Here is a 57,671-nt window from a genome sequence, read left to right as displayed (position 1 = left end):
GATCGTGGCAGTGCTGAACCGGCACAAGGATCAATGCCCGCTCAGCTGGGACTCGCTGGCAGACAAGGCCAACGATCCGTCGACGCCCCCGGATCTGAAGGAGGCGATCAACGGATTGCGGCGCGACCCAGAGCTCTTCTACGCGATTGGCTCCCAAGGCGACGGCCGCTGCGGAGGCAAGATCAAGGAGAAGGATCTGTCAGAGTTTTCCGACAACCACTCGCAGGTTGCTACATTCCAGGAGCAGCAGGCGCACAGCTACGAGCAGAACTATATTCCATCCGACGGCACCGGGAATGGACAACCGTCGGTCATGACCTTGTGTGATGCATTGCGCGAGCTGTACAAGTATTCTGACTATCTGCCCAAGAATTTGAGCCTGGACGATTTCAAGGGGATCGTCGACGGCAACGCCAAAACCGACAAGTGTCCGCCCCAGGTGATCGCCGCGGCCCAATACTTCCTCGATCATCCGGACAACTGGAAGCAGTTGTACGGTGGTGCGATCGATAAAGTCCACAAGGAAGACTTCCTGCAAGTCGCCTCGTCGTCGATGAACCTCTCGCAAAGCGAGCTCGACACGCTCGGCACGATCAACAAGAATCAGAATGCCTTCTTCGGGGGCGGCGTCCTGACACGAGAGAAGTTGGCCAGCATGGTGGGCGACAAAACTCTCGACCCGAAGGTACGACAAGCGGCGTCACAGCTGCTCTCGGATCCCGTGTTGTTCGGCCTGCTAAACAATTCGATTACGGGCTACAAGACCCATCACAAGTTCTTCGACTTCGGCGGCGGGCATACGGTCGATTCCGGCAATATCAGCAGCAACGACTTTACGCACTTCTACAGCAACATGTCGGCTGCGAACCACACCGTCCAGCAGACAAAGACCCACCTCCCCAAGACCGTTGCCGATCAGAGCGCTGTCGCGGACATGATGGCAGGCGTGGTCGACCAGCCCGACATCAAGTCTCAGAAGAAGAACGGCGGGGCCTTCATGCATGCGCTCGACGGCGTGGCCAATGTGGGCTCGAAGGTGCTTGATTGGACCGCCACGGCGGTCGGTTTGCTCGGTTTCATTCCGGGGCTGGGCGAACTGGCCGATGCCGCATCAATGGTGATCGAGTGCGAGTCGCAAGCAGCGAACCTTTTGCACACCGCCATTAGCGGGGGCAATATGAAGCAAGCGCTCGAAGAAGCTGGCCTCAACGTCGCGGCGCAGGCCGTTGGCTGCATCTCTGGGCCCGAGGTCAAAATCGCGATGCGCGAAGGGCTAATGAAGACAGTGATGGAAGGGGCCGCGACGACCGGAATCGACCTGACGGTCTCGCAGGCGCAATCCTATGCGGACAACTATTTGGACGACCTGAAGACGAGGCTTGAAACCGAGCCGGCGTAAGTCGGCCTTGAATGACCATCGTCGCCATCGGGAAACACACCGAAACCAGCCATGACCTTGCATCAACTCTTCCAACATCCGAATGACGCATCGAGGCGTCTCCCCGATCATGAAGACGATCGCACTTGTCGACCCATCGACCTTCCTGCTTTCGCGAGCGCGTCAAAGCGTCTCGTCACGAGACGATCGGCAGGGCAAATTGAAAGGTCGCGCCCGGCCCTTGGTTGCGGACGATTGCCAGGCGCCCTCCGTGAGCTTCCACGATCGAACGACAGATCGAGAGACCCATTCCAAGGCCGCTCGTTTTGGTGGTGAAGAACGGATCTAAGATGCGATCCCAATCTTCCTCAGCGATCCCGGCGCCGCAATCGGTCACGGAGAGCTGCACGCGCCCCTCACCGTCTCTGGATGATTGGATCACCAGTCCGCGCGCTCGATCGTCAACCGCTTGCATGGCCTCGATCCCGTTCGTCACCAGATTGATGATCACCTGTTGCAGCTGAATCCGGTCACCAAGAATCGTGGGAAGCATTGGGGTCAACTCGGTTCGCAAGGTCACTTGCTGATTGACCAGCTCACGTGTCACCAACGTGATGGCCTCCTTAACGACGTCATTGATATCGAGCGAGACCATCTCGATCTCACCTTTCTTCGCAAGCGCGCGGACCCTGCGGATCACCTCGCTTGCCCGGATCGCGTCTTTGACGATCCACTCCACCGATCTGCGCGCGGCGGAAAGCTCAGGAATTTCGTGCCCCATCCAAGCGAGGCACGCATCGGCGTTGCTGACAATGGCGGAGAGCGGCTGGTTTACTTCGTGGGCGATGGAGGCTGTTAGTTCCCCCAGCGTCGTCACGCGCGATACATGCGCAAGATCCGCCTGTGCCTTCCGCAGCTCTTGTTCGGCCTGATCTGCGCGGATCTTCGCGGTGATGTCGGTGCTGACGCCTCGGTAGCCGAGAAAGTTGCCGCTTACATCAAAAAACGGCTTGCCGCTGGTCCGGACGTAGATCGGAGTCCCGGTCCTATTGACGGCGCGATAGATCAGATCGCGAAATGGCAGATGTGCGTCTAGCGTCGCCCGATGCTGCCGCCACTTCTCGGGGTCTTCTTCGACGTCGCACGCAATTTCCCAGCGAGGCAAGCCGATGAGCCGTGTGGCCATGATGCCCGTAGCGCTGGCGTGCTCCGATAAGTGGGTGACCAAGTGGTCCGGCCCGGTCTCCCAGAGCCAGTCGGAAGCAGTTTCGGCGTAGTCACGAAAGCGCTGCTCGCTCTCACGCAGCGCGGCAAGGGTGTTTTCCAACCGTTCCCTGGCTGCGTGTTGCTCGGTGACATCCATATGCGTTCCGATGAGTTCGACGGTGTCGCCATCGCTTCCCAACACAGCGTGCGCAACTGAGTGTATGTGCCTTATCGTGCCATCGGGAAGACGGATTCGGAAATCATACTCGAAGTTACCTGCCTTCTGTTCGATAGCCTGACGCTGCACTTCCTGCTGCTGCGCCAAGTCATCTGGATGAATACGCGACCGAATGGCCTCAAGCGATACAGGCTCGTCCGGATCGAAGCCAAACAGACGACTGACTTCGGCGGAGCGATACGCAAAACAGTGACGACGGCAGTCCCAGGACCAAGTGCCCGTGCGACTGAGCTGCTGCGCGTCGGCCAGATAGGCCTCGCTACGGCGCAACTGCTGTTCCGTCTGCTTGGCTGCCGTGATGTCCGTCGCCGCCCCGACGAACTCGATATCGCCAGACGCGGTTTTCGTGGCCCGTGCCAGCGTGTGAATGTGCTTTACCAACCCGTCGGGCATCTGCAGTCGGTATTCATGCTCGAAATCCTGGCCTTGAAACGCTCGATCTAGCGTCTCTTGGACGGCAGCCTTATCTTCTGGGTGGACGCGGTTAAGGACGTGTTGCGGTGTCACTTTCGTCTCCGGATCGTATTGGAAAATCCGAAAAACCTCCTTAGACCAAAAGACCTCGCCGGTGGCGACGTTCCAGCCGAAGCTGCCAGTATGGCTCAATTCCTGCGCCTGGGCCAAATAGGCTTCACTCCGCTGCAGAGCAAGTTCAGTCCGCTTCTGCTCGGTGATATCTTCGCAAGCAATGAGGACGATGGGCGTGTCATCGGCCCACAGCATGGCCTTGGCGTTTTCGCGCACCCACAGCACCGAACCGTCCTTCCTGATCTTCTGGATGTCCCAGGTGTGCGATTGGCCGATATTTGTAAGACACTGCCCGATGCGTCTGCGAACGACCTCACGATCTAATTTCAGAAAGACATTCAGCACGGATAGGCCGACCAGCTCCGCAGGAGCATAGCCGAGTTGAGTCGCGCCGAAAGTATTGACGTTGAGGACCGTTCCGGCTTCATCGACCATGAAGTACATGACTGGATTATGCTCAAAGATTGCACGCCAGCGTTTCTCGCGGTCATGCAGATCGGCCGCTCTGTGCCGTAGCTTGGCTACGGCCTCACGCGCAGCCTCCCTTTCGTGGCGGACTTTTCCGATCAGGTGCGTTCCGACAATTGAGGCGGTTAGAAAGGTGACAATCACCAAAAGGTCCTGAGGGTCATCGATCCGGAGACTGAACGTTTGGGGCGCAAACAAGTAGGCTAACGCAGCGACGGCGCCGATAGAAAGCACTGACGATGCGATGAAGCCGCCCACTAGCGAAAACAGCAATATCACAACGAGATAGGCGAACGCCGTCGCTGCGAAAGGGCTGTGAATATACAAGGACATGAGCGTCACCGCCGCTAGCGTAACGCTTCCGAAAACCAGCTGCATCGCTGAACGTCCGAACGTGGTGAGCTGGTTAGACATGCTTGTAGCGGTCCGGCCCTTCGAGCGGGAGAGGTTAACAATTGAGTAAAAATACAGCAATTCATTTCGACCCCGATAGGTGCTCCTGAGCGGTTTCGAGATCGGCGACTGAACAGCACAGCCGAAGGAAGGCGTATTACAAACCTTCGTATAGTTCTCTTAAACCTATTAATATCGAACGCTCTCATCGGACAATTAAGTCTTGGTATTCACGCCGCTTGCCTTTCTCCGCGATGGTAGAAGCCCGATGCTGCAGCCGGATTGCCTCGGAGCCGGCAGAAGGGTCGAATCCAATCGCGGTTGATCCGATGCATGGCCGCGGGTCTTCGCCATGTCGCGAGAGCTCCGATGAGTAGCGTTCTCAGGGCAACTCTCCAACGTTCTCACGATCACGGCTTCGATGCGGGCATCGTCAATCGTGCGCGGCGCGCCGGAGCGCGGCTCGTCGTGCAGTCCAGCCAACGCGCTGCTCCATAAAACGCCGCCGCCACTTGCCTACGGTCTGCCGGTCCAGCCCCAGCTTGGCTGCCACTTCCGTGTTCTGACCTCCTTCCGCACAGGTCAGCACGATCCGGACTCTTAGAGCCCGCGCCTGCGCCGTTCCGCCGCATCGTCAGCGACGTCGGTCCGGCGCGCTCGTGGTCGCTCAGTATCGGAGGGCAAGTTGCTGGACCGCCATTGGGGTCTCCGTCGCTGCTTGCCTCCATCCTTGGCACAGCGACGCGAATCTACTGCGAATCCAGCTAGACCCTTGCCCCTGGGAGGCTTGGCTCGGGATTGCCGTGAATGTTTCCCCGACGTTGAGCAGTTCTGCACGTGGGGCTTGCCCTAGGGCACTCATTGGCTAAGTCCGATGCCTCTATCACTCCCGCCACGGCCAGTCCGACACGACCCAAATCGATCAAGAAGAGAACACAGTTGTTACACGGTTTGAGTAGCTTAGCGCCGGACCCGGTCTGTCCTGGACAGGATTTTGGTGCTAGTGGTTGTCTAAAGGTTCACTGAAAGTACTTTTGCATGCCGTGGCAAGCGATGGAGCCGGACCATCTTCCTGAAGTTCGCGCCATCGCAGATCGCGTCCACCTGAACTACCCAGAGGATGAGGTCGTTTTCTCCGAGCGGCTGGAGCTGTACCCTGAGGGATGTTTTGTGCTTGAGCGCCCGCGGGACGGCCTGGCCGGCTATATCGTCAGCCATCCTTGGCACTTGAAGAACCCTCCCGCGCTGAATGTGTTTGTGGGCGCCGTGCCCGAGCCGGCATCGACCTACTATATTCACGACATCGCGTTGTTGCCGGAAGCGCGCAGCAACGGTGCGGCGTCCGAGGTCGTGCTTAAGCTGGTCAGATACGCGACAAAGGCCGGCTTTCCCAACCTCTCGCTGGTCGCTGTCAGCAATTCAGCGAAGTTCTGGGAGAGGCACGGGTTCCGGACGCTCGATGACGCGGATTTGAACCAGAAGCTCGCAAGCTATGACGCACGGGCAAAGTATATGGTCCTTGAACTAACATGATCTGCAGCGGGTACTGTTCAAGCCGCGGATCGTGCGCGGCAATCGCCAGTTGATGCACCTGTCACTCCGTCAGAGGTTTCGAGCCGGCGCGCAGATTGACCGGCATTGATCGGCTCGGAACGTCGAACATCTCAGAATCCAGAGCCGAGAGCCCTGAGGGCATGGATGGATGCGCAATCCTGCTGGACCGGGCGGCCAACTGTTCAGCTCTGTCATGCAGCGGATGGCCCCTGAGGTTCGCCAAACGCCAACCTGGACATGTGCTGTCTTGGTCAACGGGGCGGTTCGGAACGACGGCTCAATAAGTAACGCAGATCTGATGGAGCAGATCTACATCGTTGGGCGGTCGGTCGGGCTGGTTCATCGGCTGCCATGCGACACACCCTCCGCTCAGACGAACAAGCAACGGTACGCTTGCGTGATTAGGACGGGCCTGACGTCAAAAACTCGATTGCGTCCAAGCCTACTCGTATTGCTGGTGATGACATCATCATCGTGTTCTTGGCGATCTTACACTCGCTGATGAGGTGAGATGCTCGAGTCGTGCGTGTTGCCACGATCGCGATAGCTGGTCCGCAACTGCGGGGACAGATGCGTGACGTCTGCGTGTGTCAGATTACAGTCAGCTGGAGGTTGTATTGGTCCACGAAGCTTGAACGGCAAGAGCTCCCAAGAGCTCCGTAGTAACAAATCTGCCAATAGGAGCGAGAATCTGATGTATGGCCACAGCATTTCAGCCAGCCAATCCGCAGGCGCTAGCCGGACTGATGAATCAGAGGAGTCAGGCGATAGCCAGCGCTTTGAGGGAACCCTTGCAGGCATGGAGCCAGGCAGTTCGTCGTCGGCCAACACGCGGCCATACTCTCTCGTTTCCACCCCACCCATTGAGGAGATCCAAAGAGATACCTTCGACAGAGAAGTGAGGGAATTTTTCGGCGACGACATCAAACACATCGCCGATAATCCACAAGAGTACTCGGATTTTGTATCCACAAAAGCTGAGCGCGCGGCAATGGTCGCGAGAGGCTACGCCAGCACGCAAGAGAATCCTAAGAGGGAGGCAAAATTTTTCCGCTATCGATTGGGCGACACAACTGTTGGGCTTCTAAGAGCAGGAGGCCCCGTTCGCGTTAGAGGGGACCGGCTTCAGCAACAATTCGGACGCAATGAGTTCACGTCCGTTGTAGATCTTCGGCTTAGCCATCCGCTTGTCGAGAACGCAGGCGATATTCTGCTGGAACATCAACTTCGGCAAGACGGCGATCAGCCGTTGGTCATGTCACGTCCTGCCTTAACAGGCGTGGAACCCCGTCTAGCGGAGATGGGGTTTGTTCATATGGGTGGCAATTACTGGGTTCTTGATCCGACCCAGCATCCCGAAAAGTGGACGAAGAACGCTGACGATGAATGGCAGCGGTCAGACAAACCTGCACTGTATCTTTCAAAGGCCGAAGGCGGTGATGGCGATACTGAAGCAGGTGTCGAGGCGTATTCGAGTGAGGCAAGCATAGAGACAGACTCGTCTGGCGATGACCCTTCTTGGTATCTTGAGCGCGCTCTTAGATTGGGCTGAGTATTGCCCGTGAAGTGGGTCGCAACGACGAGGTCGTACCTGAACGTGATTGCTATCTCGTCGTTGCTATCTCGTCGTTTAAGCGGTGGTGGTGCGAGCCCCCAGCGAGTGGCAGATGCCATCACTTGTGACGATGTAAGATCGCGCGCATCGATGGCTTCGCATAATGCGTCGTCCGTGAGAAGAGTGCGAAAAACCGCTGAGCGGGATTCGGTTTTTGGCGCGCTGGTGGGTTTGAGATTGCGGGCTTTCGAGAGTTGACGCCTCGAAAGCCTGCAAGTCCATTCTCAAGATAGCCTCGAACTCAAGATAGCCTCGAATCAGCAATCGTGATTCCGTCGTCGCAACGGAAGTGATGCAACCGAAGCAATCGAAGACGACTGGAAGGTGATCGGTTTCGGGGCAGGCTGCATCAGATCATCGATATCAAGCATGTGCCGGCGCAGCTTGGCGGCAAGACCGACTGGGACTGGGTCGATCGCGAGATCGCACCGTCTACGGCCAGAAGGGCCGGCCGGGGGATCGAGAGACGGTTCGTCATCGGGCTGCTGCTCAAGCACCTCTCCCGCTTGTCCGACGAGGGCAAGCGCGAGCTCAGCCCATCGAGCCGTGATCGGCCACATGACCCCGCCATGGAATTTCCGTCCGGACACCCGCAACAGAAGGGCAGCCGACGCATAGCCGCAATACGCTTACCACCTCCGGGCGCTGCGCGACAACGAGATGCTGATCGCTTTTAGGCCGAGCCAGCTGAGTACTTCACTGCCCAATGGAAAGTGACGACGCCCAAAAGGAACCCACGCGTGGAGAGGCCCCCACGCGTGGGCGCTTAGCTCGGCATGGCACAAAGGCGCCGGTCAACGATGACAGCCGACGCGTCCTCCGCCACGAGGTCACCCGCGCACACTCATAATTGCCCGAACCGGCTACCCCATTCGCACCGCTCAAGCTCGCAGCCAGCGCCGCCTCTCACCCGACGCCTAGGGTTCGGCCTTCCGCAACCGGCAGCCGTGATGTACGCACGGAGTCGATTGCCGCATTTTTGACGGAACGAGGCTGTGCCGTGGTTGTCACCACGCAGAACATGCCACGAGCTTGCAGGCCCGACTCATTCCATTTTCTGTGTGGTGACTGTCGTCAAATGCCGCCCGTTGGGGTCCCTGTAACGATTGGCGAGGCTTTGGAACAAGTCCTCCATCTCCTCTGACTGAACAGTAAATTCTCCATAGTTTGGATCAAAGAGTGTGGTTCTTCCACCCTGCGCCGCTGTTGCAACTGTGTGTGAGCCTCCTTCGGCGAAATACAAAGTGAGCAAATACTCCGATCCGTCGTTGGTGATCTTCCCAAGCATGCGCGAGACGCTCGAATGCTCGCCGAATTGGTAGACCTTCTCCTTTCCGGATGGTCTCAGGCCTGCTCGCCGAAACATGCTGTTTTGTGCCTCTAAGTCTGCCTGAGAATCTCCTAATCCCTCGAGTCGCAACTGGTCCTTGCCGTCTTGATACTCCTCCTGCCGCTCAGCCGCTGAATAGTACATTTGTGATCCGGGTGTTAGCGCACTCATTCGAGTTGATGGGCTGTTGTGGAGATTGCGGAGCCACTCCGCAGTCAACCCGACGCAGATGCCGTCTACATTTGCCTCGTGCAATTCGGCCGTCCTGTAGTCGAACAGGGGGGTGATCGGCCTCGCCGTAGAGGATGTACCGGGATCATGTGCATCCGTGGCCTGTGGCGTGCTGACGCAGCACCCCATTTTGTCGGGCAACTCCCCAGGTGGCAGCCTCCTCCGCGAGGTGAGATTTTGCCTGTTTCTGCCAAATGGCAGCCTGTCGAATTCCATGACAGGAGGTTGGGAAACGAGCGAATACGGCCGTGTTGGCGCCGAAGACAAAGTTGCATGGGGATCTGCCACCGATCGGGACGACATGCCCGCCAATGTTTGCCGAAAGCGGTCGCTGTCCATCGACTGAGTCGGCTCGTGAGCATGGTTGAGGAATGTGGATGGGCCACTGATTCGATTGTGCATGGCGATTTTCGCTTCCCTTTGGCGTCAAGTCTCTTCGCAGAGAACTCGGGCTGCTTAGGTCCGGCTGCGAATGATACTCAGACAAGCTGATCCCAAGCTGACCGGCAGGCGTTGCTCAGCTTAACAGAGCATGACGAAGACAGAGCCTGAAGCCGGGTATTGTCGCGCGACCGGGCATCCGACGGAGCTTGGACGGCAGCAGCATCGTATATAGGCAGCGAGCGCGACCCGTGGTGATGGCGGCCCATGTCAGGCAGACGATCCCTGGGATCTCGATAGGTGCTTGCAATCAAGCGATGGCAAATCAGGTTCGCGATGGATCGTAGATAGAAAGAAAGCACTGTACTTTTCGTGTCGATTTGAAGCGCATCATCCGCCGCTTCTTCGGCGAGCAAGCTAGCGGGAGTCGGAAAATTCAACGAAGCGCCTCATGATGCGCGCGAACTCTTGCAATTGCGCCACGCTGATAGGTGCATGAAGTCTGATACCTGCAAGGGTCGTCTCATCACCGGATTATGGTTCAGTCCAGAAGATGCAATCAGGCCCACCAGGGTCTATTCATCGTTGTCGAGCGCCGTACCAACGGCGAAGTCGTCAGGCTAAATGGATCGAGTGCGCGTTCGATTCCGCTCCTTTCGAGAGAGCTTGAATCGTACGTGACGTTACATTGTACGATCTTAATCGCATGAACCCGGACCAACGCTGGTTGTGACAATTCAGCCGATTGACTGCCCACTGGTGCGAGCTTCAATGGTATGGCCAACTTCTATCGCAAGAGGTGAGAGACCTGAGAGAACAATGACCAATGCCGGCGTATTGGGGAGTGGATTTTGCGCCGGCGGTTACCGAACTCGCAGAAATATCGACGATAAAGTTGGTCCAGGGCTCGGCGCGCTTGCTCCGGCAGATCCGTGCCCCTGCCGGGATTTCAACTGGATGGGCGCAAGGAAAGCCACACGAGGTGGGATATCTCGATCCAACCATCATTTCGTCGTGGGCTGTGTCGCCTTTATCGCTCAGTCATCCGAGAGCATGCACGACCGAGAACATGCATGAGTAAGCCCTCATGAAGAACACAAATCGGCGGTCCTGCGTCGGAACGCTCTTTGTTCCGGCCATTCCGGAGAACCCTGCAAATGGTTGAATCATACCCGGAGAATATACAGAACCTGCGCGCTGCAATCCCAATTGGCGGCAGGGTCTTGGAGATAACGACGACAACGGGCTGCGTCGTCGGATGTTCTTATTGTCCTCAGGACAAGTTCGCCGAACGGCAAAGAGCCGTGTCCCGCGCAAAGCATCTTCGTCTCGAAGATTTCAAGAGGTGCCTTTCGCACGTACCGGCAGCTGTCGACATCAGCTTTGCCGGGTACTCAGAGCCCTGGCTCAATCCGGCTTGCACCGAAATGGTTGAGCATGCCTACGCAGCTGGCCATGGCATCCGAATTTTCACGACACTCGCAGGAATGAACGAACGGAATTTACGACGCTTGCAAGCGCTGCAATTCCGAGTTTTCCTGGTGCACGTGTTTGATGACGGCACCTACATGAACAGTCGCCTGGTCAGGCGCAAGTATGTCGATTTGATGCGTCAACTGGTCGACGCAGACATTCCATCGATGCTGTTCATAGTCATGGGTGAGGTTCATCCCGAGCTTGTCGACATAATCCCCGAGGAAGCGCTGGTTCGTTCGCGTCCGCTGAGCAGCAGGGGCGGAAGCGTCGATCCAAAGATCGTTGAGGCACGACAGCCGATCGCCGGGGCACTAACATGTGTCGACGAACGAGAACATCGTAATGTTCTTCTCCCAAACGGCGACGTCACCCTTTGCTGCATGGATTTTGAGCGACGCCACATCCTGGGCAATCTCCTCCACGATGAATATCAAGATCTCTTCAAAGGACCGACTTTTCGCAAGATTGTCGATCGCATGAACGGGGGGGACGGTTTTCTTCTCTGCCGGATATGTGAATTCGCTAAGCCAACGGCATCGGCATGCTGATTTGTGAGGGAACCGACGCCCTGCCCTGGCGCACACCTCGCGCGAAGGCGCGTCGCTCGAAGCGAGACTCCGCCCGACCCAGCTGCTCTGTTTGAACCGTTTTGGCTCGTGCATGTCAACAGCTGTGGCCAAATTCATCAGGTCATCGGTCACGACGTTCGTGGGCGAAAGATTTTTACTCTGCAAGCGCCCACCCAATCTTTTGAGGCTAATCGACGCACATGCATTCGGGCATGCGGACTTTCAGCACGGGCACTTTAACAGCCAGGCAATGACCGAGTTTCCAAAAGGGCGTCCGGGACGAGCCAAACGCGCCGATCGGTTTTCGGAACAGGTAGAATCTCTCGATGGCAAGGCGAGTGACGGTTCTCTTCTATGGCCTGTTCATGGACCCGGAAGGCTTGATGGCAAAACGTCTTCGTCCGGCCGATTTCAGAGGGCCTATCTCGAGCGGTTTGCGCTGAGGCTATCAAACCCTGCAACGTTGGTGGCCTATCATAACGGTCGGGTTTACGGCACAATCGCTACGCTCACCCATGCCGAACTAGATCGGCTCTATTCAGAGCTGAGCGTCGTAGCCTATCGACCCGAGCCTGTCCTCGCCCGACTTGCCGACGGCACGGCAGAGCTGATGCTTTGCTTCAATCTTCCAACGATCCCGCACGACAGGACGACCGATCCGGGCTATGTCGCTGATCTGCGGGCGATCGTGCGGAAGGTCGGCTTGCCGGAGTTGTACATGGTCAGCATTGGCAAGGACGAATAAGGGTTATGATGGCACCTCGCGACGGGGCTTGCGCCAACGGCAATCGCGGCCGGACACATCGCGCTGAGGCGCTGAGCCTCATCGCTTGACATGAGCCGCAATCGGGGGACCGGCCCCAAACCAGTGCAATATCCCGGCCTACTGCCTACTGCCTTGCGTGACCGTCCGTACTGAAGGTGTCAAAGGAGCTTCCATTCCAGCGGCAATGAGATGCCGTTCAGCGCCGCTGGCCGCCCGCCCTATTGGCCAAGCGCTTTAGGGTTGGCGGTACGGTTCTTTTTCAAAGTTCTTAGCTCGCTGCTTCGGTGGATTTGAACATGCTCACGCTCATTCACGCGAGCGCGCGCTCAAGGGACTTGAATCGCACGGAACGTCATATTGTACGAGTTTCAAAGTAGGTCGCGACGGTCTGACAAGGCGTACGTTCGACGCTGGCGATGACAGCTCTCATTAGCCGTCTCGACCTGTCCTTTATGGGCACGTCGCCATGAGGCATGGCCGATGTCCCTTGCCACAGGTGGGGCAATGACGTCCAACGCCGTTGACGTTTGTGTAGTCGGAAGTGGTGCAAGCGGCTCGATCGTCGCCCACGAGATCGCCAGAAACGGATTCCGGGTACACGTCCTCGAAGCGGGCTTGAAGCTTCCCACTGGCACCTCACTGGCGACGGTCCAAAATGGTATTGACGCCGCCCTGGTGCGGTCCCCGACCGGTACATTGAGGCCGATCGGCTGGCCGTGGACCGTGTCGACGCCCGGTGGTGGAATGACACTCTACGCCGGCATCGCATTCCGATATCGCAAGGTTGATTTCGACGCGCGAGCGCATGTCGCCCCTGACGCGCTCGACCCGGTCTGGCCCATCGACTACGGCGAACTACGTCCCTATTACGAGGAGCTCGAACAGCGGATCGGGGTCGCGAGGTTGGCTGGCGCGGATCCACTCGAACCGCCCAGTGATCCCGCCGTGCTGCCACCGCACAGATATAGCTTGCAGGGCGGATTGATCGCTACGGCGGGCGGACGCCTGGGCCGGCAGCCGTTCCCGACCCCGCTGGCGATCAACTCGGTCCCCTACCGCGGCCGGCCGGCCTGTGACTGGTGCGGCCCGTGCAACGAACACCCGTGTCCAAGCGGCGCGCGTGCCGATGCGGACTCACCATTCACCGACGTCTGCCTGCCACCCGGCGCCCTGTCGGTCAGCTCGGGCAGCAAAGCTGTGCATATCGAACTTGGCAGCGTCAGCCGCGCCGATACGGTCGAATGGTTAGACACCGTCACCCGGCAACGCGCACGGATCCATGCCCGCTGCATGGTGCTCGCCGGCAACGCGATTCAATCTGCCGCCTTGCTGCTACGCTCAGTGCAGCGAGCGGCCCCCAACGGCATCGGCAACGCCACGGGCATGGTCGGCAGGGGCATCTGTTTCAAGATCAGCGGCTACGTCTCTGGCACCATCACAATGAATCGGCTGCCTTTGCATTCGTCCGGCGGACCGTTCTCCACTGTTGCGATGACCGATCACTATCTCGACAGTGATGCGCCCTCTGGCCTCGGCGGACTGATTTACGAAGCCAGTCCAGCAGATCGGGCGGCCGGCGAGGGACAGGTGCCGCTAAGAGTACACTTCCTGGCGGCCGATCAGCCCATGCGCAGCAACGCCGTTCGACTGGCCAACAGTCGCGATCGGCTCGGTCTGCCCAACATCATTCTTGAATACCGCACCCATCCGCTGGACAAGCGCCGTCTCGGCTATTTGTCCCAACGCGCATCGGACGTGCTGGCCGAGGCAGGCGTGAAAGAGATCGATTACGAGGATTCCAACTATCAGTTCGGTAGCGGCCATCTGCATGGCGGCTGTCGAGCGGGTGTTGATCCAAAGGAATCCGTAGTCGACCGCTGGGGGCGCGTGCACGATATCGACAATCTCTATGTCGCGGACGGCGGGTTCTTCCCGTATCCCGGAGGCGTCAACCCGACCTTCAGCATTCAAGCGAACGCGCTGCGGATCGCTCGGAGAATCCTCACGCAGCTGGCCTGACAGGCCGCGACGATCGGAGAATTGTTGATGTTCACCAGCACACCCCACGGCACGTTGGCCGCGACGGATACGCACAAATCCGCACTGCGCCGCGCGTTGAGGATCACTGCGTCGGAGAAATGGGATCTCAATCGGCGTTTTCCCCTCGTCATGAGCCATGCCTCCGGTGCGCATGTCTTTGATGTCGATGGAAGACAATACGTGGATCTCACCTCCTGTAGCGGGGCTGCGCCGCTTGGAGCTGGGTATCAACCGGTCGTCGATCATGTGACTGCGGAATTGCACCGCACCGGCGGCATCCTGCCCGGGCCGTTGTCCGTGCATCGGATCGAATTGGCCGAGCGGCTAGCGGAAATAATCCCGCTTGCGCAGCGCTCGATATTTTTCCGCACTGGCTCCTGCGCCACGACCGCCGCAGTCCGCCTTGCTCGCACACATACCGGTGTGAACCTGGTGCTTACCAGCGGATATCACGGTTGGCACGACTGGCACTTGCAGGACCGTCCGGGGATGGGACTACCCGACCGGGACCTGGACAGTATCGACTTCCATTACGACCTTGACTTGCTCAAAAGATTGACCAAAACGCAGCGCGTCGCTGCTGTGATCATCACTCCCGAGGTCAACTTCTTTCCGCCCGAATATCACCGGGAATTGCAAAATCTCGTGCACCAGTACGGTGCCCTGCTCATCCTAGACGAGGTGATGACGGGATTCCGCTATGGCCTCGGCGGCTATCACACCGCGATCGGGCTTGCGCCCGACCTGATCACACTCAGCAAGGGACTAGCCAACGGCATGGCATTATCGGCGGTGGCTGGTCGGGCGGACGTGATTGCCGCCGCCGAAAAGACATACATGGGCAACACCTATCAACGCGAGATCACCCCGTTCGCTGCCGCCCTGAGCACCCTCGACGCGCTGAGCGACGGCACCGCGCTCGCCCGGATGCACCAGGTTGGCGAGGACCTCATCAAAGGCCTCAACGAGGTCTTCGCCCGCCATCGGGTTCAGGCGAGCGCGTTCGCATGGCCGACCATGTTCGACGTCGTGTTTGCCAATGCCGAGCTCGGTCACACATTCTTTCAGGAAATGTGGTCGCGCGGCTTCCTGATGCAGTACGGTGGTCGTTTCATGCCGTCCGCCGCGCTCTCCGATGCCGACGTGCAAGGTGCGATTGATGCCGCCGGACAGGCTCTGATGGCGGCACTGGCCCGGGTGGACGCAACTTGCGACAACCCGGATCCGATCGCCGCTGCGGTGCGGTTCGCCGGTGATCACTTCATCGCAACGCCGGACACCGTCCGGCGGTGGGTCACCGCTGCGAGCCATCCATGAACACCAGCAGTCGAGCAGCGGATACTCCCATGCCCAAGGCCGACCTGTTCTCCACCTCGCCGGTGCTGCTCGGCGGCGAGCATCGATCCGGCACCACCTTGTTGAGCGTCGTGCTGGACTCCCATGCCGATCTGGTGGTCGGGCCGGAGATCGACTTCCTAGAACCGCCGAACCTCGGGCCGCACATTCTAGGAGCGACCGACCTGCTCGCAGCTAACGATTCCCGGGTCAGCGGCACCACCAAAAGTGCGATCGACCCCTTCTGGTATGACGGCGCGCATTTCGTGGTGCAATGCCAGCGGTTCGGCCTGAACTTCGATGATGTGCGCAAGCTTGTTACCAAGGTGATGGACGAGACGGCTGGCGATATCATTTCGTTCGCCGACAGATGCAGGCTGATCAACGAGATCGGTGAGTTCCGTAAGGTACGAACAGGGGCAAGGCGCTGGGGACTGAAGCTCCAACGCAAGATCACCCAAATCGACGTCTTCGCACAGCTATGGCCCGATGCGCATTTCGTGCACATCGTCCGGGATGGTCGGGACCTTGCCGCCTCGCATTTGAAAACCGTGCCAGACTGGGGATACCGAACTGTGGCAGAGGCCGCGCACGGCTGGCTTGAAGTCGTATCTCGGCCGCATCTCCTCGCGCCGCCGGCGCGCTATCTCGAGGTGCGCTATGAGGATTTGGTGACTCGCCCTCGTCCCAGCCTCATGCAGATTTTGGATCACCTGCAGCTCCCCTGGGATGAAGCCGTGCTGCGGCACGCCGAACATAAGCACGCGCTGTTCGAAAGGCCGCACGGCCATCCGGCAGCCGAGTCCGCGGGCAAACCGCTGCACGCAGGCCGCCTTGGCCGGTACAGGCAGGATCTGACGCTGACGGAAGTCGCGGAATTCGAGCGCATCGCCGGCGGCGAATTGGCTCGGTTGGGTTATCTGTCGACCTCGAGCCCGGCCATCGACGCATGAATCCTACCGAGATCTCCCCCCCATCTAAAGGATTACCGCGCGGCTACTTAAGGCTGCTCGTCGGGCGCACTGTGTCGGAATTGGGATCCGAAGTGACGGTGCTGGCGCTACCGCTGACGGCGATCACTCTGCTGGGAGCGGGCCCGGCTCAGACCGGGTTGTTGCTTGCCTGCGGCCGGGCGCCGAACCTCGTCATTGGCCTGCTTGCCGGGGTGATCGTGGACCGCCTGCCACACCGATACATCCTGTTGACTGCCAATTTAGTGATGGCACTAACGCTTGCAACCATTCCGCTGCTCGCCAGCCTTGGCTGGCTCGGAATGGTCCAACTGTGTGCGGCAACCACGCTTGTCGGGACGGCTGCGGTGATCGGTGAAGTCGCCTATCTGGCGTGCGTGCCAACCGTCGTTGATCGCGCTCTACTCGTCAGAGCGCAGAGCTCCTGGCAACTCAGCAGATCTTGCGTGGTGACCGTCGGTCCGTTTCTGGCAGGCTGGCTGGTCACCGCGTTCTCCGCGCCAACCGCGATTCTCGCCGACTCGGCCTCGTTCGTGCTGGCCATCGTCTTGCTGCCGCTGGTGCCGACACGTACGGCCGAACCGCCGGAAACTGAATCGAGCTCGGTCATCAGTCAGATCGCGGAAGGACTGACGACCGTGTTTGGCAACCCGATTCTGCGGGCGGTTACGTTTGCGACCGGCACCTTCATCTTCTGCTACAACGCTTACTCTGCGGTTTTTCTGCTTTATCTGACCCAACATCTTGGTTTGGACGGTTGGACCACGGGCGTGGTTCTCAGCATCGGCGCACTGGGTGGTATTGGGGGCGCGGCCACCGCAGCGCGGGCTGGCCGCGCCATCGGCCTTGGGCCTGTGTTGATGGTTACCTTGGCGCTTAGCGGCGCCGGCATGACCCTGGCAGCACTGCTCACGCAGCCGCGGCCGGCTGCAGTGATTTGCGTTGCGCTGTCCCAGTTCGTGCTGTCGTTTGGTCAAGAGATCTACAACGTACACCAAGTCTCCGTTCGATACGCGCTGGCTCCGCCTCGGGTGCTGGGCCGCGTCAACGCGAGCATCCGCAGCCTGGTGTGGGGGCTTGCGCCGCTAGGCGCGCTGCTTGGCGGTGCGGTCGGCGCCGGGCCTGGCCTGCGGACTGCGCTAGTGGCCAGCAGCGCGCTGAGCGCGGCCTCCATGCTGTGGATCTGGCGATCGCCTCTGCGCCGCACCCACAGCTTGCACCTCTGATACCACGGACTGGCTGGCAGGACTGCGCATGGAGATCAACCAGCTCGGGGACCTCGAGTTGTGGCCGGGCCGGCTGACCTTGTGGCGCATCAGCGTGCCCGGCACGGCCAGATGGCGCCCGGACCCGCGTCGCCCGTCCTATGTTCAGGAGGAACACCTTCGCTGTTTCGAGAATGGCCGGCCAGCCTGGCTGGGCGTCGCGTTTGAATGGTCGGGCGAGGTCGATACGGCAGCACTGAGCTGCGCGATCCTTGGCTGGGTCGACCGGCACGAGGCACTACGCTGCCGCTTCGACAAGGACGGCACCGCGATCCACCTTGCGACGGTCGGCCCGGGCGCGGCAGCACTCGATCTGGTCGAACTCGGTGACTATGCCGATTCCCGCGAACTCGCCCGGACGCTAGAAGAAATGTTCGACACCGAGGCGAAACCGCTGAGCTGGCCACCGTATGTCTTCGTCACAATCAGCCGGCCCGAATGCACCACTCTCGTCATCGCCTCCGACCACTCGGTGACGGACGCCTACTCCATGGCCTCGGTACCCTACGAGATCAGGGAACTCTACTCCGCGGCGATTCAGGGCGTGGCCCCGCGACTGGCTCCGGCGCACAGCTATCTGGAGTACGCCGTCTCCGAGCGCGCCCGTGTAAGCGATCTGACCGACGGGGATCCGGTGATCGGACACTGGCGCGAGCTGATTGCGGCCACCGGCGGTCAACTGCCCGATTTTCCGGTGTCACTCGGTGCACCGGGCGGCGGCGCCGCCTTGCAGCAGACCAGACGGATCTGGCTATCTGACGCGGAAAGCGCAGTGAGGTTCGATCGGGCGTGTCGCGCCCAGGGCGGACATACAATGGCAGGCATGTTTGCGTGCCTGGCCTTGGCGGGGAAAGCGCTCGGCAACCAAAAGAAATTCCACTCCGTCGCTCCCTTTCACACGCGAAGCGCAACGCGATGGAAGAACTCGGTTGGGTGGTATGTCGGGATGAGCCCGGTAAGCTTCCCGGTGTCCGACACGTTCCCAGACCTGCTGCGCTCCGTTAGGCTCGAACTGAAGCGGGCCAATGAAACCGCGCAGGTGCCTTTTTCCAAGGCGATGGACGTGCTAGGCGCTGCATTGCGGGATCGCTTTATGGTCTCCTATATGGACGATCGGGTGGTTCCCGGATCGGATTGCTGGGCGCGCTGGCGAACGAGATTTTTGATAAGCCGTAGCATCGACCCGCAGGAGGTCTATGTGTGGGTCAGCCGGTCGCACGAGGGAATCTGCTTGAATTTCCGTCACCCCGGCACGCCGACCGCCCGCACCGCAGTGGACCGCTATTTCGCCGAAGTCGCGAGGCTGGCCAACGGGATCAGCGGTGCATTATCGCGGCCGGTCGTGATGGACGACTGACTTGGCTACCGGCGTACAAAAAGCTCTCACGTTTGCCGATCGAAAATCCGGTGTCCTAGGGACGTCCAACCGTAGCTGCGTTGGAGTGATGTGCGCCGTCGCGAAGAGACCGTTCAGCACGTTGGCTCAGCGCGACATCGACGATCATGGAAGCCTTGTGAGCGGCGATGTCATGGTGCCGCTCCTATGACATTGGCCGGTGTCCGGTCCGCGCCTCCCTCGGCGTAAAGGGTGGGCATGCAGCGCGGCCACTGCGCTTAGCGATGCAGCCCAGATTGATGTCTTCTTTTTTCTAGCGACCATTCTGTCGCGGGCTCATCAAAACGTTGCCCAGATTCCCACAGTCGACAGCAAAAGAGTCGTTCGACCCGCCAATCCACATGCAGTTTGACTGATTCTAGATAGCCAGCCGGGCGCGCGAGGCTGGCTCACTTCGGTTGGGCGGCTTCAGGCCAATCTGAGAACTCCATCTCGAACCGACCAAATCCAGCCGGCTTGGTCGTAAAGTTGACTGCCTTTCCTGACAGCGCCGCTAATGAGCCGGATGCGAACTTAAAGACCATCTTACCGGATGCTGCTATGCCAAGAGGTCTCTTATCCCGCATGACTAGGAAGGCGGTTCCCTCCAGAAGCTGTCCAACTGCAAATCCGTCGATCGCGTGGTGAATATCGAGAGACGCTAAAGACGTCCCTTTCTCACCATCCAACTCGCTGACCGAAATCGCCGTGATCGTGGCATCTCTCAATGGCCCGTCGGCCACGTGACAGGTATATTGAAGGCTGATGATGACGCGCTCATCCCGATCGCCCATTGGCTCTCGATCAACCCCGTCTGTCGAGCAGTCATAGCGCCGGATCGTGTCCGCACGCGCTCCCCCGCTCAGCCCGAGCAAACCCAAAGCGGAACATAGTACGATCGCGAGAAAGGATGTCTTCATCCGCTTATGCCTTCGTGGGATACCCTCCGCTTGATACCTACAACTTGACGCTGCGACCGATTCAAGCCCTCGGGTCGGATACCTTAGGGCGCTCCAGATCTGCATTTGTGGAAGCGTAAGTCCGTTCGTTCTCGGGTTCGCGGTCGAAGTCGAAGTCGCCGACGCCTCCCGCATCGGGCGTCGCACTGGAAGAACGAGGATCTCTTGCGGTTACGCCGCGATTCTTAAAAGCGGTGCATTTTACCTTGGGTTGGCGGGCTTATGAGGAAATCATACAGCCAGACCTTTCCCTGCCTGGAATTCGCGCTGCGTGTCCGTATTGGTCATCAATTTATAGGGCGCGTCGATCGAAAGGGAAAACCGAGACCGCCGGTCATGCTTCCTGAATTGCTGGAGGCGGCCAAAGCACAGGGACTGATCTCCGGCGAGATTGAGTGGACACCCCTTGCGACGATTGCGGCGATGATTGCGGAGCGCTACGCGGTGTTCGGCCTGAGGACGCCCTTTCCCCAGATAGCCAAAAGCCGCCCGAAAGGGGCGGCCTGCGCAACAGTTCACAGATCTGGGACGACGTATTCGGGACAGTTGGCTGGCAAATATTTTCGCGCAGCTTTTCGTCCTAAAAGCCGACCATTCCGCTGCAAAGCACTAGCGCGAACCGAGTAAGTTCTCGCCTCCGTTGAGGGAGGTTGAATTGTCAACTACAGCGATTGACACTAGGGGCGAGACCTATATCGCGCCGGTGATCGTAATACTCGGCGTTCTGTTCGCCGTGTTCTACCGCAATCCGCTACTCCTGACCGACCCCCAGATGTTCAGCGAGGACCTGTTCATCTATTTCAACGAGGACCGCCTGTTCGGCGTGGCCGCGCTGGTACGGCCGTATGCTGGCTATCTTCAGATTTGCTGCCGGATCATCGCCCTCATCACCGGGTTTTTCCCAGCTCGATATGCCGCAGAATTATATGCGACGTTCTTCGTCGGAACGATCTTCGCGACCGCAGCAGTGATCTATGCCTCGCCAATCTTCACCCGCTGGGGAAAAGTGCTTGCCGCCCTGGCATTGGTCTACTCACCGACCGGCTCGGAAACCCTATTCGGGATGCCTTACACCCAATGGATCATGGCACCGGTTGCCGGGCTGGCCTTGTACGAAAGTCCTGCGTCCAAGGGACGAATGGTGGTTCTGCTCGGCTATTTTGTCTTGATCGGCCTGTCGTCCCCGATGGTTATCCTTGCCGCACCGTTCGTGCTCTGGAAGACCTTCAGCGAGCGAACCCGCTACACGCTCTGGCTTTGCGCAATCACCGCGCTCTGCGTCGCCGTTCAGCTCCATGGCATCATCAGCCGATCCGCAGCGAATCCAGCCGATGGAACTGTGGTCGAGCGCGCCTTCGCGGCCAGCAGCATTTTCTATAGTTGGCTGACGGGTCCGCACTATCCGGGCTTTTGGATTGCGTTGGCGATATCCCTGCCGACATTCGTGCTCGCCGCTTGGTACCTCTGGGCCAACAGAACACAGCGAGCCATCATCTATTTCGTCGGCTACGGCGGGCTCGCACTGATCGCCGGTTGTTTGCAGGTCGACGCCTCGCTTCACGCCAATCAATTCCTGTTCGGCGCGAGATACTTCTATCCTCCAATAGTCCTGTTCGTTCTTGCCTTCATCGCAATCGAGCAGAAGACCGAGCGCGACCCTATCACATTGCCGATCGCCGCTGTCGCGTTAGGGCTCATCTACGCGGCGCGCATCACCAACATGAATGGTCACTTCACCAACCGAAATTGGACTGAAACGGCAGCATGCGTGGAGCACGGCGCCAAATGCATCACAGGGCTCAATCCCGGCAACACCGGCTCCGTGCGCGTGCCCTCCGACTCCGAACTTAAGACTATGTCGAGTGAGGAACGTATAGCCTTTCGCAATTCTCAAAGAACTCCATGAAGCGATATGCTCAGGGCGCGAGCGTCGCACTGATGTTTGCGTTGGTCATCGCGGTTGTCGCACTCGTCGCGCAAGCGGGGGGTTTTTAAGCGGTGATGTTGCTGAAATCGAGCTCGGATAGGACCGATCGCCGCGTTGCTGGCTGCGATGCGAATCCCGCATAGACGCGAAGTCGTGACATGCCGCCTTGACGCTCCTAGACAGCATCGGGAGACGTTGATAACCGTTGTGGTGTCAAGGCCTTAGTTTCTCTAAAATCAGCTTACGCGATAGCATCGCCGATATCGATCGGACTGTGATAGCATCCCGGACCAGGTATCCCAAGCAGCACACTCGTTTCGACCAGCATCGCGACCACTATGAGCGCCAACGCGAGCCTTTCGACCGAGCATTCTCCTCGCCAAACAGTTACGTCGCCCTTGAGCATTTCTTCGCCAATGCTGAACAAATGCAGAGGCTCGCCATTAAGGCACAGGTCTCGACGCTCGGAAGCAGGACGGACGTCGAATCTTGTCAAAAGGAGAAAACAATGATGAACGGCAGCGGAACATTGCGCATGGCTCTGTTGTCGATCGCGCTTACATCTTGCCTTGCGAGGAATGGGCTCGCAGCGCCCACAATTTCGGCATATTACCTGACTGGCCCCGGCGCAGAAAAAGGCACGCCGGACTACTACGCGAGTCTAGATAATCTCGAGGAGCTCAGCGAGAAGATCGAGCACGATCAGACGAATTTCAACAGCCTCGTGCTGTCGTTCGTGCAGCCCAGTTTGACCAAATACACATCGAACGATCTGACTTGCACGGGACTTTTTGGTTATATCTGTAGCAGTGACAAAGGCACAACCAAGGCTGTCTCTACGAAGAACAGAGATCCGAAAGCCGATTTCGAGACTCTCAAACGGATCGTCACCGATCTACGAGCCCATGGCGTGGAAACCTCCATAGCAGTCGGCGGATGGAATTTCAGTTGTTATCCCAAGATCTACGATGCGACGGCAGGAAAGAGCAATTCATGCGGCCCCGCGGATGAAGTGTATGATACCTTTCCGAACCCTTCGACGGAAATACCTCGTCCTCAATTTGAAAGCGGCATCATAGGAAGCGACGCGGACAGCGCATACAAGAACATCGTTGCGCTCGCAAATGATCTTGGGGTTGCGGGCATCGATGTCGATTATGAAGAGTTCTGGCACGCCGACATCAATGCCAAGTCTTGGACGTTGACTCCCGACAAACTCACGCCGCCCGCACCGACCAATGATGCGATGAAAGCGGAGATGCTAGACGACAAGGCCTTGATGCAGCTTGGCATCGGAGCTGACGTATTTGGCGACGCCATGAAACTCAATCCTGACAGCGACAAGCTTCCACGTGCTATGCCGCGGACGGTCGAGAAGTTCGCTGCGATTCTGAAATCGTTGGACAACGCGATCACAAGCATCAATCGATCCTTGAAGCTCAGCGTTGCAGCCCCTGCCAACGGTGGGATCCCGAATATGTCGGCCAATTGGGACACTGTCGCTCCGAACTCGGGCATTTATGGAGGTGTATGGCGAGGCGGCAATCTTTATGGCCTGATCTACAACACCGCCCTCCTCCACAAGGCGGAGATAGACAAGTTAAGCCAGGTCGGCATTATGTCCTACGATCTTGGTGAACTGGACTGTGAGCGCACCCGTCCCGGGACTCACATTCCATGTGATCTCGTAGGACAAGTAAACTATTACTATGCGCAGTCCGCGGTTTGGCTCAAAAATGGCAACGGACTGCCGGCAGATTCGAAGTTTGCAGACTTGCACGCAAATGTCTCAGGATCGAGGACCGGCGCTCGAGCCTCAATTCAGCCCCGCAAACTCCTGATCACGCCACCGATCACGGTCGGCTTTGAAGTGGGACAACCAGCAAGCGGGAATCTGCCACTTACCAGAGATGATCTGACGAAGATCATTGACGAGACAATCAAGCATTCTCGGTCAGGGATCATCATGTGGGATTTATACAAAAACGTCCGCTTCGATCGAGATCAATGGAGACCGAACTGGGCTAGCCCGAAGGACGTGCTGAAGGAAGCTTGCACGAAAATGGGGCTTTCCGGACAGTATTATAACTGCGAGGCCAACATCCCACGCTAGAGGAGATCCAGTTACTCAAGATCATATCCTGCTGCCTTGAAGGCGGGTTCTGCCGGCGTCAGTTTATCGAAAGCGAAAGCCGATAGCCTCCCACAGGGCCGCGATTGTCTGCTCGGCCGTGGCTTGCCAGATTGCCTGGAGCCGTGACTGCGATCGGGCGGGATAGCGACCTGCTAGATGCACATGAGTTTTGCCAATGAGCACGCTTGGATCTCACGAACTCTTACGTGTGAACAAGATCGGAGACCATGCCTTGAGCCCTCTTAGCGAGCGCTGGCGAATGCGCACTGATCGCGAAGTGCTAACGGCGAATTCGCTCCGCGCGGCTGCCGTTGTGCACAGTGAGAATAGATCGTTCTTGGATCGTCACTCGAATTGACTGGATCTCGGTCCGCGATGTGCATGAACGAGAAACTCGTGTGAGTGGCTCCAGAGCCCGGTGCCATGGAAAGTGTTGTTGCACCTCGATCATCGCTCATCGTATGAGCTGCTCTCAAGTGCTTCAGGCCGCGGATTTGTTGCGAGGAACTATCTGTTCGTCCCGTCGGCATTCACCAACAAGTTGCTTTGGATCGGCAGAACATCAACCACCTGCTCGCGATTCGCTATCATCGTCGAGCAAGGCCTCCCGCCATTCATACCGTAGCCGGGACTTCGGAAATGACGTGACGTGTGCTGCCGCAGCGCGGCGTCATTTCGGTTGAGCAGCCTCAGGCCAATCTGTGAACTCCATCTCGAACCGACGAGCACCGGCGGGCATGGTCGTAAATTTGACAGTCTTTCCGGAGAGAGCTGCCAACGAGCCGGATGCGAACTTAAACGCCGTCTTACCCGAAGCTGCGATGCCAGCGGTCCTGTTGTTCTCCATGACTGAGGAGCCGCCCCCCTCCAAGAGCTGGCCAACTGCAAATCCTTCGAGCGCGCGGTGAACGTCGAGAGAAGCCAGGTACGTCCCTTTCTCACCGTCCCACTCGCTGACCGATATTCCCGTAATTCCCGCGTCCTTCAACAGCCCATCCGCGACGCGACAGGTGTATTGAAGGCTGACAATGATGTGCCCATTCCGATCGCCTACCGGCTCTCGATCCGTCCCGTCTATGGTGCAATCATAGCGTCGGGTGGAGTCCGCAAGCGCAACCGCATTCAGCCCGAGCAAACCGAAAACGGAACATAGTACAACAGTGAGAAAGGGTTTTTTCATTTGTGTATACTGCGCGGATATGCCTCCTGAATGGTGTACAACTTGACGCTACGACCGATTCAAGCGCATTTGACGCGTTGGCGCTCCTCACTCTGGCAACGGGCCATTCAGGACTGATCCGACCGATAGGCACGCAACTGCCAGCTGCAATGCAAAGTTTGATGCTGCGGGTGGGCAGCACCAAAAATCCTTCGACCACGGGATGAACCGCTAAAACCTGTTGACGGTGCGAGAGAGGCGGCACTCGCGTGCGATCAGGCAATTACATTCGACTCAACAACCCGAATTGATCGGCAAAGAACGCGCGCATGATGCGTAACGGAGGCAAAAAGCAAACGGCCCCTCGCTTCAGCCGAAAGAGCAAGACAGCTCGAGCAGTTGAAATACCGACGATGTCAAAGCAAGGGATTTGCCCATAGTCGTCTGCGCAAGGTATCGAAAAATGAAACTTTGCGCGGATGTTTCGAAAAATCGCCTGTATGCGGGGACTACCCTGAAGCGACCCGCTGCCGGCGGGCGCTATCCGTCGCGCGCAAGGACCTTGTTGAGGGCAGCGACTGGCTGCAACTGCTCCTCTCCCGACCGGGCGAGCGGGTGAACAGCCTCTTCAAGCAAGGCCGCGAGAGCATCGGAACGCACCGAGTTCGCCGAACAGATATTTCGCCGACCAATCGCCGGAATTGCGATCCATATGCCGTCCGATTTAGTCGCGCAGACCTCGTCCGCCGCTCCCGAATTTCGTCAAACGGCATGGGGACGCCAAAAATCGTTCGACCACCTCCACTGTGTTGCGCTCGCCGGCGAGGTTGTCTGCGAAAAGCCGCGCGACGTCTCGCCGGGTGATGTGGGTGAGCGGCTGATCGGCGACCTCGAGCACCCTACGTCCGCTTCGTCGAGGGGATCTCTCCGCGCTCAGCCGCAAATGAAGGCCGTCCGCGCCAATTCTTTCCAAGTAAGGTTGGCGAGTGCAGGGGGATGCGCTGGCGCTTTGAGAGACCCTCGCCAGTTGGAACGACCAGCTCGGCGATTCGTGGGGGCGCCCCGTTCAGCTCAGCGTCATCGGCTGCAGCACGCCGGCGATAAGGCTGTGAAGATCAGAAGCCATCGGGAAACTTGGGGAGCCTTTATTGTCCTTAAGGTTGCTTGCATGCGGAGTCAGTAACAAATTAGCCAGCGACCTATGTTCGGTCATCTTATGCTCCGTCGAACCCACCGATGCTGTGGTCGTCTGGTGGTCAGCATGAGTCCGCTCCTGTGACTTTTTCTGACCGCACACGAGGTCCGAGGCCGAACATGCGTCCAACCACTCTGGATTCACATTTCTGATTCTGCTGCTTGGGATCTACGGGTCGAGAACGTTGGCCATTGCGTCGATATGTGCGTCGATCCGGGTAAGGACCTGCTTAGGCACGACGTCGCGCTCTGGAAGAACCGACCACTTCGCTCGCACCCCCGCCGCAGTCTCGGCGACGGCTATTGTAACTGCCCCCTCCGGAAGACGGCTACGGTTTGCGAAATTGCGCCAGCGCTCCGGGGTCAGCGCCTTGAACGACTTTTCGCCCGCGAGGCTGAGCGCCAGTCCATCCTTAGGAATATAGGGCATTGTTGAAAGCACGTCGTAGACGGGCGACAGCGTTGGCGTTCGGCCATCACCCGGATAGAGCAGCGACCAATTCTTGAGATGCATATCGCCGTTTCCGGTGATCGCCGTGAGCGCGAGGCGCCGAACGAATTCGATTGCTGAATCGAAGGAGACGCCGCTGGTCAGTGCCGCGGCGATATTGTGATACGCTGCGCCAGTGTATTTCTCGGACGGATAGCGGCCGAAGACTTGCGCAAAGTCCTCCATATGCACACGCGCTCCATCAGCGCCGCGGTCGAACCGGCGGACAAGCAGCACCTTGCCCGTGGACATGGTGTTGAATTCTTCCGGAATACCAGCGAACTCTGACCTATCGACGAGTTCGCTGTCCGGCACTTCCATCCCCACGGCTTTCGCCAGGGCCAGGATCGCGAATTCGTTTTCCGCGAGCCCGATGTGCGTGAGGGAGGGAAATTTCGCGATGTACTGCCCTCGTTCGTCATTGACGGCGAGAGTGATACCCCGCTCCTTTCCGGCGTTCTTCATAACAGAAAGCTTCATCTGAACACCGGCAAGTGAAAAGCGTGCCTTCTTGCCTTCTGCCTCTGGACCGGCTGGAACGCGGATGCCCTCCCTTGGTAGGGCACGCACCGCTCCTGGCAGGTTGGTACCCAGCGCAGCCAAGAGATCGAAGTCGTTTCCAGGTCGTACGGACGCCGCGTGGTGCTTTTCCATCGCTTCGCGCAGTTTCTCTTCCGGCAGCAGGTTCGCGAAGAACGGCGGCAGCGCACCGCGTATGGGATTGGGATCCCGGCGGAGACCGCCGTCCGCTGAGCGAAGTGACAGGCTAAAGACCGGCGGGTCGTGCAAGCTCCGATACGCGGGCAAGAGATTGAATGCGATGTAGTCACCCGGCGTTCGGACGAGGGTTCCGACGGGAAGTTCGTTCAACAAGATATCGAGCGATTGGACACGTTCAGCCGCGGGGACAGCCTTATTCACCCCCCTCCTCCTCTTCGACGTCTGACGTAAACGCGGGACGATCGTCGTCGGTAGCGGCTGGCTGCAGCATCGACTGGATAGCGGGCACCAATGCCTGCGGGATCAACATCATTTCCATGCCAAGGGCCCGGGCAACGTTGATGAGGGTCGTTGCGCGGGCGGCGGCGGCGCCCGTTTCAATGTCGCGGTAGCGGGGTCTGCTGATATTTGCCCGAAGGGCGATTTGCTCCTGGGACAAACCAGCAGCCTTGCGCGCTTCTCGAAAGCGCAGACCGAGCCCCTTGAGTAGCGGGTCCGCAGTATAGGCCACGATATGTTCCCGGATCATTGCGACTCTGTGTGATACGTATACAGATCATTTCAACGTTTGTCAAGGGAATCGTAGAGGGATCTTATTGCCATAAATGATCTGTAAACATATCATACCCGCAAGAGCAGAGCGTAGGAACCGTCACGAGAGCGCCTTCGAGGTCATCCGGCCACCGATCCGCACTAACGTTGCAATTTTTGGGCGGCCCTTCTCCGCTACCTGGTACGCGGCTGACCCGACAGCTCACTTGCCCCGCGCCCGATCGATCTGCTGTTGCACCCAAGGACCCTCGCGATGATGTTCGAGGTTTCGAGCGCCTCCAGGTGTCGTTGCGGATCGCGGCGCAAGTGGATGCGCCTTCCCACAACCGGCACTCATATCTGCGGTCGAATGCGCATTAGGAGAATTCAAGCGGGTCGCGCATCGCCGTCTTTTAAGAAGTTAGCGGCGGAGCGCAGCGCATCAAACAACGTGTAAGAGGGAGATGTTTTTGTTTCTCTTCGTGCACAGTCATGGAGGTGGCGAGTTCGATTTATGGATCGCGACTAGCCATAAGGCAGTTCAGTTCGAGTTCGTCGCGGGTGCGGCAAGCGGCTGCGCCGCGGCTTGCGGGGCGCGGCCGACAGCGACGGTCAACAAGCCCTGCCTCCAGAGCCGCCTTGCGGCCTGCCTGGCGTCGTCCAGCGTCACGGCATCGACAATGGCATTGTGCTTCTCGATATAGTCAATCGGCAGCTTGTCCTGCTGATATTGCAGCAGCGCCTGGGCGAGCTTCGAGGAGGTGTCAAGCGCCAGCATCTGCGAGCCCTTGAGGTAGGACTTTGCCTCGTCGAGCTCCTTCTGCGTCGGTCCTTCCTCGGCGATGCGGCGCACCTCCTTCTCGATCGCATCGATGGTGTCGCCGGCGCGGTCGGCGCGCGTGCCGGTGTTGCCGATGAAGACGGCCGAGTGCTCCATCCAGAGCAGCGATTCATACAGCGAATAGGCGAGCCCGCGCTTCTCGCGCACCTCGCGATAGAGCCGGGACGGCAATCCGCCGCCGCCCAGGATGTGGTTGACGACGTACGCGGCCATGAAGTGCGGATCGCTGCGCTTCACGCCGGGCCCTCCGAAGGTGATGACGGTCTGCGGCACATCGAGCGGGACGAAGGCGCGCTGCGGCGGCTTGGCCGCCTCGACGTCGGCGACCGGGGTGAGGTTCGCCTTGGCCGGCAGGCTGCCAAAGGTCTTGTCGAGCAGCTTGCCGAGGGTTGCCGGGTCGACGTCGCCGACGACAGCGACCTTCAAGGTATCCTTGGCCAGCACCCGGCCAACATAGTCCTTCATGTCGGCGACCGTGATGGTCGGCACGCTTTCCAACGTGCCGCTGGTCTGCCGACCGTAGGGATGATCGCCGAAGGTGATCTCCAGGAACTTGCGGCCGGCAAGCGCGGCCGGATTGGTGGTGCGGCGGCGCAGGCCGGAGATCATCTCGGAACGGATACGCTCGACGTCGGCGGTGTCGAAATGCGGTGAGGTCAGCGCCATCCGCAACAGGTCAAAGGCCTCGTCCTTGTTGTCGCGGAGCATACGCAGGCTGCCTCGGAACGTGTCACGGCCGGCGTTGAAGGAGAGCTCGATGGCGCGACACTCGAGCCGCTCGTGGAAGGTCTTGGAATCGAGATCGCCGGAGCCTTCGTCGAGAAGGTCGCCGACGAGGTTTGCAACGCCCGGCTTGTCCTTGGGATCCTGCGACGCACCACCGGCAAAGGAATACTCCATCGCGATCAGCGGCACGGTCGCATCCTGCACGAACCATGCTTCGATGCCGTCCGGCGAGACCAAATGCTCAATCTTGGCAGCGGCGAACGACGGCGCGGCCGCCCCGAGCGAGACTACGAGTCCGCCTGCAAGGGAGAGCGCAGTGCGTCGAGTGCAAAGGAAGGACTGGTTCACAAACGCTTCTCCTCGCGCTTGGCGGTGGTGGTGTCCTTGATCAGATAGCCGGTGACCGAGCGCTTCTTCTCGAGCCATTTCTGCGCGGCAGCGCGTACCTGGTCGGCGGTCACGGCGCGGATGCGATCGGGCCAACTGCGGATGTCCTCGATGGACAGGCCCGTCGTCAACGCGCCACCGTACCATTGCGCCAGCACCGCCTGACTGTCCTGGGCGTAGATCGCTCTCGCGATGAGCCGGCTCTTGATCCGTTCGAGATCCTCGGCACGGATGGGGTTCTGCACGATGTCGGCGATCACGTTGTCGATGACCTGCTCGACCTCCGCGAAGCTGACGCCCTGCTTGGGCGAGGCCGCGATCGAGAACTGGCTCGGGTCGAGCGAGATGCTCGAATAGCTGGCGCTGACGGAGACCGCGAGCGGTTTGTCGACGACGAGCGCGCGGTAGAGATAGGAGTTGCTGCCGCCCCCCATCAATTGCGCGAGCACCTCAAGTGCCTCGCTCTCGCCGGGCGCCGCGGTCGCGGCTGAGGGCACGAGATAAATGCGCTGCACGCTCGGCTGCTCGACGCGCGGATCGGACAGCGTGACGGTGCGCGGGCCGGCGGGCTCCGGCTCCTGGGGACGGATGCGTTGTGCGGGAATCGCGGGTCGGGCCGGGATCCAGCCGAAATTGTACTCGGCCAGCAGGCGCACGTCGGCGGCTGCGACGTCGCCAGCGATCACCAGGATCGCATTGTTCGGTGCATAAAAGCGGCGGTAGAAGGCAAGCGCGTCCTCGCGATCCAACTTTTCGATTTCTCGTCGCCAACCGATGATCGGCCGTCCATAGGGGTGATTGAGGTAGAGCGCTCCCACCATCTGCTCGTACAGCCGCGCCTCGGGACTGTTGGCAACCCGCATGTTGTGCTCTTCGAGCACGACGTCGCGCTCGGCTCGCACGTTCTCGTCCTTCAGAACCAGGCCAGTCATCCGGTCGGCCTCGAGGTCCATCATGGTCGACAGTTGTTCGCGCGGGACGCGCTGAAAATAGGCCGTGAAATCAGTGGACGTGAAGGCGTTTTGGTTTCCACCGACGCGATGCACGATCTGCGATAGCTCACCGAGCGTGTGCTCCTCCGTGCCTTTGAACATGAGATGTTCGAGAAAATGGGCGAGTCCGGATTTGCCCGGCGCCTCATCTGCGGAGCCTACTTTGTACCAGATCATCTGCGTCACCACCGGTGTGCGATGGTCCGGGATCACGACCACTTGCAGGCCGTTACCAAGCGCAAAGCTGGTGAGTCGCATGGAGCTCGCAAGAGCCTCGTCTGATACGCCGGCTATTACGAAGGCGCACGTCAGGACCCGCGCCAGAAGGCAAACGACCGATCGCGATGAGGACGTCGGAAGTCTTGACAGCAGCAGTAGTAGATTTTTCGAAACGAAAGCCCGATCGCGCCGTCGAAGGGGCGCGGCATTGTTTTCAAAACGGTTCGTCAACCGCCGGATCGGTATGGCTTTTTGCAAGTGCCATTGCGATTGGTTCTGGATGAGGAATGTGGTCATGATCGTAGTCATCTGTCGGATGCTCCATGCTTTTGGCTAACCAATCGACAGATCGCCTTGCTCCACGGGATATCGTCAGCCAGGCGCGTCGCCGACGAAGCCAAAGCATTAGTCGTGCCAAAGGAGAAACTGTTTGAACTGCAACGTGATCGCCCTAAGCAGCCTGTCAGCATCTTCACACATCGTCATACATCGGACACGGTGCGCGCGTTGGAACAGGAGCGGCTATCGAGAGACTCCTTCTTGCGAATCACAGTTGCACCCGCCCAGCGCGTTGCTGGCCTGCCCACTTTCTGGAATGAGATGACCAAGTGCATGGGTGGCCGCGATCAGCGCCAGTTCGAGAACCTGTGCAAGGTCCCCGCGAGATGCCGCTGATCGGTTTGTGGTCAGTTCGGCGGTCTAGGCTGCAGAAAGCTGCAATCGACGTTTCACAACGCTTAAGCTTGCGCGAGCGAAGAAATTGGCGGCTGTGGCGCGAGGGCAGAACGATCTTGAGACCAGGAGCTTGCAATAGAGAAATCGACGCGCGATTCGCCGTTGCCGCATCTGACCGTGATCGAACGCCATTTTATCAAAGGCCAATCACGCATTTGGGATGTAGGGAGCGTAATGGCAGATCTGTCGGCAAAAGCAGATCATTCTAGCCGCCGGCAGCGCCTGGCCTCCCGTCATAACGATGCAAGCCTTTGAGCTTTGACGGCTCAAAAGCTTGCAGCTTGCAGCCTCCGGCCGACTCGAGGCACGGCACCTAAGCTTTCGCCTTTGATGGTCGCCCTCTAGTCGGTGTCTTTTGACGCGTAGAGCGAGGGGGGAAGGAGTTTAGTGAAACTTGTAGGAGACCTGCAGGAACGTGCCCCATCGTTCCATGCGATAGTTCGCAAGGTAAGGCCCAGAGGTGACGGGAAAGGTGCGCGCCTGCTCGGCTTGGGTGGCGAATTGCTCACTATCTCTCGGACTCCACATCGCCCAGTAACGACCGCCGACGCCGACGCTGAAATTGCTGGTGATGAGGTACGATAGAACGCCTTCTATTTGTACCCCATGGCCACCACTCCCGCGATGATCGTTGAAGGTCGTGAAGTCGCGCAACAGATGATTGTCGCGCCCCTGGAAATCCGTCCAGGGCAAATAAGCGACATCGGCGCTCACGCGCCAACGATCGAGAAACATGGTCTCAGCGTTGAGGCCGATGCGCAGCGCATTCCAGTTGGTATCTTGGCTGCCTACTGTCCTTTGATCGCCCGGCGCGAGACATTGAAGCGACGCGATCCGAACGCATCCTGTCGAATCAGACTTTTGGCCGTAATAGGTCCAGCCGGTGAATCCACCGATCTTGTACGTGCTCCCACGCAAAAAATCATAGCCCGCATCGGCCGTGTAGTACATGAACCTTCCGTTCGCCTGACCCGAGATCGTGTTGGTATAGGCCATGGGATCGCCGGCGTCCGGAACTAAGCCCCAATCTTCATCATTCTCATTCCCGCGGTTAAAGAGCCCGAATCCGATATTGCCCTTCAGGAAGATCCCCCAGGGGCTGTCAATCCGTTCGAACAACTCACCGGAAATCCCATCCAGCTTGTGATAGGTCAGCCTCGACACAAGACCCGGCGGACCATTTTCCCATTGAAATTTTCCTCGGCTCAGCCAGAGCCGTGTGCCGCTTTCAAGCGACCAGCCTGCGGCGAAGGGAATAGCCGGCGCGCTAAAGGTCGGCTTTATCGGATAGAGCGACGTATCCGGCCATCGCGGCGTCAATGTATCGGCATCAAAATGGTAGTTCAGAGCGATCTTACCGATCTGGTAGCCGCTGGACAGGTGAGTGGTGTTAGCTGGCACCGTTGCCAAGGGTGGATATTCTAGCGTCGAAGGGGTTGCCACACTTGGTCCGCCGAACTTCAGATAATCATATTCGAGACTGACCGACCACGCCGGCGTGAGCGCGTGTTCGACACCCGCGCCGATGATGCCTCCGAAACGACCATAGTCAAAATGGGTTGCATTCTGTGGCGCCCATCCGGAGGGGTAAGGCTTGCTACGAAACTCGTTACCGTTGGCGATATCGCCGTGGTTGTGTTGCCAGGCCACACCTGCTTTGAAATAGGCAAGCGTGCGGCCCTGCGGGCCAAAGGCATAACCTAGCCGGCCGGTCCCGGTGACGAAGACGTCCGGACTTGCGTTGCAGTTTGCGCTCACGAGAACACCGGAAGCGGCAAGACAGGTGTTTGCACCGTCCGAGATGGCGCCGCTGACATCCAATTCAAGGCCAAAGATCCAGTGGTCTCTCTGCCAATTGTAACCGATCTGCGCTCCTGCCAGGAATACAGGGGTTTCGACCACGTCGCCATAGATCGAGGGACCGTAGGGATCACTAAATGATGTCCGGCCGTAGCCCCCGCCGACCTGCCCGCCGAAATATCCTCCGGTCCAGCTCCATAAGACAGGCGGGACCTTTACTGCCGGCTTAAAATCTGCCGAATTGACGACCCCGCTTGCAACGAGCGCTGCCGTTGCCGTCCCCCAAAACAAAAGTTCAGGTCTCATATCACCTCACGAACACACAACGCGCGCGCCAACTTGCAACGAAGGCCGAATGACCGACGTTGTCGCACTGCTTCCACGGGGCGAATGTTGTGCAGGATCCAGGCCATCGGACGCGGCGCGCATTCCCTGCAGTTGCTCGTCAGTGATGTCGCCTTCGCAACAAGACCGATGATCTTTGAAACAAGTCCGCGTCTGATGACGGTCATACCGCGCGCTTGACGCTCGGCATCCAGCGGATGGATAGGGGGACACTCTGTAATCGTCCGGTGAGGATAGCGGCAGACGTGCTGTTGACTTACAACATATGGTATCACGCAGCCCTCAAGTAGGCCGCTCTGCCCGAATAGAGATTCCGAGTGAGGACATCATCCGCGGTATGCAGGACCACTTCGGTTTGGGACGCCTCGCAGCTTCCACACGCGAACGCTTCGAGGCCGCTGTGACGGTTGCGGGTTAGAGGGAACAGATTCCGCTTCGCTTCGCCCTGGAGACACCGTGGCGCGCCGAGTTCAACTCCCGATTACGGGCGGTCCAGCTGATGTGCGGATCGCCAGGGGAAATTCAGCCCCAACACGTTCGAGTGGGTTCAGTGGATGAGCTGAAGTGAGTGCTCGATGCGGTCGCTGGTGTATGGAATTCGCGATAAAATCGCGTCGTTCGCGTGACGAGCGCTTAATGCAGGTGGCGCAGGACAAGAATGAAGCTTCCAACAACCGCGACCGCCCGCGCATGAGCCTATCGGATCAAGTGCCACACCCGCCGGGATCGCGTCAGCTCGGCTTCATCCGACATCTGCCGGCAAAACCCTTTGACGAGCTCGCTGTCGTTCTGATCGATGGAAATTTCGGGTGCTGCGCGGCAGCGGCATCATCTCCTTTAAGACTGTAGAACCGAGAGCGTCATACGTCGATAGCGTGAAGCCTGAAGGCTTATGCTGCGGGACTCGGTTTGGACTTCGACGAAGTCGTCGATGTCGCCGACAAATTGAGGCTTCCAGAGCTCTTGACCTGATCTACTCAGCGTTTCAGCTGAAAGCGCTTTTTCATCTCGTCGCTGCGCGCCCAGGGATCGCCCGGGATGCGCTCGATGAGCTCGAAGAACACATTCTCAAAAAGCTTATTCGTGGACTCCTCGGTCAATTTCTCGGCTTCCGAAGCGGGCAGAAGCGGCTTCATGTCGATTACGAAGCGCGGATTGGCGAGCTTCGCAAACATACGCTGCTGCGCCTGCGCCCTCGTAATCGCCTGCCCGGAACGTTCAAGGTAGCGGACGAAAAGTGCAGCGATGCGAGGCGCGTCCAGCCCGTCAAACTGCTCAAGCGCGTGGCCAAGATCGTAGAGATCGCGCCCCTTATCGCGCTGGAGAAGCGCCCTCAATTTCGTTGCCAACATCTCCTCCCGGGAGAAGGTCTGGACATTTGCATTCCCTGTGAACCAAGGGTTTTCAACGCTGAAAGGCAACGCCGCAGCGGGATCGAAAGCCGTGATTTCGCGGGCATTGACTTCTACCTTAAGCCGAATCGGGACGCCGCTCCCGTCCTCCGCTTCGACGCGAAATCGCAGCTTCGGCGCTACGGGGCTCTGGTCGAACTGCGCCCGACCTAACCACGGCTCCAGAACGGCACGGAGCCGGTCCAGAATAGGTCCTATCGGACCCGCCGAAGTGCGGACAAGGTCGATATCTTCCGAGTATCTGAGCGGTGGCACGAAATGGAGCTTGTTGAGGGCGGTGCCACCCCGAAAGCGCAATTCCCTGTTCAGGAGATGGTCAGAAAAGATCGCGACAATCGCCCGGCACATGATGAGGTCCTGTTCGACCTGCCGTTGATCGGCCCATGGGACGACGTTGCCCCACGCCACGATATTCTGCGCGGGGATCATTCATCGATCTCCGGCATCCGTCGCACGACGACTCGCCAGCGGTCATTTCGCTCTACCGGCTCCGGTGCAAAATCGGGATCACGGCTCTCTTTTCGGTCAAGCTCCGTCCACGGGATCGCGCCTCTGGCATTGAGCGCGGCCAGCATTGGCTTCGCGCGATCCTCGTAGCCTTGTCGGTCCAGCAGATAGCCGAGCCGTTGAACAACCGGGCGCTCCGCCTTTTGCGACAGGGCGGCAAGCTTCTCTCCGTCGATCTTCGATCCAAGATCGGATAGAACCGTCGCTACATTATCGATGCCGCCCGCTGCCTGCGGATAGCGCAGGAGATCGAGCGCCGTGAGTTCGACGGTCGATATCTTCATCGTTCCGGTATCAGTTTTGCGTTCCTCGATCCCGTCCGCGACGGCGAGCATGTCCCTCCGGAAGTAGAAGACGATCAAATTCCGGCCCGTGCGGATTTTGGGAAGGCGCTTTCCCGTGACGACTTGAAATTCCATCACCGCTTGATGCGTTGCGCCGTGCAATTCGGCGGCCTTGAGGAGGCCGACGTAATAGGCCTGCTTCTCATGCCGCATCAGAGCGTCAATGTACCAGGGCGGCGGGGGCGCGCCCCACGAAGCGAACTGCGGGGGCACGATCACATAGAACCCTTGCCGAGGATTCAGAAGGTGCTCGCGCCGTTGCAGCCGCTCGGCAGCGTCAAGGAAGGCCCCCCGTCCGATATGCAGGGCCTCTTCCGCTTCTGCGCTCGTAAAGACTACTTTCCCCGCCGAAAGCAGGCTGGATAGGTGAGTCGCAAGGGCTGAGCGCTGGTCATGAATCATGACTTATTATCCGCTTCAAATGCGGATTTTTCAACATGATTCGATAAAACTCACAAATCACTCTCAAAAATCCGCGCAAGAAGCGGATTTATGTAAACGGTTCAAAGAGTTCCGTCCCTGGTGTGCCGAATAACAGTTTACGGTGCGTCATACCCGCCTCGCCGGGGAGAGTTACTCTCGACGCGCCAACTATCTCCGCCGCCAAAGACACTCGGCCATCCAAACGCAGCCGACTGCGACCAGTAATCCACGTGTCATGCGGAGCGGCTGCGCGCTGAAGAATTGCGGGAATGTGTACAAGGACATCCCGGCGGCGAAGAACGCCGCTTGCCCTCGGATACTGACAGGAGCGCCAAAGCAGCGCCGTTGCGGTCGCAATTGCTGAGACCGCAGGGAGCAGCAGGCCGCTAATGAGCATCACAAGGCCGGATTCACCGCGCCTACCATACGTGCCATCAACGCATGATGCTATGCGACGCAAAGAGACTTTGTTCTGAAGACATCATTTCTTTCTGGAATTGGTGATGATGGCAGCACCACCAATGTCGTAACCACAGGAGCACAATTTTATCGCGACGGATGATCCTATGGTCTTCATCACCATCAATCCATGACTCGACGGAAGCCATTAAGGAATCTTCTTGGATGTCGATCACCCCTGAAACGGCCGCATTCTTGCATTCCGAAAACACACCGTGCCGGGCTTTCTACTCGGGGGCTGGTTTGCGACATTTGCGTGGGAGCCTGACGTCGGCCCAACTATGTGTCGTCCCTGTTCGAAGCAAGATCTTGCACAAGGTCTTTACTGGCACGGCAATTGCTGGACCGTGAATGTCCGTCCTCGCCAACCTTTTGGGTTCTGATGTTCCTGCGACTTGTCAATTATTGCCGCCACAGAGAGCCGGCTGTGACAGCGCATGCGCAATTTCAGGCGCAATGCGGCAGGTCCGTTTCGATCTGGCAGCAGCCTAACGGTTACTCTACCAACTCGGTCATCTGATGGGAAGTCAGGAGGGAGGTGAAATGAGTACAGGGTCCGAGGCTCCCGCCGGAAATGGGGTGGCACCCCTCAGATACGACCTCGTCCCTGCGGTATGACTGCCAGAAGCGAATGAGGTTGGAGGGAACCCCACCAGCCACGAACGCGATCCAACACGAGCCCTCGGAGAGGAAATGATGATCAAGTATGCAGTCGTCGGCGCTGGCTCGATTTCGCAACAGGCCTTCTTGCCGGGAGTCGGACAGTCCGCAAACTCGAAGGTTACCGCAATCGTAACCGGTCATCGAGACAAGGCCGCGCGACTGGCAGATTTCCATGGTGTTGGTCAGGTCGTCAACTATGACGGATACGATGCCCTTTTGAGAGGCTCCGACGTCGACGCGGTATATATTGCTCTGCCCAACCATTTGCATGCTGACTACGCTGTTCGGGCGGCTCGCGCCGGCAAGCACATTTTGGTCGAGAAGCCGCTGGCTACCAACGAACAAGATGCCCTCGCTATGATCGCCGCTGCGCGCGAGGCCGGCGTGTTTCTGATGACCGCCTACCGGCTCCACAACGAACCCGGAACCGTCGCGGTCCTTGAACACATCCGCAACGACGCGATCGGCCGACCGCTTTTCTTTCAATCGGTGTTCAGTTTCCAGACGGCGGCAGGAAACCACAGGCTCAAAGCTGCGAGTTGGGGTGGACCGCTCCAGGACGTCGGGGTCTACTGCGTCAACGCAGCGCGTCATATCTTTGCTGAAGAGCCGATCGAGGCCGTGGCAATGGCGCACCGACCGATCGATGACCAGCGGTTCGGCGAGGTGGAAGCGTCGGTCGCGGCCTTGCTGCGTTTTCCTTCAGGCGGTTTGGCCCAATTCGTCGCCAGCTTCGGGGCGGCGACCGTCGACCATTATCGGGTCGTCGGAACGTCGGGCGATATCGAACTCGACCCCGGCTTCAGGTTCGAGACGGCAACAAAATTGCGACTGCGCCGCGACGGCGAGGTCGGCGAAACCGAGTTTCCGCACATCGACCATTTTGCCGCGCAAGTGCAGTACTTTTCAGATTGCATCAAAGCTGGAACGCCGCCCGAAGCCGATGGCGAGGAAGGCTTGGCGGACCTGCGCGCGCTGCTTGCAATTGAGACGGCCATCCTGACCGGGCAACCCCAAACGATCACATCTCGTCCACGTGCCCGCCATCCAACGCCCGACATGGTGCGATTTGTCCCTGCAACCGATCGACGACTGGTCCTCTGAGGAGACTGCTGCCATCAACGCGGACGAAACGCATTCGACCTGCATGGATTCTAGCCTTCGCCAAACCTTCGCGCCGTGGAAGAGGCCGAGCTGCCGTGTCCGGCGTGCGAACCCGCTTGTTTGCTACTCGGCCTCGAAGTGTGGTGGGCGCTGCCATCATGTTTTCATCGTCCGTTGTAAGCCGGTAGTCCCAAGCAGTTTGCCTAAGTCCATCGCGGGATACCGCGGGCGTGGACACCTCGAAGTCGCCACCAAGCCGACCGCTGAACGCGAAGAGCGCAAGTGCGAACGTTTTTGCCGTCTTCACCTGTAGCGACGTGCCGACGACGTTTGCCCTACTGAAGCTCCTGATGTCATCTTGAAAGAATTCGCGTGCGGCAAACCATGGTCGCTGTTTCGAGTACGTCAGGCGTTGTGCATTCGTCAGAAACTGGACACGGACCAGTGGTCGTTTCCGCACGAAACGCCTTCGTTTCCTACGATTGTCGCAGCAGCCATTGGAATGGAAATTGCTGTACTCAATCACAAAGACGGTCAGGCCTGATGCGAGGGCCTCCTCGATCGTGATCAAGCGTCGCTTTGTCCTCGGAGGTCGCCGATTTCGCCATGACTGGATCGACTTGGATACGATCGAAGAGCTTGCGTTGTTCCTGCAACCGCCGCCAGTTGCGTTTCATGCACTGTCTTTTCATCCCATGAGAACAAATTCACGAGCAGTCTCCCCCGAGCGGATTCGGACAAGCCGTTCGCAAACATTGATCCTGATGGTCTGGTTCGATTTGACGTATTCGGCAAAGAGAACTCGTTAATTAGCGTCGAACCTTGTGAGGCGACCGTTCTGGCGAGTCGAACTTGACGTGTCGTACAATGATGGCTCTGCCCGGGCGGGCGGCTGCCATGCGCGTCAATTCACCGCGCCGTTGCCAACAGATCAATTCGCAACTCTGTCACGCCGGAGAAATAGGATTGCGAAGTGGGACATTTAGCGGGGCGCTCTCATGCCCATTCTTATAAAGCCCCGAACGCTGGGTCTGTTGACCAAATGCGAGCGACGTCCTCGTGGGGCAAGCCTCATCATTTCCGCCTTGGCGATGTTCGACCTCGCAAACCCCTGCGCTGACCGCCTGGAGGGCGAGCAGGAACTTTGGGTCACGAGCGCGAAAGAACTTCCGCCCGGCAGCCCGCTTGATATCGGCATGCCCAAGCCGCAAGCAGAAGTGCTGATCGGTGGACATGCGGCAGCGCCCGAGGGACAGCCGATCCAGCGCATAATGTTGGGCTGGTCGCTCGGACCGATCCAGAAGCGCCTGTTGGTGACGGGCGATCGCTATTGGCAGATGACGGCGTCCGGCTGGCGACCAACAGCTGCCAAACCTTTCCGGCAGATGCCGCTAACGCGTCAGCGTGCATTCGGCGGGGCCGGACATCCGACGAATCCGACCGGCACGGGCCACGAGGCTCTTCGCCGTAGCCTGGCCGGCGAAGTAGTGGCCCTGCCCAACCTGGAAGATCCCGAGTATGCGGTTCAGTTCATCGAGACAGCGGCGCGACCCGCAGCGTTCGGACCAATGGCCCTCGATGATAAGGAGCGCTTGCGACACGCCGGCACTTATGACGCGGCGTGGCTGAAATCAGCCGCTCCCGCGTTGGCGCTTGATGTCGATCCGCGTCTCTTTCTGTTCGCACCGCTGGACCAGCGCCTGGGCGGCTTTCTTTGCGGCGGAGAACCCTATGCGCTGCAAAACTTCTCCTCAGAAGATCCGTTGATCGAAGGCCAGCTGCCCACCTTTCGCGTGCGATGCTTCATCGGTTGGGCCGCTCCAGAGCGTGCTGTCAGCGAACTGCAGACGCGCATCGACACACTGTGGCTATTGGCCGGTGCTCGCCGCGGCATTATGATCTACCGCGCCGCGACCGCCGTGCAGGAAATCGACGGCAGCGACGTTGCCGACATTATGGTCGCCTACGAGCGGCAGAGCGATCCCGCTCGGTCGATAGATCATTATCTGGATGTCAGGCGGCTGCGCCTCGACCCGAAAACCGCCGCGCGATACGCCTTTTCGGAACATCAACTCACGCCCGCGCGTTCGTCTCCCGAGCACGAGCGCCGCGCAGCACGGCGAGGAGAATTGGCCGAACAGCGTGCAGCGCGTCAGCAGGCCTCAAGGCGCTGGGCGCTCGATCAAGAACTCGCACGTATCGATCTTCCACCGGCGCTGCGCCCTACATTCGAGACCTCGCCCATCGAACCGTCAACGATTCCCGAATTGTTGCCCGAGGAACTCGAGAGCGGCGAGATCGACCTAGCCGAGATTCTCGATGCCGTGGAGGAAGTCCAGTCCAAGGCCGTGTCCGATGTCGACAAGCTTGCTGCTCAATGCGAGCCTATGCGCAAGGCGTATGAAGGGATTTCCGGCGGCGATGCCGTGTCGGGCGATATCGATACGTTGCTTGCCGCGATCGGCAGCATGGACGCTGCGCACGCGATGGATGCAAGCTTTGAGCAGATCCAGCCATTGCCTATCTTGCCGCCGGAGGTTGATCCGACCCTCGTGCACGAGTTCGAAGCCAAGCTTGCGCGGGCAAAGGACTGGCGTGGCGAGATTGTTGACGCTGCAACACGCCCAGTCGACGAGCATAAGCAATTCGAACTTGCGCATGCTCGCTTCTTCGGCCTGCCAGCTGGCAGACCGCTTGAGTCGATACGAACCTCGTTATCGGACGACGCTTTTTCACCGCCCGGCGTCCCTTCACTTGCGCTGCCAAAGGAAGCCCAGCGCGTCAAGTGCCAGCCGCCGCAGCCACCGACCATTGACGAGATAACGGCGCAGATCGAGAACAACGGTGCACCCGCTGAATCCGTGCAGCGTCTGCGCACGGTCTTCACCGACGCCGAAGCGGCGCTCAGAGGCACCCTGCCCTCGTTAGCCAGCGATGGTCGTGCGCCGTTCGAGGCATTGGTCGGGACCGATCAACCCCCGCTCGCCGATACGACCGAAGCGGCGCTGGATGAGGCCGTCCGGGAAAGTAAGGAGGCCCTGACCGGCCTGCAGACCGAGATCGATCGCGCAGAAGGTCAGCTCGCGCCCGCCATGGCCGCGGTCAGGCTGGCCTCACCCAAGCCGCTCGAACCTCAATCGGCGCTGGCTCCAGCCGTGGCACGCGCGCTGGGCGAGGTCGTGGAGGAGGAATACGGCCGCGGCCGCTCGCTCGCTGGCCGCGATCTTGCCGGCGCCGACCTGTCGGGCAGGCAATTCGCCAAAGCGGATTTCTCCGGCGCCTTTCTCGAACGCGCCAAGCTGAACGGGACCAACCTTGCCGGCGCAAAACTTATGAAGGCCACGCTTGCCGGCGCGGTGCTCGTCAACGCTGATCTAAGCGCGAGCGACCTTACTGACGCCAATCTTGGTGAAGCCGACTGCCGCGGGGCGCGTTTCGCAGGCGGCCGGCTTGTACGTACTCATGTTCTCGGAGCGCGAATGGCGGGTGTGTCCTTCGATCACGCCCGTCTCGCTAATCTACAAATGTTGCACCTGCCAATGATCGGATCAACATTCCGCTCTGCGCAGCTGCATCAATGCGGGTTCATTCGAGCCGCCCTGGATAACAGCGTATGGCAGGGTGCCCTTCTCCAGCGAACGCAATTCATGGACTTGTCGCTGTCTGGTGCGGTCTTTTCCGGCACTCGCCTCGAGCAAACCTGCTTCCTCAAAGTGGCAGCGCCGCAACTCAATTTCAGTGCCTCCAAATTTGATCAGGTCAGCTTCATCGGTGAAATCGATCTTCGCGATGCCCGCTTCGACCATAGCAGCGCGGACGCGCTTTCCTTTCAGGACGCCGACATCAGCGGCACCGACTTCAGCAGGGCGCGGCTTGACGGTGTCTATTTCGGGAACTCAACTTTGTTGCGCGCAACCTTCCGAATGACCTCGCTGAAAGGCGCGGTCTTCACCGGCAACGATCTGCGCGGCTGCGACTTTTATGCTGCCAACCTGCTCGAGGCACATCTCAATCAGGCGGATCTGGCCGGCGCCAGTTTGCGCAATGTAAATCTCTTTGGTGCCGACCTGATGGACTCGACATTGGACGCCGTTGATTTGAGCAACGCCAATATCGAGCGTACCGTCCTTATGGTCCCTCGCCATGTCAATTGATCTGCTGTTGCAATCAATCGCCCACCGCCTCCCGGTACGCCAAGTCAATCTCGATGGCGAGACGCTGTCTGGACTATCCCTGAACGATGGTGTCGTGCAGAGCTCATCCTTTCGCAACAGCAACTTCGGCGGCACCTCCATGACCGGCATGACTTTTCAGGACTGCGACTTCAGCGGCGCTTTATTCGCCGACGCTAGCCTCGACAAATGCACGTTTGTCAATTGCTGCGCAGGCCATTCCAACTGGCGAAGGGCTAATCTCGTCCAGTCGACGTTGATGTCATCGGATCTCAGCCGTGGCGACTTCAGCGAGACGCGGCTCACTCAAGCGACAATGATGCGCTGTGTCTTGGCCTGCGCCGTCCTGCGTGACGCCACCTTGTCACAAAGCGCCATCATGGAGTGCGACCTGACCAATCTCGTGCTCGACGGCACCACACTCATGAACGCCGCCATCACGCAGGCCGATTTGCGCAGCGCTAGTCTCGCAAATATGCGATGCGACACTATCCTGTTGGCGGAATGCGATCTGTCCGAGCGAGACCTCACAGGTCTGACGCTGATGCGCGCGAACTTGAGCGGGGCAAGGCTGAACGGCGTCAACTTGTCAGGCGTAGACCTCTCTGGCTCGATTCTGTCAGGCGCCAGTCTCGTGGGTGCCGACCTCTCGCGCGCCACCGCCTCGAATTCGCTGTTCGACAAAGCCGACTTGCGAGCCGCCGACCTGCGAAGCGCCGATTTGAAGCAATGCATCTTCCAGGAAGCGCGCCTCGACAGCTGCGATCTCTCGGACACAACATTGGAGATGGCCGTATTTACGCGTGCATCCGCCAAGTCCACCTCGTTTCGCGGTGCAAAGATGCCCTATGCGCTGATGCACCATGCTAAGGCCGATGGCAGCGACTTCTCCGGCGCACGCTTTCTACGCACCGATTTCCATTGCACATCGACTAACGGCAGCCTGTTCGTCGGCGCGCGTGGCAGCTCCCTGCCGACGGTGCCTGAACGCGCTGTTGCCGAACTCTACGATGCCAGTTTCGTGACCCCGTTCAATGGAGAGTTCTGAACCATGCCCTTCGTCAATGCCAACGGCCCCATGTCGGCGCAGGATCTCGGCTTTCCCGATGTATGCAACACACCGGCCGGTCCCGCCGTCGTGCCCACCCCCTATCCGAATATCAATTTGAACACGACAGGTATTCCCAGCCAATCTCGTTGCCTGCTCATGTGTATGCCGGCGCACAATATGAAGACGGTGCGCGCGATATCGATGGGTGATAACGCGGGCGTGGCCCTCGGCGTCATGTCCGGCACGGTCATGGGTCCAGGTCGCGCTATGAAGGGATCGACCAATTTGTTCATCGGTGGCCCGCCGGCGACCAAGATGGCGATGCCAACCAAGCAGAACGGTTCCAGCCCGAACACATTCGGACTGTCGATATCACCGTCTCAAACACGGTTCATGGCGCTACGCTAAAGCACCCATCCGAATGACCGAGGAGCCGATTATGTCGAATGCCTATGCCCGATTTTTCGTCCCGGAAACACCAAACTCTCCCCTGACGAGCTCGAGCTATCTGCGGCTCGGCGCTTATTCGGTCGGCGAGGAGGAGATTGTGACTAACCTCATCACAACGAGCGACAAAAATTCGACCAAGCATGAAAGCGACCACGCTGGCATACTTGCCTTCACCCAGAAGGACTTCCAGGTAACCGCTGAGGGCGCTTCGCTCATGAAAATCGGCCGCGGCCACACGACCGAGGTCAGGAACGGCGACGCCAAATATAAGGTCCTAAACGGCGCCTATGAGATCTCGGCCCAGAACGACGTATCGATCAGCGCCGGTGCCGACGGAACCGCGGGCAACATCAGCATGACCGCCTCGCATTTCGAGCAGACCACCAAGGGCGACGTGTCGGAGACCACTCACGGCAACTCGAAACGGACCACGCACGGCTCGGCTATGGAAATCTACAACGGCGCCAAAGTGACCTGCGTTGCAGGCGCAAACGTTACCGAGGCTGTGGGCCTTAGTGTAGCTGCGTTCCTCGGCGGGGCGATCTGCGTCAGGCATGGCTACAACCTTTCAATCAGCCGTGGCGGCAACTGCTCGATCAGGTTCCCTTTTGCAAATACACTCACGGTCGGGAACGAATTCAAAAAGGTGACGGGGAATATGACCAGGGTCATCGGCGGAAACAACCTACAGGTCGCTGATTCCAACGTCCGTTATGTCAAGAAGACCTATCTCAAGGTGGTGGACGATGCTGACGTGAAAAAGGTCAAGCTCGACGGCACCTGGTGCGAAACGCGCGTGCAAGTAGCAGACGCACAGGTGCAAATGGGCCAATTGAGTTCCGATCAACGCCAGGTTGTCAACAGAGTGTGCGAGGTCGAAAGCGCGACCGGCCAGTATAAGACCCAAAACTGGCGTACGCTGCTGTTCCTGTAGCCAGCAGGAGTGAAAAAATGACAATGGCCTTCCGCACCAAAAACGCTGAGCTCTTGGCGACAACCGAGCGCCTGCTTGGCCCCGGGCATCACACTGCCCGGGTCGCGGCAGTCGATGACAATGGCACAATGATGGAGGTCGAGGTCGCCGGCGCCTGTCATACGGCGGCGGTAGCTTTCGGCTGTCTGGTACGGCCGATTCCTCAGGACCTCGTGTTGCTCTTCAACGATGCGGGAAAAGTCTTCGTTCTGGCCGTGCTCGAGCGTCCGAGGTCAAATTGCGGCACCCTCGCTTTGCCCGCAGGTGGCAATCTATCGATCGAGGGCGACACCATCGCTATCGCCGGCCGTCAGCGAATGTCACTACGCGCCGACACTATCGATCTGCGGACTAAGCTGTTTGCCGTGTTCGCGGACAGGGCCAGCTGGATCGGCAGGCTTTACACTTTGATTGCGGACCGTTTCCGCAGCGTGACGCGCATCCAGGATGCGAGCGCCGATTCGCTTACCATAAAAGCCGTCGAGCGTATCGCTATCATCGACCGTATCGATTCGCTTCAGACCGAAACCCAGGTGATTAAAGTGAACGGCATTGCCTCCGAGACGGCTCACAGTAGGGTCATAGCCGTGACCGAGGACCTCCGCCTCGACGGCAAACGTGTGACGGTTGCATAGCGCGCATGCTGACCACCGGCTTTCCGGCTGCGACCTGGCAAGACCGCCTTAGAACGGCGCAGGAGTTCATTGCAACCAACCGTCTCGATGAGGCGGAGGCGCTACTGAACGATGTCCGTATCGTAGCCAACGATCCCGATTTACTCAACGTAAAGGCGACGCTGGCGCTCGCGCGGCGGCGGACCGAGTTTGCGTTCGAGATGCTGGCGGAAGCGGCAACCCTCTATCCTGAGCAATCCGGCCTCGTCACTAATCTCGGCATCGGCCACGAGTTGCTCGGCCGCTTCGACGAGGCGGTGATCTGTCTGGAACGCGCGTCGGCACTCGTCCCGCACAACGAAGACATCAAGCTCGCGCTTGCTCATGCTTTGCTATGCCGCGGCGACATTGCGCAAGCCCGGGCGATCACGCAAGCCGCTCTAAAACACGAGCCTGCCAATGCGCGCGCCTTCCTCCAACTTGGAGCCATCGATCTCGCCTTGCGCGACTACCCATCGGCCGAGGCGGCCTTGCTTCGCGCCCTGGAACTTACCCCGGACGATCCCGATACGCTGCGCAACATGTCGGTGCTCTTGCTCGAACAGAGCCGCTTCGACGAAGCGCTGAGTTTTGCGGAACGCGCCCATTTGCGGGCCCCGCTCGACCCGGCCGGGCTTCTGCATCTGGCCTATTGCCGCGCCGCGACTGGACTCTGGCTGCAAGCGGAGGCCGCCTGCAAGAAGTTGCTTGCCTATGCGCCGACCCTTCTTGGCGCGCGCGAAATCCTGGCCCGCGTCACGATCGCAAACGGTGAGGTGGATCGGGGCATTACGGAGCTCACGCAGTTCGTACGCACCCACAAATCAGATCTTTCCGCCGCGCTTGTTCTGGCGCGCACCCTGCAGTTTGTCGGCCGGTTCAATGACGCCCTCACGCTTGCCAGCCACATCGCGCACGCCTGCCCTGACGATGAAACGGCAAGCTGTTTGAAGACGACCCTTGAACTGACGCTCGGTCGCTTCCCGACGCCCGAGCCGGTCGCCTTGGCCCTTGTGACTTTGGTTTTTGTACCGCCGACGACTTGCATGCTCGAATTCGTGGCGCTCGTTCGTCTTGTGGGTCGGCTGGCGAGCCAGCAAGGTGTGCGAGTCGTTGCGGAGCCACATTACAGGGCAGTTCTCACCAGCCTAGCTGAGCAGGTCATTTCAGAGGAGCCAAAGTCTGGGCTACCACCCCGCTGCAATCGTTACTGCGTATACTGGCGATCGATGCGCAAAACATTGCCGATGGCATGCGACCCGATTCGGGGTTATTCGCCAAATGGCGAGACGCTCTGGCCAGATTTGCAAGACCATTGGTCGGCATCGTGTGGGACGGTGGTGTTCTCGGTCTAACCATGGAACAGATCGCCGCTACGTTTCCCCACTCCATCACGCCGATCAGCCTGATGACCGACGCGCAACGGCACGACATGAAGCGATGGAGCCGCCCTATTGATGCTGGTGTGCATATCGACAGCCCAGCAGAATTGATTGCAGCGATCGCCAATCTCGACGCGGTGATTGGACCCGACAGCTTCGCGGTCCATATTGCCGGTTCGCTCGGAGTTCCCGGCGTTGTCTTCGTGCCAAACGGCTACCCTTGGTACTGGGCCCAGGGCAGCGGAAAGCCGCTCTGGTACCCATCGTTCGAAGTCGTCGTGCAGGAAGGGCTCGGGAATTGGTCCGGAGTGATCGACGAAGGTCGGCGCCGGCTCGCCGCGCTATTGCACGCGCACGCGATCGATTGAACGGCTTGCGCCGTCCAGAGCGTAACCGGAGGTCACCATTTTCGATTTGCGTGCCGCAAACATTCGCCAAACGCCTAATTCCGACATGAGAGCGTGCCGCGGACAGGCTGGCCCGGCAGAAGCCCCCTAGTGGGCTCCCGCTCATCCTGGAGATTGCGCCGGGTAACGACCGGCGCCTTGTGGTCATACAGCTTGGCAAACGCCACCTTACTGTAGTCCATGTCTGCTGATAGATCTGCCGAACGCCCTTCGTGTTGCCGACATAGAAGGTATCCTGCGCGCCGGTCACTCGCTCTCGAACTCGCCGTGCGCTCGCCCTTTGTCTGCAAGACCAGGCCCCTGTTTGCATTCAGCTTCACGCACTTGCCGTCTTTCCTGATCTCGACGCCGCGCATGTCGGATACCCAGATCGCGACAGCGAGATCTAACGCGCTGCTTATGGGCGATCCGAAGGTTTCAAGCGATCGGCGCGTAGGAGAGGTCTGGCGTTCATTGGCTGCCGCGACAAGCCCCTTGAACAGGCCGGACAACGCTGGCACGGCCCTTGCTATCAAGATGCAACCCTGAGTGAGGCTGAGTACCTCCTTGCCGCATCGGAGTGGGATTATGACGGGCAATCCGCAGGCTAAAAAGCAAAAGCAAAACCCTCCGAACAAGCTCCCTGATGCGGACGATGCGCTGATCTGCGATTTTGGGGAAACACTTAAGCGTCTGCATCCGATGAGATACGTCGGGTACCCAGGTGTTCTTCGCAGGTTCAGTAACTGGCTCAAGAAGGGCAAGAAGGAGCCCATGACTAGCCGACTTTTCCATGATGGGCTTACGGACGATGCAGAACAGTTCAAGCGTGAATTCCAGAACAGCGCGATCTGCCCCGCATTGGCGCTGCTTCGGGAACAACATCGTGAGCCAGCAGGGGGGCACACCGGTGAGGGCAGTTCGCAACAAATCACCGGGGCATCGTCTTCAACCGCGGCCGTGTCGTCCTCCGCCATCGGCAGTCTCGGATCGTTGCCATCCGAGTCGAGCAATCGCGGTTTGGACTTGGATCTGAATGCGCCCCTTCCGGATGAGTGGCTTATTTCCGACTTCGGAAGCCAAGCCATTACGGCTGGCCGGAGCCAAGGCGTCGTGGCGCAACAGATAGGCGAGCTCAAGAAATTCTCCGCCTGGCGTCGCCAGACTGGTAAGCCGGAAATGGCCGGTCAGCTCGATCAGCTGCATGACGATACGCAGGCCTATGCGGTAAGTCAAAAAGTTGACCCCGACGCCGTTGCTACCCTCAAAAGGGCGGTGAAATGGCTTACGGAAGCCGCGCCAGGGAAAACCGTGAGTGGCGGTCTAAGGAAGGCAAAATACGACGAGGACGACGATCTTATTGACAAATACGGGGCAACAACAGACTTGAATATGAAGTCGGCGAGTGTCCGCGTGTACGCAACGGCGCTGCGTCGGTTCAGTGACTGGCTCTTTGACAACGACAAGACGCCGATCGCACGCCGACTTCACCGCGATGAGCTGTTGGAGGATGCTGATCAATTCAAGGTCTCGTCCAGTGACCCATCGATCCGACCCGCGCTGACAAAGCTTCGGAGCTTCATCCTCGAGCAAGCGGATTCCTCCGCCGGGGTAGACACTCCGCAGCGCAGCTCGGCCCAGGTGCCTGCCCAGTCGCTCGTGGAGCTCCCGTCCTCGGGTTTCGGCGGAGGGAGGCCCGTGGCGGAGTATGGACATCTTGTTGACTTGGGCTGGCAGCATGGCCGCCAAGCGGCCCCGGACATCCTGATCGCCGAACTGACGAAAAACGGCCTTCTGCCGACGACGCCGTTCCAGTCGACACATATGTACATCTTCGGCCAGCCCTACACGGCGCAGTTGGATCCAGCGAATGGGGTCGTGACCGGAAACAATCCGCGAAGCGGCAATAACATTATCCTTGTCCCGCAAATCAAACTCGAACCGGGCGAGTCAGCGGGAGCGCGCATCGCACACGTCCCGGAATCACAGCCGTTCGCACAACAATGGCCAACAGATACCTGATCTAAATCATCTCACGCAACACAGGCGCAGCCGTCTCGACCTGCCTTGCTCGGTGCAAGGGGGGCGTTCGGCGGTCAAGGATGGCCGCAGGCGACCGCGGCGCGGCACGAAGCGTCCTTGAGGACCGACCGCCCCCTTGCGATGGTGGGTGCAGGTGGGGCTCGGAGGCGTGTCGGATGGTGCAACTCAGCTCTTCGAATCGGCTACGCGACTACCAAGCCGTGGGCGGGTCAACGCTCTTTCGAGCGTAAGAACCTCCTCCTCCTCAAAAAGCCCGTCGCTCCTTGGTAGAGGCCTGCACATCGGCATTCAGTTGGTTAAGCGCCTTTGGCGACCTTCCGGTCTTGCAAATCCATCTCCTAGACCTTGCCGCCCATCGCACATAATTTCCGGCGAGGTCGCCCCTTTTTGGCTTCCGTTCGAAGTGGGAAATAAGTGCAGCGTCAATCTCGAGGTCGAGCGCCTCTTGTTGGTGAGAAGACCTGTCGGGCGGCCGTGCTTTGCTTCTTGTGCGGCGGACTGTCCGTCATAGTCCATCTCCGACTCAAGGATGTCCTCCGCGCCCAACCACTTTTGGAACATCTCAAAAGCAAGGGCCGCGCAAACGAGATCTGCCGAAATTGTTCAGCTTTGAGCGCCTCGCACACGACGGACGGTGTCCGACGTTCCAAGTCCAACAGAACTGTTGTCAGGACACGGTCAACTGTCGTTCGCGCGCGAACAGTTGCCGTTCCGCGCAATAGCCGCATCAGCTGCCGGAACGGAACTGCGCTCACCTCACTCACAAAGCCTGTCAGTTTCGATTGAAGAGAATCGAAATGGCCATAGTCCGACGATGCCTCTTCGTCAGCGATGATGAAATCACCCGCGGAGCCTTGCCATGCGTATGCGCACTGCACCCCGAGTTCGAAATCACCAGCCATACCAAACGCTCCCCGAAGCGAGGCTACCCCTGGCTACAGACATTATGCCGCGCAAGCAACGACTCGAGATCGACCGCAGCTATCGCCGCGTTCGTCCTTTGCTGTCCCCAGCCATGGCGCGGCCAAGACGCCCCCAAAAGGGCGGAGCACGAGCGGAGCTGGAACTCACAAAGCTATCGCCGCCGCCGCACAGCGGCCTGGGGACCGAAGTCGTTCACCACTTGTCTTCGCCGGTGGTACTTCCGGGAACGTGTTCCCATTTCACTTCTTTGTAGGTGAACGACCAGTCTTCCATGTTTTGGAAGAAGTTGTTCTGCGGGTTGATCGTCAGTGGCAGAAAAGCCTTGCCTTCGATCAAGGTCGCGTCCTTCCAGGTCGTTTTGAAGAAGTTTTGCGGCTTCGGCATCCCCCCTGGGTCAGCGCGGTAGAACTCGCACACCACCTCTTCAAGCACCTCGTTGGTGGCCAGCGCCTGCCAGAGCAGCGGCGAGGCGCGATCGAAGAACTTGGTGAAGACCACCGGCTGATGATTGCGCGCGCCGGTGGCGACACCACTCGCCATATCGCGTGGGACAATGATTCCACTGGTGAAGGCAACGACGGTGATCTTTGACTGGTTGTCGGCGTCGCTCTTGGCGACCTGCCCGATGCTATCAGGCTTGGACGCATCTTTGGAGATGTCGCCCTGTTTCTTGCCTTTGATCGTTATGTAAGCTTCAAGCGCCACTTTTGCCTCCATTGTCTGATATGTGCCAGCACGAACTGACGCGACAGACATCGCAACATCCGTGCCAAATGTCGTCGGCACAGAGATCGTTTGTATTTACCAATCTTTTGGATATGCCGGTCAAAGAACGCTGCGCAGATTCCGGCGCACCGTCCGCGCTAGGTTCTCTGCGCAAGTACAGCGATCCCTCACAGCATGACCGAGCCTGCTGACTCAAGTCGACACTCGACATCGAGAAACGCACGCGTGGCAACGTCGAGCACAGCCTGCCCTGTCACCCGATAACCGATGCGTTTGTCGACGACTGCATTGCCCCGCACTGCGTAGATGACCACTGTACGAGGACCTCGTTGCTGCAGCGTCAGATACTGCGTAGATAGCAGCAGGCGCAATTCGCGTCCGTCGCGAAGCAATTGGGTGCGAATGCCATCGGACGACGGCCGCGGTACGTTAGTCGTCGGTGTTGGCAGGATGGTTGCGCGCGCTGCATTGGCGACCGCTTCTTCTAACGGATCGATCTCGCGGGTCGCGGGTCGCCAGACAGTCATGAAGCGCTACGAGATGAAGAAAATCACACAGACCCATCGAATATCTCGATAGAGGCGCCTGACTGCGACTTGATGCGATTGAACAAATGTGTCTCGGAGGTCACTACTCCCTTCATATCGGGATTGTGCACCGCGCCGACCACCACCGGCCGGTCAATATCGCCGTTCATGTAGCCGACAAGAACTTCCGTTCCGGCGACCAGGGGAAAATGGAGCCCGGTTTCACTCGGGCCAACATAAGGCTCGAGCTTTCTGACGTAGTCGCTGCCAAGTCCTTTCGACGCCGCTTCGTCGGCGAACGTAAACTGCAGCTTGTAACGGCCTTGGTCGTCGATTTCGGCCCGCTCATTCCACGCCTCTCCATCGATCTTGGCGCTGTAGAGGCCGACGCCCGGCGGCACAGGCGTCATAGCGACTGGACGGTAAGGTACGTCCGACCGGATGCAGTGGACCATGTTGTAGTAGGCGCGCCCGCTCCGCGGCAACGCGTTGAACCCGGTCGGCGCCGGCCGGTAGGCCGAGTGATCTGCCGCGACGACCAGATATTCGCCATCGAACCGTGGATGGCCCTGCAGTTCGAAAATGCGTCCTGCGCGGAGCTGCGGCGCATCGCTATGGGCGATGTACATCGTTTGACTGGCGCCAATTTGCTCCGCACGGATCTTGGCAAGCGTGATCGCTTCTCCTTCGGAAGCAAAATGCCCGCCGAACCGTTCGGCCTGCCCCAAGAAGCCGCCACCTTGCCCGACCTCTTCATCCACGGATATGACGGAAGGCACCGTTTCGTTGTAATCGCGGAGCTTGATCGTCTTTGTCGAGAGAACGCGGCGTTGCCGGACTGACAGAATTGCGCTTTCGTCGACACGGCGGGACGTGCCGCGGTCGCGTTGGTGCGAATAGAGGATGGCCGCGCTGGCGCCGAACCTGACCTTGGGAAATGCCAGGTTCTTGTCACCAAAGACGACGGTCTCACCGTCGTCTTCCTGCTTGAAAAAATAGAAAATTCCGTTCCGTTCGCACAGGCGCGAAATGAAATTGAAATCACTTTCATTGTACTGCGCGACGTAATTTCGCTTTGGGTAGCTATCTAGATTGTACTCGGCCGGGATGCTGATGGCTGCCCTGTTCAGCTCCTGCTTGACGATGTCATCCACGCCCACCGGCTGGCCAGGGCCGTAAACGCGGCTAGCTAGGGAGAGTTCGGTGACCGAGAAGCGTGGGCGTAAAACGAACTGAAGCACCCGAAGTTCGGTTATTGTTGGGTCCAGTTCCTCTACCAGTGCGCAGAGGCCCGAGGCAGTCCATTGCCCGCATGCGGTTTTGATCGTCAGCCTGGCGCGTTCACCGATCATTGAGCCGATATCTGCATTGCTCGATGTCGTGGCATAAACCTGATAGCTGAACGGCAGCGAAATGCACTCTGTGCCTTCGAAGCCTTGCACGTCGAGCTCGAGCTCTGGCTTACTGAGAATGTCCAGACTCATGCTGAGATTATATTCGGCCATCGGTACACCACCTCGAAACGCTTGCGGAGCTAAAGAGCTCGTGTCTGTTACCGCCGAGCGAGCTGCCATCGGAGACGGCAAGCGTGTGCTCGCAATTTCCAAGCATTGGAAATGATCACATAGTATCTTGCCTCCTTACACGCTTTACGACAGCCGCATGGCGCGCACCGCCCCACACGCGGTAAAACCAAGGCAGCCGGATGAGACCCTGGACAAACTCATCGACCGTCTGGATTCGGTCGCGGCGGTTGAGGGCAAGACCCGAGGCGAGTGCCCGCCATTGCGCCGTTGAAATGGTCGAAGGCGGCGCGGGTGTCAGATTCTCGTCGAGCGCCTCATCAGCCGGCCGTCGCCCATATGGATGCGTGCCGGTCAGCACCAGATAGGCTACCACAGCAAGAGAAAAGACATCATCGCTTTCCGCACGCGGGTCGCCCATCAGCATCTCTGGCGATGCATAGGCAGGGGTCATAAGAGCGATCTGATCGGACACTGCCGCGGCCCTCTCGCTTCGCGTCGTCTCCTCGCGCGCAAGCACCGCACCAAAGTCCAGAATTTTGACTGCTCCGCTTGACGTCATGAAGATGTTCCCCGGTTTCAGGTCGCCATGGACCATTCCGAAACGGTGCATATGGGCGAGCCCCTGCCCTGCAGCGCCGATGATACGAAAGGAAGCAGCGGGTGAGAGTGGACGTCCCTGATGTTCAATCAGGATCTGGGCTAGCGAGCGGCCCTCGAGGAGCTCCATCACCTGGTAATGGTACTTGCCGTCGTAATCGGAGTCATAAATGCGCACCAAATTTCGGTGTACGACCTTACGCAAAAGACGCGCCTCACGATGCAGCAGCTCGACCAATTCCTGGCGCATGGTCGGATGCTGTCGGATGACCTTCACTGCAACTTCGGGATTTGGTTCGCGCGCCCACAGACCAATCCGATCGATCGCGCGATAGACGGTGCTGATGCCGCCGACGCCGATCACGTCCACCAGGTCGAAACGGCCGCCGAGCACGTATCCCAGGGGAGCGACCGCCCCCAACGAGGACGCGTTCAAAGTGCAACCTCGCTCGAGCGGACAACGATCGCGCGGACATCACCGGTTGTTCCCCTGGTGCAACAAAGCAGGCGGAGCGCCGAGCTCGCGGCATCGATCTCAAAACGCAATTGCGAGCTTTGCGTGTAGCCCGACGGCCAGCGATCGCCTTTCGTCTGATGGGACGTCGCCATGGATAGGTTGAGCCGTTGATGCCTCGGTGCAACGAAGCACCATTGGCCGGGCGCTTCCCGCAGATACAGAAACGAATGCCAACGCCCGCTGGTCATAGGCTATCCGGGCACCGGAACGAACGAAGGACACTCAAGCTGAACGGATTGCTCACGCTTGCCGCGCGCAGCTCGTAGGTCACGTTGGTCCCATCCGGCTTACCGATCGTCATGGCAAACCGACCCGAAGCGCCACCTGAGGCCAGTTGTGAGGCGTCGAGGAGCCGGAACAGTGCCCAGGGGCCGGAGCGTTCGATCCTCTCCTCGGTTTTATCCGCCGCGGTCAGCGTAATGGAAGCGATACTTGCATCGGTTCGGGTCGGCCATTCGAACTCGTAGGCGCGCGGCGCCTCGTGACGATAGGCGATTTCCTTGCCGTCCAGGACAAACGTCGCGCCCATCAATTTGGGGCTGAGGTAGACTGGTTTGATGCTGAACTTCACGGCCGGTGCGGACCCGGGGCTGCTGAAGAATGCATTGCGGATCTCCCGCGCGCGCTGAAATTGAATCAATGCATCCGCGCGGATAGGTGCCTCTGCGCTATCGATGGTCGCCGGTGCAAGGCCGGTCCGGCGGTCGACGACAAGCGGCGAAAGGTATTTCTGAGAAAAGTCATCGACGATGCCGCCGGGACGGAAGAAATCGCCGAAGTCCTTGAGGGTCATGTCTTCGCTTGCCAATTCAAACACTGGATAGCGCTGAAAAATGATACCCTGGCAAACCGGGATCACTTCGCGCGTCCAAACCGCATCGACATAGTCGTGCGCCCGCTTGAGCAAGCTGTTCCACGTCTGAAGCGTCGTCTCGTTCATGATGGTGCGAATCGGCTCCGGTCGCAGCGCCGAGTCGGCGCGCAGGGCACCGAAAGCGTCGTTATTCGGATCCTTGGCGCGTCGCTGAACGAGCTGAAACGCGGCCTGGTTCGGATCCGGTGCGGCCACGATGTTGGCCATTGCCGCATAGAGACCGCCGAAGAGACCACGGATATGATCCATGCCCGTCGACTGTCCCGACGCCCCGTCTGTGGTCAGTTGGGCCAGAGGCCGGAACGCTTCGGTGATCCGCGTTCCCGGCCACGGTGCATCACCAAACGCAGCGCGGAACAGAGCGCCCGCGGCATGACCGACGGCCGCCGAGGAAGGCCCGGCGGAGGTGCCAGGATCTCCGGACTTGGCCAGGGTCTGCTCCCCTGGCGGCAGCAAATTCGAATTGTCGCGTACGAGCGAAACGACCTGCTGGAGCGTGCTTTGAGAACCGGCCAATCCGCGCATGATCGCTGAGCCGCGTTGCAAATCGTCAAACTTGACAACATGGATACTGCTCAGGACATTTGACCAAACACGGATATAATCATTGACATACCGATCCATGACTTTGAGGGCGATCTGTTGAATATCTTCCGTGTCGATCGGGGCGCCAGCGAGGAGCCAGTCGGCGTTCTGCTCTGCTCGGGCGATGAGCGGCAGGTTCGGCAGCACGAAATTGAGGAAACCCTCGCGCGTGAAGATCCCCGGGATCATGGCAGCATTGTCAACCGGTTCGTGCTCGTCAATGGTGGGAAAGGCAATCTGCAAGGTGCGCATCTGGGTGATCTCAAGCTGGCCTGAGCCCACCAGACCAATCAAATCGATCGGCCGCAGGCGCGTGTTCTGCGCGCCTTCGCGCAGGAGGCGGGCGTAGACCTGCTCGACGACCGGGCGCTTGCTCAGCCGGGAGCGTACCGCTCCCACGAATTGCTGGTCGACACTGATGGGCTTCGGCAGCAACTCGATAAGCCGCGCAAAATGCTGGTTCAGCTCGCCCGCCGACGTCGGATCGAGCGCAAAGGTGCGCGCGACTTCATCGCGCGCGGCGTGCTCGACTTCGCCACGGTCGAAATGCCCGGGATCGCTCAGCATCCAATAGGTACGGAACACCTGCTTGACCTGATCCAGCAAAGCGTCGTTGCCAGCGCGCAACAGGGCATCGATGCGGATGGCGAGCCTGCCCGCAAAAACCGGCAGCAGGCGATTGAGCAGAATGCGGTCGTAGGCATTTTGGGCTGCTGGCGCAAGCACAGGGGTCGCCGAGATGCCGAGGCCATCAAGCCAGGCAAACCAACTGTCTTCCCCAGCCGCCAGGCGTAGCCGGCGCGCGGCATTGAGTGTCGGCAGGACGGCCTTAAGGTCGAGCGGTCCGCGAGCCTCCAGGAGGCGCGCCTCTGCAATCTGCGCAGCCACTCTGGTTTGGTCAATACGCGCCTCATTGCGAGTGAAGGCACTATACCACACAATGAAGGCAGCCACGGTTAGCACCATTGCCATGATATGCCCGCCGCCATGTATCAGCGCGAGCCGGCGCTCCAGTTTTAAATTGCGGCCGACCAGTCCCTGCTCGGCAAAGATCACTTCGGTCAGCAGCTGCTTGATAAAGAACCCCCTCCCCGG

40 protein-coding genes and 1 pseudogene (2 of these 41 cut by a window edge) are annotated in these 57,671 nt (G+C 59.1%); 23 read left to right on the top strand and 18 right to left on the bottom strand.

Annotation, left to right across the window (positions count from 1 at the left end; genetic code table 11):
• Positions 1 to 1,399 carry the 3' portion of an HrpF/NolX family T3SS translocon protein gene (locus tag ACV1FX_RS21250; RefSeq protein ID WP_473119506.1) on the top strand. It extends 194 nt beyond the left edge of the window, so only the last 1,399 of its 1,593 coding nucleotides appear in the window; the start codon falls outside the window, past its left edge; it ends in the stop codon at positions 1,397 to 1,399.
• Positions 1,400 to 1,574: 175 nt separating this feature from the next.
• Here ACV1FX_RS21250 and ACV1FX_RS21245 read toward each other — a convergent pair whose 3' ends face one another.
• Together ACV1FX_RS21245 and ACV1FX_RS21240 are read right to left on the bottom strand one after the other, a co-directional pair.
• Complete coding sequence (locus ACV1FX_RS21245) at positions 1,575 to 4,232, bottom strand: PAS domain S-box protein (protein WP_473119505.1); 2,658 nt, start codon at positions 4,230 to 4,232, stop codon at positions 1,575 to 1,577.
• Between the two features lie 412 nt (positions 4,233 to 4,644).
• Positions 4,645 to 4,809: pseudogene (locus tag ACV1FX_RS21240) on the bottom strand (helix-turn-helix domain-containing protein); the annotation flags it as partial.
• 440 nt (positions 4,810 to 5,249) lie between these two features.
• On the opposite strand from ACV1FX_RS21240, the gene ACV1FX_RS21235 reads away from it, so the two are divergent.
• Together ACV1FX_RS21235 and ACV1FX_RS21230 are read left to right on the top strand one after the other, a co-directional pair.
• Positions 5,250 to 5,744 carry a GNAT family N-acetyltransferase gene (locus tag ACV1FX_RS21235; protein WP_473119504.1) on the top strand — a complete coding sequence of 165 codons (495 nt, stop codon included), beginning with the start codon at positions 5,250 to 5,252 and terminating at the stop codon, positions 5,742 to 5,744.
• Between the two features lie 715 nt (positions 5,745 to 6,459).
• A complete protein-coding gene (locus tag ACV1FX_RS21230) occupies positions 6,460 to 7,317 on the top strand; it encodes a host specificity protein (RefSeq protein ID WP_473119503.1) in 858 nt (285 codons plus the stop codon).
• 1,108 nt (positions 7,318 to 8,425) lie between these two features.
• Here the strand turns inward: ACV1FX_RS21230 and ACV1FX_RS21225 are convergent.
• The gene (locus ACV1FX_RS21225) at positions 8,426 to 9,070 is read right to left on the bottom strand and encodes a YopT-type cysteine protease domain-containing protein (protein WP_473119547.1); all 645 of its coding nucleotides are present in this window, start codon (positions 9,068 to 9,070) and stop codon (positions 8,426 to 8,428) included.
• A 1,409-nt stretch (positions 9,071 to 10,479) separates the two neighbouring features.
• Between ACV1FX_RS21225 and ACV1FX_RS21220 the strand changes: the two genes are divergently transcribed.
• From ACV1FX_RS21220 to ACV1FX_RS21190, 7 genes are all read left to right on the top strand, one after another.
• Positions 10,480 to 11,346, top strand: a complete 867-nt coding sequence (locus tag ACV1FX_RS21220) for a radical SAM/SPASM domain-containing protein (RefSeq protein WP_473119502.1) — start codon at positions 10,480 to 10,482, stop codon at positions 11,344 to 11,346.
• A gap of 112 nt (positions 11,347 to 11,458) precedes the next feature.
• Complete coding sequence (locus ACV1FX_RS21215) at positions 11,459 to 12,112, top strand: hypothetical protein (protein ID WP_473119501.1); 654 nt, start codon at positions 11,459 to 11,461, stop codon at positions 12,110 to 12,112.
• A 525-nt stretch (positions 12,113 to 12,637) separates the two neighbouring features.
• The gene (locus tag ACV1FX_RS21210) at positions 12,638 to 14,152 is read left to right on the top strand and encodes a GMC oxidoreductase (protein WP_473119500.1); all 1,515 of its coding nucleotides are present in this window, start codon (positions 12,638 to 12,640) and stop codon (positions 14,150 to 14,152) included.
• A gap of 27 nt (positions 14,153 to 14,179) precedes the next feature.
• Positions 14,180 to 15,490: an aminotransferase class III-fold pyridoxal phosphate-dependent enzyme gene (locus ACV1FX_RS21205; RefSeq protein WP_473119499.1), complete on the top strand. Its 1,311-nt coding sequence runs from the start codon at positions 14,180 to 14,182 to the stop codon at positions 15,488 to 15,490.
• A 29-nt stretch (positions 15,491 to 15,519) separates the two neighbouring features.
• Positions 15,520 to 16,461, top strand: a complete 942-nt coding sequence (locus ACV1FX_RS21200; protein WP_473119498.1) for a sulfotransferase family protein — start codon at positions 15,520 to 15,522, stop codon at positions 16,459 to 16,461.
• Positions 16,458 to 17,705: an MFS transporter gene (locus ACV1FX_RS21195; RefSeq protein WP_473119497.1), complete on the top strand. Its 1,248-nt coding sequence runs from the start codon at positions 16,458 to 16,460 to the stop codon at positions 17,703 to 17,705. The genes ACV1FX_RS21200 and ACV1FX_RS21195 overlap by 4 nt, the downstream gene beginning before the upstream one ends.
• A gap of 28 nt (positions 17,706 to 17,733) precedes the next feature.
• Complete coding sequence (locus tag ACV1FX_RS21190) at positions 17,734 to 19,101, top strand: condensation domain-containing protein (protein ID WP_473119496.1); 1,368 nt, start codon at positions 17,734 to 17,736, stop codon at positions 19,099 to 19,101.
• Positions 19,102 to 19,529: 428 nt separating this feature from the next.
• On the opposite strand, the gene ACV1FX_RS21185 is transcribed toward ACV1FX_RS21190, so the two are convergent.
• On the bottom strand, positions 19,530 to 20,039 hold the full coding sequence (locus ACV1FX_RS21185; RefSeq protein ID WP_473119495.1) for a hypothetical protein: 510 nt from the start codon (positions 20,037 to 20,039) through the stop codon (positions 19,530 to 19,532).
• Positions 20,040 to 20,300: 261 nt separating this feature from the next.
• On the opposite strand from ACV1FX_RS21185, the gene ACV1FX_RS21180 reads away from it, so the two are divergent.
• The 3 genes from ACV1FX_RS21180 to ACV1FX_RS21170 all read left to right on the top strand — a co-directional run bounded on the left by ACV1FX_RS21180 (position 20,301) and on the right by ACV1FX_RS21170 (position 24,118).
• Entirely contained in the window at positions 20,301 to 20,705 is a 405-nt protein-coding gene (locus ACV1FX_RS21180; protein ID WP_473119494.1) for a hypothetical protein, read from the top strand.
• 28 nt (positions 20,706 to 20,733) lie between these two features.
• On the top strand, positions 20,734 to 21,984 hold the full coding sequence (locus ACV1FX_RS21175) for a hypothetical protein (RefSeq protein WP_473119493.1): 1,251 nt from the start codon (positions 20,734 to 20,736) through the stop codon (positions 21,982 to 21,984).
• Positions 21,985 to 22,513: 529 nt separating this feature from the next.
• Positions 22,514 to 24,118 carry a hypothetical protein gene (locus tag ACV1FX_RS21170; RefSeq protein WP_473119492.1) on the top strand — a complete coding sequence of 535 codons (1,605 nt, stop codon included), beginning with the start codon at positions 22,514 to 22,516 and terminating at the stop codon, positions 24,116 to 24,118.
• A 691-nt stretch (positions 24,119 to 24,809) separates the two neighbouring features.
• Here ACV1FX_RS21170 and ACV1FX_RS21165 read toward each other — a convergent pair.
• The 7 genes from ACV1FX_RS21165 to ACV1FX_RS21135 all read right to left on the bottom strand — a co-directional run bounded on the left by ACV1FX_RS21165 (position 24,810) and on the right by ACV1FX_RS21135 (position 34,239).
• A complete protein-coding gene (locus tag ACV1FX_RS21165; RefSeq protein WP_473119491.1) occupies positions 24,810 to 25,319 on the bottom strand; it encodes a hypothetical protein in 510 nt (169 codons plus the stop codon).
• A gap of 1,045 nt (positions 25,320 to 26,364) precedes the next feature.
• On the bottom strand, positions 26,365 to 26,511 hold the full coding sequence (locus tag ACV1FX_RS21160) for a hypothetical protein (RefSeq protein WP_473119490.1): 147 nt from the start codon (positions 26,509 to 26,511) through the stop codon (positions 26,365 to 26,367).
• 150 nt (positions 26,512 to 26,661) lie between these two features.
• A complete protein-coding gene (locus tag ACV1FX_RS21155; protein WP_473119489.1) occupies positions 26,662 to 27,903 on the bottom strand; it encodes a type II toxin-antitoxin system HipA family toxin in 1,242 nt (413 codons plus the stop codon).
• The gene (locus ACV1FX_RS21150) at positions 27,896 to 28,231 is read right to left on the bottom strand and encodes a helix-turn-helix domain-containing protein (RefSeq protein WP_473119488.1); all 336 of its coding nucleotides are present in this window, start codon (positions 28,229 to 28,231) and stop codon (positions 27,896 to 27,898) included. Before ACV1FX_RS21150 ends, ACV1FX_RS21155 begins: the two co-directional genes overlap by 8 nt.
• Positions 28,232 to 28,774: 543 nt before the next feature.
• Positions 28,775 to 30,226, bottom strand: coding sequence for a M16 family metallopeptidase (locus ACV1FX_RS21145; RefSeq protein WP_473119487.1), 1,452 nt, complete (start codon positions 30,224 to 30,226; stop codon positions 28,775 to 28,777).
• Positions 30,145 to 31,437, bottom strand: coding sequence for a M16 family metallopeptidase (locus ACV1FX_RS21140; protein ID WP_473119486.1), 1,293 nt, complete (start codon positions 31,435 to 31,437; stop codon positions 30,145 to 30,147). Before ACV1FX_RS21140 ends, ACV1FX_RS21145 begins: the two co-directional genes overlap by 82 nt.
• Before the next feature lie 1,080 nt (positions 31,438 to 32,517).
• Positions 32,518 to 34,239, bottom strand: a complete 1,722-nt coding sequence (locus tag ACV1FX_RS21135) for an outer membrane protein (protein ID WP_473119485.1) — start codon at positions 34,237 to 34,239, stop codon at positions 32,518 to 32,520.
• Positions 34,240 to 34,869: 630 nt separating this feature from the next.
• On the opposite strand from ACV1FX_RS21135, the gene ACV1FX_RS21130 reads away from it, so the two are divergent.
• Positions 34,870 to 35,127 (top strand): hypothetical protein, encoded by a 258-nt coding sequence (locus ACV1FX_RS21130; protein ID WP_473119484.1) that lies wholly within the window; start codon positions 34,870 to 34,872, stop codon positions 35,125 to 35,127.
• A 128-nt stretch (positions 35,128 to 35,255) separates the two neighbouring features.
• Here ACV1FX_RS21130 and ACV1FX_RS21125 read toward each other — a convergent pair whose 3' ends face one another.
• The gene (locus ACV1FX_RS21125) at positions 35,256 to 36,119 is read right to left on the bottom strand and encodes a nucleotidyl transferase AbiEii/AbiGii toxin family protein (RefSeq protein ID WP_473119483.1); all 864 of its coding nucleotides are present in this window, start codon (positions 36,117 to 36,119) and stop codon (positions 35,256 to 35,258) included.
• Entirely contained in the window at positions 36,116 to 36,943 is an 828-nt protein-coding gene (locus tag ACV1FX_RS21120) for a type IV toxin-antitoxin system AbiEi family antitoxin domain-containing protein (protein WP_473119482.1), read from the bottom strand. The genes ACV1FX_RS21125 and ACV1FX_RS21120 overlap by 4 nt, the downstream gene beginning before the upstream one ends.
• 1,176 nt (positions 36,944 to 38,119) lie before the next feature.
• Here ACV1FX_RS21120 and ACV1FX_RS21115 point away from each other — a divergent pair.
• The 9 genes from ACV1FX_RS21115 to ACV1FX_RS21075 all read left to right on the top strand — a co-directional run bounded on the left by ACV1FX_RS21115 (position 38,120) and on the right by ACV1FX_RS21075 (position 50,279).
• Positions 38,120 to 39,190 carry a Gfo/Idh/MocA family protein gene (locus tag ACV1FX_RS21115; protein WP_473119481.1) on the top strand — a complete coding sequence of 357 codons (1,071 nt, stop codon included), beginning with the start codon at positions 38,120 to 38,122 and terminating at the stop codon, positions 39,188 to 39,190.
• Between the two features lie 998 nt (positions 39,191 to 40,188).
• Entirely contained in the window at positions 40,189 to 43,344 is a 3,156-nt protein-coding gene (locus ACV1FX_RS21110; protein ID WP_473119480.1) for a DUF2169 family type VI secretion system accessory protein, read from the top strand.
• Positions 43,334 to 44,410: a pentapeptide repeat-containing protein gene (locus tag ACV1FX_RS21105; protein ID WP_473119479.1), complete on the top strand. Its 1,077-nt coding sequence runs from the start codon at positions 43,334 to 43,336 to the stop codon at positions 44,408 to 44,410. The genes ACV1FX_RS21110 and ACV1FX_RS21105 overlap by 11 nt, the downstream gene beginning before the upstream one ends.
• A 3-nt stretch (positions 44,411 to 44,413) precedes the next feature.
• The gene (locus ACV1FX_RS21100) at positions 44,414 to 44,821 is read left to right on the top strand and encodes a DUF4150 domain-containing protein (RefSeq protein ID WP_473119478.1); all 408 of its coding nucleotides are present in this window, start codon (positions 44,414 to 44,416) and stop codon (positions 44,819 to 44,821) included.
• A 31-nt stretch (positions 44,822 to 44,852) separates the two neighbouring features.
• On the top strand, positions 44,853 to 45,797 hold the full coding sequence (locus tag ACV1FX_RS21095; protein ID WP_473119477.1) for a hypothetical protein: 945 nt from the start codon (positions 44,853 to 44,855) through the stop codon (positions 45,795 to 45,797).
• Positions 45,798 to 45,814: 17 nt separating this feature from the next.
• Positions 45,815 to 46,471 (top strand): DUF3540 domain-containing protein, encoded by a 657-nt coding sequence (locus ACV1FX_RS21090; protein ID WP_473119476.1) that lies wholly within the window; start codon positions 45,815 to 45,817, stop codon positions 46,469 to 46,471.
• 5 nt (positions 46,472 to 46,476) lie between these two features.
• Positions 46,477 to 47,844 (top strand): tetratricopeptide repeat protein, encoded by a 1,368-nt coding sequence (locus ACV1FX_RS21085; RefSeq protein ID WP_473119475.1) that lies wholly within the window; start codon positions 46,477 to 46,479, stop codon positions 47,842 to 47,844.
• 2 nt (positions 47,845 to 47,846) lie between these two features.
• Positions 47,847 to 48,239, top strand: coding sequence for a hypothetical protein (locus tag ACV1FX_RS21080; RefSeq protein ID WP_473119474.1), 393 nt, complete (start codon positions 47,847 to 47,849; stop codon positions 48,237 to 48,239).
• A gap of 606 nt (positions 48,240 to 48,845) precedes the next feature.
• A complete protein-coding gene (locus tag ACV1FX_RS21075) occupies positions 48,846 to 50,279 on the top strand; it encodes a hypothetical protein (protein ID WP_473119473.1) in 1,434 nt (477 codons plus the stop codon).
• A 1,137-nt stretch (positions 50,280 to 51,416) separates the two neighbouring features.
• Here ACV1FX_RS21075 and ACV1FX_RS21070 read toward each other — a convergent pair.
• From ACV1FX_RS21070 to tssM, 5 genes are all read right to left on the bottom strand, one after another.
• A complete protein-coding gene (locus ACV1FX_RS21070; RefSeq protein ID WP_473119472.1) occupies positions 51,417 to 51,929 on the bottom strand; it encodes an Hcp family type VI secretion system effector in 513 nt (170 codons plus the stop codon).
• Between the two features lie 188 nt (positions 51,930 to 52,117).
• A complete protein-coding gene (locus ACV1FX_RS21065; protein ID WP_473119471.1) occupies positions 52,118 to 52,477 on the bottom strand; it encodes a hypothetical protein in 360 nt (119 codons plus the stop codon).
• 23 nt (positions 52,478 to 52,500) lie between these two features.
• Positions 52,501 to 53,982: a type VI secretion system Vgr family protein gene (locus ACV1FX_RS21060; protein ID WP_473119470.1), complete on the bottom strand. Its 1,482-nt coding sequence runs from the start codon at positions 53,980 to 53,982 to the stop codon at positions 52,501 to 52,503.
• A 115-nt stretch (positions 53,983 to 54,097) separates the two neighbouring features.
• A complete protein-coding gene (locus tag ACV1FX_RS21055; protein WP_473119469.1) occupies positions 54,098 to 55,036 on the bottom strand; it encodes a serine/threonine-protein kinase in 939 nt (312 codons plus the stop codon).
• Positions 55,037 to 55,301: 265 nt separating this feature from the next.
• Positions 55,302 to 57,671: the 3' portion of a type VI secretion system membrane subunit TssM gene (tssM, locus tag ACV1FX_RS21050; protein ID WP_473119468.1), read on the bottom strand. 1,236 nt of this gene lie beyond the right edge of the window; only the last 2,370 of its 3,606 coding nucleotides appear in the window; its start codon lies off the right edge, out of view; it ends in the stop codon at positions 55,302 to 55,304.

The sequence above is a fragment of the Bradyrhizobium ingae genome (assembly GCF_055791185.1).
This window is presented reverse-complemented; position numbering and strand designations above follow the sequence as displayed.

Coding starts and splice junctions, on each gene's coding strand:
- ACV1FX_RS21105 (WP_473119479.1), top strand. CDS start 43,334: ATGTCAATTGATCTGCTGTTGCAATCAATCGCCCACCGCCTCCCGGTA.
- ACV1FX_RS21185 (WP_473119495.1), bottom strand. CDS start 20,039: ATGAAGACATCCTTTCTCGCGATCGTACTATGTTCCGCTTTGGGTTTG.
- ACV1FX_RS21060 (WP_473119470.1), bottom strand. CDS start 53,982: ATGGCCGAATATAATCTCAGCATGAGTCTGGACATTCTCAGTAAGCCA.
- ACV1FX_RS21200 (WP_473119498.1), top strand. CDS start 15,520: ATGCCCAAGGCCGACCTGTTCTCCACCTCGCCGGTGCTGCTCGGCGGC.
- ACV1FX_RS21220 (WP_473119502.1), top strand. CDS start 10,480: ATGGTTGAATCATACCCGGAGAATATACAGAACCTGCGCGCTGCAATC.
- ACV1FX_RS21110 (WP_473119480.1), top strand. CDS start 40,189: ATGCCCATTCTTATAAAGCCCCGAACGCTGGGTCTGTTGACCAAATGC.
- ACV1FX_RS21150 (WP_473119488.1), bottom strand. CDS start 28,231: ATGATCCGGGAACATATCGTGGCCTATACTGCGGACCCGCTACTCAAG.
- ACV1FX_RS21145 (WP_473119487.1), bottom strand. CDS start 30,226: ATGGCTCGAGAAGAAGCGCTCGGTCACCGGCTATCTGATCAAGGACAC.
- ACV1FX_RS21195 (WP_473119497.1), top strand. CDS start 16,458: ATGAATCCTACCGAGATCTCCCCCCCATCTAAAGGATTACCGCGCGGC.
- ACV1FX_RS21125 (WP_473119483.1), bottom strand. CDS start 36,119: ATGATCCCCGCGCAGAATATCGTGGCGTGGGGCAACGTCGTCCCATGG.
- ACV1FX_RS21205 (WP_473119499.1), top strand. CDS start 14,180: ATGTTCACCAGCACACCCCACGGCACGTTGGCCGCGACGGATACGCAC.
- ACV1FX_RS21075 (WP_473119473.1), top strand. CDS start 48,846: ATGACGGGCAATCCGCAGGCTAAAAAGCAAAAGCAAAACCCTCCGAAC.
- ACV1FX_RS21210 (WP_473119500.1), top strand. CDS start 12,638: ATGACGTCCAACGCCGTTGACGTTTGTGTAGTCGGAAGTGGTGCAAGC.
- ACV1FX_RS21190 (WP_473119496.1), top strand. CDS start 17,734: ATGGAGATCAACCAGCTCGGGGACCTCGAGTTGTGGCCGGGCCGGCTG.
- ACV1FX_RS21100 (WP_473119478.1), top strand. CDS start 44,414: ATGCCCTTCGTCAATGCCAACGGCCCCATGTCGGCGCAGGATCTCGGC.
- ACV1FX_RS21085 (WP_473119475.1), top strand. CDS start 46,477: ATGCTGACCACCGGCTTTCCGGCTGCGACCTGGCAAGACCGCCTTAGA.
- ACV1FX_RS21245 (WP_473119505.1), bottom strand. CDS start 4,232: ATGTCTAACCAGCTCACCACGTTCGGACGTTCAGCGATGCAGCTGGTT.
- ACV1FX_RS21095 (WP_473119477.1), top strand. CDS start 44,853: ATGTCGAATGCCTATGCCCGATTTTTCGTCCCGGAAACACCAAACTCT.
- ACV1FX_RS21135 (WP_473119485.1), bottom strand. CDS start 34,239: ATGAGACCTGAACTTTTGTTTTGGGGGACGGCAACGGCAGCGCTCGTT.
- ACV1FX_RS21230 (WP_473119503.1), top strand. CDS start 6,460: ATGTATGGCCACAGCATTTCAGCCAGCCAATCCGCAGGCGCTAGCCGG.
- ACV1FX_RS21130 (WP_473119484.1), top strand. CDS start 34,870: ATGGAATTCGCGATAAAATCGCGTCGTTCGCGTGACGAGCGCTTAATG.
- ACV1FX_RS21180 (WP_473119494.1), top strand. CDS start 20,301: ATGAGGAAATCATACAGCCAGACCTTTCCCTGCCTGGAATTCGCGCTG.
- ACV1FX_RS21065 (WP_473119471.1), bottom strand. CDS start 52,477: ATGACTGTCTGGCGACCCGCGACCCGCGAGATCGATCCGTTAGAAGAA.
- ACV1FX_RS21115 (WP_473119481.1), top strand. CDS start 38,120: ATGATCAAGTATGCAGTCGTCGGCGCTGGCTCGATTTCGCAACAGGCC.
- ACV1FX_RS21225 (WP_473119547.1), bottom strand. CDS start 9,070: ATGGGGTGCTGCGTCAGCACGCCACAGGCCACGGATGCACATGATCCC.
- ACV1FX_RS21080 (WP_473119474.1), top strand. CDS start 47,847: ATGGAACAGATCGCCGCTACGTTTCCCCACTCCATCACGCCGATCAGC.
- ACV1FX_RS21215 (WP_473119501.1), top strand. CDS start 11,459: ATGTCAACAGCTGTGGCCAAATTCATCAGGTCATCGGTCACGACGTTC.
- ACV1FX_RS21165 (WP_473119491.1), bottom strand. CDS start 25,319: ATGAAAAAACCCTTTCTCACTGTTGTACTATGTTCCGTTTTCGGTTTG.
- ACV1FX_RS21160 (WP_473119490.1), bottom strand. CDS start 26,511: ATGACCGAACATAGGTCGCTGGCTAATTTGTTACTGACTCCGCATGCA.
- ACV1FX_RS21120 (WP_473119482.1), bottom strand. CDS start 36,943: ATGATTCATGACCAGCGCTCAGCCCTTGCGACTCACCTATCCAGCCTG.
- ACV1FX_RS21170 (WP_473119492.1), top strand. CDS start 22,514: ATGATGAACGGCAGCGGAACATTGCGCATGGCTCTGTTGTCGATCGCG.
- ACV1FX_RS21140 (WP_473119486.1), bottom strand. CDS start 31,437: ATGCGACTCACCAGCTTTGCGCTTGGTAACGGCCTGCAAGTGGTCGTG.
- ACV1FX_RS21090 (WP_473119476.1), top strand. CDS start 45,815: ATGACAATGGCCTTCCGCACCAAAAACGCTGAGCTCTTGGCGACAACC.
- ACV1FX_RS21235 (WP_473119504.1), top strand. CDS start 5,250: ATGCCGTGGCAAGCGATGGAGCCGGACCATCTTCCTGAAGTTCGCGCC.